Annotated in this window: 46 protein-coding genes and 2 tRNA genes; 20 read left to right on the top strand and 28 right to left on the bottom strand. The window is 32.3% G+C overall.

Features of this window, described 5'->3' with window-relative positions; translation table 11 throughout:
• Positions 1–177 precede the first annotated feature (177 nt).
• Entirely contained in the window at positions 178–1383 is a 1206-nt protein-coding gene (hmpA, locus tag AC2D8I_RS13965) for an NO-inducible flavohemoprotein (RefSeq protein WP_484706640.1), read from the bottom strand.
• Positions 1373–1846 carry an HPP family protein gene (locus AC2D8I_RS13960; protein ID WP_484706639.1) on the bottom strand — a complete coding sequence of 158 codons (474 nt, stop codon included), beginning with the start codon at positions 1844–1846 and terminating at the stop codon, positions 1373–1375. Before AC2D8I_RS13960 ends, hmpA begins: the two co-directional genes overlap by 11 nt.
• Positions 1847–1914: 68 nt before the next feature.
• Here AC2D8I_RS13960 and AC2D8I_RS13955 point away from each other — a divergent pair, with 68 nt between their 5' ends.
• The 5 genes from AC2D8I_RS13955 to AC2D8I_RS13935 all read left to right on the top strand — a co-directional run bounded on the left by AC2D8I_RS13955 (position 1915) and on the right by AC2D8I_RS13935 (position 7357).
• Positions 1915–2511, top strand: a complete 597-nt coding sequence (locus AC2D8I_RS13955; RefSeq protein WP_484706638.1) for a Crp/Fnr family transcriptional regulator — start codon at positions 1915–1917, stop codon at positions 2509–2511.
• A 335-nt stretch (positions 2512–2846) separates the two neighbouring features.
• On the top strand, positions 2847–3548 hold the full coding sequence (locus AC2D8I_RS13950; protein WP_484706637.1) for a hypothetical protein: 702 nt from the start codon (positions 2847–2849) through the stop codon (positions 3546–3548).
• Positions 3549–3668: 120 nt separating this feature from the next.
• Positions 3669–4616, top strand: a complete 948-nt coding sequence (locus AC2D8I_RS13945; RefSeq protein ID WP_484706636.1) for a tRNA dihydrouridine synthase — start codon at positions 3669–3671, stop codon at positions 4614–4616.
• 78 nt (positions 4617–4694) lie between these two features.
• A complete protein-coding gene (locus tag AC2D8I_RS13940; RefSeq protein WP_484706635.1) occupies positions 4695–6890 on the top strand; it encodes a B12-binding domain-containing radical SAM protein in 2196 nt (731 codons plus the stop codon).
• A gap of 29 nt (positions 6891–6919) precedes the next feature.
• Positions 6920–7357 carry an SET domain-containing protein gene (locus AC2D8I_RS13935; RefSeq protein WP_484706634.1) on the top strand — a complete coding sequence of 146 codons (438 nt, stop codon included), beginning with the start codon at positions 6920–6922 and terminating at the stop codon, positions 7355–7357.
• Positions 7358–7418: 61 nt separating this feature from the next.
• On the opposite strand, the gene AC2D8I_RS13930 is transcribed toward AC2D8I_RS13935, so the two are convergent.
• Complete coding sequence (locus tag AC2D8I_RS13930) at positions 7419–7775, bottom strand: DUF983 domain-containing protein (RefSeq protein ID WP_484706633.1); 357 nt, start codon at positions 7773–7775, stop codon at positions 7419–7421.
• 100 nt (positions 7776–7875) lie between these two features.
• Here AC2D8I_RS13930 and AC2D8I_RS13925 point away from each other — a divergent pair, with 100 nt between their 5' ends.
• Together AC2D8I_RS13925 and AC2D8I_RS13920 are read left to right on the top strand one after the other, a co-directional pair.
• Positions 7876–8757 carry an AraC family transcriptional regulator gene (locus AC2D8I_RS13925; RefSeq protein ID WP_484706632.1) on the top strand — a complete coding sequence of 294 codons (882 nt, stop codon included), beginning with the start codon at positions 7876–7878 and terminating at the stop codon, positions 8755–8757.
• 94 nt (positions 8758–8851) lie between these two features.
• A complete protein-coding gene (locus tag AC2D8I_RS13920) occupies positions 8852–10093 on the top strand; it encodes a DEAD/DEAH box helicase (RefSeq protein ID WP_484706631.1) in 1242 nt (413 codons plus the stop codon).
• Between the two features lie 51 nt (positions 10094–10144).
• Here AC2D8I_RS13920 and AC2D8I_RS13915 read toward each other — a convergent pair whose 3' ends face one another.
• Both AC2D8I_RS13915 and AC2D8I_RS13910 read right to left on the bottom strand, forming a co-directional pair.
• Positions 10145–10558, bottom strand: coding sequence for a hypothetical protein (locus AC2D8I_RS13915; RefSeq protein ID WP_484706630.1), 414 nt, complete (start codon positions 10556–10558; stop codon positions 10145–10147).
• Between the two features lie 58 nt (positions 10559–10616).
• A complete protein-coding gene (locus tag AC2D8I_RS13910) occupies positions 10617–11210 on the bottom strand; it encodes an RNA polymerase sigma factor (RefSeq protein ID WP_484706629.1) in 594 nt (197 codons plus the stop codon).
• A gap of 141 nt (positions 11211–11351) precedes the next feature.
• Here AC2D8I_RS13910 and AC2D8I_RS13905 point away from each other — a divergent pair, with 141 nt between their 5' ends.
• The 12 genes from AC2D8I_RS13905 (at position 11352) to AC2D8I_RS13850 (ending at position 27217) form a co-directional block, all read left to right on the top strand.
• On the top strand, positions 11352–11696 hold the full coding sequence (locus AC2D8I_RS13905) for a DUF6249 domain-containing protein (RefSeq protein ID WP_484706628.1): 345 nt from the start codon (positions 11352–11354) through the stop codon (positions 11694–11696).
• Positions 11697–11941: 245 nt separating this feature from the next.
• Complete coding sequence (locus AC2D8I_RS13900; protein WP_484706627.1) at positions 11942–12922, top strand: peptidase associated/transthyretin-like domain-containing protein; 981 nt, start codon at positions 11942–11944, stop codon at positions 12920–12922.
• A 294-nt stretch (positions 12923–13216) separates the two neighbouring features.
• The gene (locus AC2D8I_RS13895; RefSeq protein ID WP_484706626.1) at positions 13217–15427 is read left to right on the top strand and encodes a RelA/SpoT family protein; all 2211 of its coding nucleotides are present in this window, start codon (positions 13217–13219) and stop codon (positions 15425–15427) included.
• A 93-nt stretch (positions 15428–15520) separates the two neighbouring features.
• Positions 15521–15979 (top strand): Fur family transcriptional regulator, encoded by a 459-nt coding sequence (locus AC2D8I_RS13890; protein WP_484706625.1) that lies wholly within the window; start codon positions 15521–15523, stop codon positions 15977–15979.
• Between the two features lie 5 nt (positions 15980–15984).
• Entirely contained in the window at positions 15985–17256 is a 1272-nt protein-coding gene (locus AC2D8I_RS13885; protein WP_484706624.1) for an adenylosuccinate synthase, read from the top strand.
• 297 nt (positions 17257–17553) lie between these two features.
• A complete protein-coding gene (locus tag AC2D8I_RS13880) occupies positions 17554–19407 on the top strand; it encodes an OstA-like protein (protein ID WP_484706623.1) in 1854 nt (617 codons plus the stop codon).
• Positions 19407–20591, top strand: a complete 1185-nt coding sequence (locus AC2D8I_RS13875; RefSeq protein ID WP_484706622.1) for an aspartate aminotransferase family protein — start codon at positions 19407–19409, stop codon at positions 20589–20591. Before AC2D8I_RS13880 ends, AC2D8I_RS13875 begins: the two co-directional genes overlap by 1 nt.
• Positions 20592–20746: 155 nt before the next feature.
• The gene (locus tag AC2D8I_RS13870; RefSeq protein ID WP_484706621.1) at positions 20747–22135 is read left to right on the top strand and encodes a tetratricopeptide repeat protein; all 1389 of its coding nucleotides are present in this window, start codon (positions 20747–20749) and stop codon (positions 22133–22135) included.
• Between the two features lie 75 nt (positions 22136–22210).
• The gene (locus tag AC2D8I_RS13865; protein ID WP_484706620.1) at positions 22211–23218 is read left to right on the top strand and encodes a DUF368 domain-containing protein; all 1008 of its coding nucleotides are present in this window, start codon (positions 22211–22213) and stop codon (positions 23216–23218) included.
• A complete protein-coding gene (locus AC2D8I_RS13860; protein WP_484706619.1) occupies positions 23218–24240 on the top strand; it encodes a DUF368 domain-containing protein in 1023 nt (340 codons plus the stop codon). The genes AC2D8I_RS13865 and AC2D8I_RS13860 overlap by 1 nt, the downstream gene beginning before the upstream one ends.
• A complete protein-coding gene (locus AC2D8I_RS13855) occupies positions 24209–24970 on the top strand; it encodes a shikimate dehydrogenase family protein (protein WP_484706618.1) in 762 nt (253 codons plus the stop codon). The genes AC2D8I_RS13860 and AC2D8I_RS13855 overlap by 32 nt, the downstream gene beginning before the upstream one ends.
• Before the next feature lie 225 nt (positions 24971–25195).
• On the top strand, positions 25196–27217 hold the full coding sequence (locus AC2D8I_RS13850; RefSeq protein ID WP_484706617.1) for a DUF349 domain-containing protein: 2022 nt from the start codon (positions 25196–25198) through the stop codon (positions 27215–27217).
• Between the two features lie 288 nt (positions 27218–27505).
• Here AC2D8I_RS13850 and AC2D8I_RS13845 read toward each other — a convergent pair.
• From AC2D8I_RS13845 to AC2D8I_RS13800, 10 genes are all read right to left on the bottom strand, one after another.
• Positions 27506–27580, bottom strand: a tRNA-Val gene (locus AC2D8I_RS13845).
• A gap of 31 nt (positions 27581–27611) precedes the next feature.
• Positions 27612–27686, bottom strand: a tRNA-Val gene (locus tag AC2D8I_RS13840).
• A 372-nt stretch (positions 27687–28058) separates the two neighbouring features.
• On the bottom strand, positions 28059–29276 hold the full coding sequence (locus AC2D8I_RS13835; RefSeq protein ID WP_484706616.1) for a bifunctional folylpolyglutamate synthase/dihydrofolate synthase: 1218 nt from the start codon (positions 29274–29276) through the stop codon (positions 28059–28061).
• Between the two features lie 3 nt (positions 29277–29279).
• A complete protein-coding gene (locus tag AC2D8I_RS13830; RefSeq protein ID WP_484706615.1) occupies positions 29280–30152 on the bottom strand; it encodes an energy transducer TonB in 873 nt (290 codons plus the stop codon).
• A 548-nt stretch (positions 30153–30700) separates the two neighbouring features.
• Positions 30701–31714, bottom strand: coding sequence for an energy transducer TonB (locus AC2D8I_RS13825; RefSeq protein ID WP_484706614.1), 1014 nt, complete (start codon positions 31712–31714; stop codon positions 30701–30703).
• A gap of 10 nt (positions 31715–31724) precedes the next feature.
• Entirely contained in the window at positions 31725–32117 is a 393-nt protein-coding gene (locus AC2D8I_RS13820; protein ID WP_484706613.1) for an ExbD/TolR family protein, read from the bottom strand.
• A 1-nt stretch (position 32118) separates the two neighbouring features.
• Positions 32119–32820 (bottom strand): MotA/TolQ/ExbB proton channel family protein, encoded by a 702-nt coding sequence (locus tag AC2D8I_RS13815; protein ID WP_484706612.1) that lies wholly within the window; start codon positions 32818–32820, stop codon positions 32119–32121.
• Positions 32821–32870: 50 nt separating this feature from the next.
• Entirely contained in the window at positions 32871–34259 is a 1389-nt protein-coding gene (gene nhaD, locus AC2D8I_RS13810) for a sodium:proton antiporter NhaD (protein WP_484706611.1), read from the bottom strand.
• A 1-nt stretch (position 34260) separates the two neighbouring features.
• A complete protein-coding gene (locus AC2D8I_RS13805) occupies positions 34261–35487 on the bottom strand; it encodes a Glu/Leu/Phe/Val dehydrogenase dimerization domain-containing protein (protein WP_484706610.1) in 1227 nt (408 codons plus the stop codon).
• A 363-nt stretch (positions 35488–35850) separates the two neighbouring features.
• A complete protein-coding gene (locus AC2D8I_RS13800; RefSeq protein WP_484706609.1) occupies positions 35851–36918 on the bottom strand; it encodes an anhydro-N-acetylmuramic acid kinase in 1068 nt (355 codons plus the stop codon).
• A 92-nt stretch (positions 36919–37010) separates the two neighbouring features.
• Here AC2D8I_RS13800 and AC2D8I_RS13795 point away from each other — a divergent pair, with 92 nt between their 5' ends.
• Complete coding sequence (locus AC2D8I_RS13795) at positions 37011–38153, top strand: acyl-CoA dehydrogenase (RefSeq protein WP_484706608.1); 1143 nt, start codon at positions 37011–37013, stop codon at positions 38151–38153.
• A gap of 100 nt (positions 38154–38253) precedes the next feature.
• Here the strand turns inward: AC2D8I_RS13795 and AC2D8I_RS13790 are convergent, their stop codons facing one another.
• The 13 genes from AC2D8I_RS13790 to AC2D8I_RS13730 all read right to left on the bottom strand — a co-directional run bounded on the left by AC2D8I_RS13790 (position 38254) and on the right by AC2D8I_RS13730 (position 53815).
• A complete protein-coding gene (locus AC2D8I_RS13790; RefSeq protein WP_484706607.1) occupies positions 38254–40698 on the bottom strand; it encodes a helix-turn-helix domain-containing protein in 2445 nt (814 codons plus the stop codon).
• Positions 40699–41019: 321 nt separating this feature from the next.
• Positions 41020–42519 carry a hypothetical protein gene (locus AC2D8I_RS13785; RefSeq protein ID WP_484706606.1) on the bottom strand — a complete coding sequence of 500 codons (1500 nt, stop codon included), beginning with the start codon at positions 42517–42519 and terminating at the stop codon, positions 41020–41022.
• Between the two features lie 932 nt (positions 42520–43451).
• Positions 43452–43922, bottom strand: a complete 471-nt coding sequence (locus AC2D8I_RS13780) for a hypothetical protein (protein ID WP_484706605.1) — start codon at positions 43920–43922, stop codon at positions 43452–43454.
• 294 nt (positions 43923–44216) lie between these two features.
• Positions 44217–44759 (bottom strand): SRPBCC family protein, encoded by a 543-nt coding sequence (locus tag AC2D8I_RS13775; RefSeq protein ID WP_484706604.1) that lies wholly within the window; start codon positions 44757–44759, stop codon positions 44217–44219.
• A 448-nt stretch (positions 44760–45207) separates the two neighbouring features.
• Positions 45208–46695 carry an ArnT family glycosyltransferase gene (locus AC2D8I_RS13770; RefSeq protein ID WP_484706603.1) on the bottom strand — a complete coding sequence of 496 codons (1488 nt, stop codon included), beginning with the start codon at positions 46693–46695 and terminating at the stop codon, positions 45208–45210.
• Between the two features lie 1327 nt (positions 46696–48022).
• Complete coding sequence (locus tag AC2D8I_RS13765) at positions 48023–50008, bottom strand: WD40/YVTN/BNR-like repeat-containing protein (protein WP_484706602.1); 1986 nt, start codon at positions 50006–50008, stop codon at positions 48023–48025.
• Between the two features lie 183 nt (positions 50009–50191).
• Positions 50192–50581, bottom strand: coding sequence for a hypothetical protein (locus tag AC2D8I_RS13760; RefSeq protein ID WP_484706601.1), 390 nt, complete (start codon positions 50579–50581; stop codon positions 50192–50194).
• Positions 50559–50813: a hypothetical protein gene (locus AC2D8I_RS13755; RefSeq protein WP_484706600.1), complete on the bottom strand. Its 255-nt coding sequence runs from the start codon at positions 50811–50813 to the stop codon at positions 50559–50561. Before AC2D8I_RS13755 ends, AC2D8I_RS13760 begins: the two co-directional genes overlap by 23 nt.
• A 134-nt stretch (positions 50814–50947) precedes the next feature.
• A complete protein-coding gene (locus tag AC2D8I_RS13750) occupies positions 50948–51073 on the bottom strand; it encodes a hypothetical protein (protein ID WP_484706599.1) in 126 nt (41 codons plus the stop codon).
• A 5-nt stretch (positions 51074–51078) separates the two neighbouring features.
• The gene (locus AC2D8I_RS13745) at positions 51079–51363 is read right to left on the bottom strand and encodes a hypothetical protein (RefSeq protein ID WP_484706598.1); all 285 of its coding nucleotides are present in this window, start codon (positions 51361–51363) and stop codon (positions 51079–51081) included.
• 108 nt (positions 51364–51471) lie between these two features.
• Positions 51472–52026 carry a hypothetical protein gene (locus tag AC2D8I_RS13740; protein WP_484706597.1) on the bottom strand — a complete coding sequence of 185 codons (555 nt, stop codon included), beginning with the start codon at positions 52024–52026 and terminating at the stop codon, positions 51472–51474.
• Between the two features lie 237 nt (positions 52027–52263).
• Positions 52264–53217 carry a Fic family protein gene (locus AC2D8I_RS13735; RefSeq protein ID WP_484706596.1) on the bottom strand — a complete coding sequence of 318 codons (954 nt, stop codon included), beginning with the start codon at positions 53215–53217 and terminating at the stop codon, positions 52264–52266.
• A 214-nt stretch (positions 53218–53431) separates the two neighbouring features.
• Positions 53432–53815: a hypothetical protein gene (locus AC2D8I_RS13730; RefSeq protein WP_484706595.1), complete on the bottom strand. Its 384-nt coding sequence runs from the start codon at positions 53813–53815 to the stop codon at positions 53432–53434.
• Positions 53816–53926: the final 111 nt, after the last annotated feature.

The raw sequence follows: 53926 nt of genomic DNA, 5'->3' as shown, positions 1-53926 counted from the left end.
AAATCTTCTGGTTTCATAAATGTGTTAAAGTTAATAAATAAAAAAATCTCGAGGGTGAATTAAACCCCGAGATTTTTAAACTTACACAGTTTATGAGATACTGCCTTTTAAGAGAAGCTTAACCCAAATAAAACGTGTCCTTTTAAATTTAAAAGGACACGTTTTAAATTTAAATAATTAAGCTAAAGCAAGCTCCTCTACAGGGCCAAAAAATTCATAATTTATATTTTCTGGATTAACGTTTAAATTTTCCAAGATACTCAAAACATTGGCCATAAATGGTGTTGGTCCACAAAAATAAAATTCACTCTCATTAGAAATATTTAAAGCTTTTAGCATTTCTATAGCTAAAAACCCTTGGTAATCATAATCTTTACCTAAAACGTCGTGAGGTAAAGGCGCACTATAAACTGTTACAGCTTTTGAATTATCATCAACTAATTCATTTATTTCATTTTTAAAAGCGTGTGTTTCACTATTTAAAACACATTGTATAAAAGTAACCGCTTGATTACCTTTTGTACTTAAGTCTTTAAACATGCTTAGTAAAGGAGTTACCCCGATACCGCCACTTATAAGCACAACAGGCGTCGTTTGCTTATTTTTTAAAACAAACTCGCCAGAAGGCATTCCTAATGTTAAAGTAGAACCTACGACTATATTTGAATGCAAGTAATTAGAAACAATCCCATCTGGGTTTGCAAGTTCTTTTTTAACACTAATTCTTAAATACTCTTTATCATTAGAATCTGATAAACTATAATTTCTAGTATGCTTATGATCTGTATTAGGGATTTCTACAGTTAATGCAATATATTGCCCCGCCACAAATTCAGGTATCGGTAGTCCGTCTTTTCGTTTTAAATAAAAAGAAGTAATAACATTACTTTCCTCGATTCTATCTACAACTATAAACGCTTTTGTTCCTCTAAAGCCCCCTTTACCACTTTCTCTAGCAGCATAAATTTCCTCTTCTCTTTTTACAAAAATGGCTGCCAAATCACCATAGGCTTCTCCCCAAGCCTCTATAATTTCAGGAGTAGCAGCATCACCAAGAACCTCTTTAATGGCTAATAATAAATTTTCTCCCACTATTGGGTACGCTTCTTTTGGTATAGATAAACTGGTATGTTTTTGCGCAATAGATTCTACTGCATCTCCTAACATTTCTAACTTTTCAATATGTACTGCATATTTAAAAATAGCGTTTGCTAGTACTTTTTGTTGCGATCCCTTCTCTTGATGTGTCATATTAAAAACCCCTCTTAAATCTGGATGTTTTTCAAATAACAACTTATAAAATACTTTCGTAATTGTTTCGCCTTGCTTTTCTAAAACAGGTGCTGTAGATTTTACGATTTCTATTGTTTTTTTACTTGCCATAATACATTGTATTTAATTTTTCTTTTAATTTTGAAAATGAATATATAATTAATAATCCGGTCATTGTTGGATAAAGGACATACAAATACCCCAAGTGTTGTATCTCTGCATTAGAAATTAATGGAATAATAGCAATAGCTCCCGCAGGTGGATAACTAACATCTAAAACATTCATTATTAAAATACAAGCACTTATTATTAAGGTAATTCTAACCACTAATGGAACTGCTATTTGATTTCCTAACACTCCAAAAACAGAAGCAATTATAGAGGCGAAAAAAATTTTATAAAGCGGGTGTTTCACGCCTTCATTAGAAAAACTTAAAACAGCAGAAGCTCCAAATGCTGCTATAAAAAGTGTTTCATTTTCTCCTCGAAACAAGAACTTATGCAATAAATAAAGACTCAAAAAGCAAGCTATTGATGTAAAATAGTTAACCAGATTCTTATATATACGTTTCATTTTTCCCGATCTTTGTTTTTGCACAAACTTACGGTTACGAAAAACTTGAAGTTTATGATTCAAATCATATGATTGAAAAAATAGCATTAATAAAATATGGTGCCGAAATCGCACATTTTTCAAAAGGAGATTACATTTTTGAAAAAGGAGACACTGCTAAATATTATTTTCAAATAATAAAAGGTGGTGTAAAAATGAATTATTATAACGATAAAGGGAATGAGTTCATTCAAGGTATTTTTGGAAAGCACAAAAGCTTTGGGGAACCGCCTTTATTTATTAATTCCAAATATCCTGCAAACGCAATCTCTTTAAGTGATTTAACTCTTTTTCGGTTAAAAAAAGAAGCTTTTAAAACACTTCTATTAAATAATAATGAAATCCATTATAACTTCACAAAAATGATATCTAATAGACTTTATTTTAAGGCAACTATAGCAAATGGAATCACTTCAAAATCGGCTAAAGAAGCCATTTTAACTTTATTTAAATATTTAAAGCACGACATCCATGAAAGCAGTGTCCCATTTGATTTAAAAATAGATTTCACAAGAAAAGATATTGCAGGGCTATTGGGTTTAAGTGTTGAAGCAACCATTAGGACAATAAAAAAAATGGAATCTCAAAAAACAGTAAAAATCATAAATCAAAAAATATATTACTAAAAGCATCTAATATGACAAAGCCTTATTTTAAGGCGAATACCATTCCTTATTTTAATTTTTCTTACTACTATTATTTTGCCTATTCTCATTTTTTATTAACTTAGTACACATACAACAACGCACTTCCCTACACTAACCGTTGTATTTAATAGTTTTTAAATACGCTAAATATTGAATCTCAAACAATATTCAATAAAACATACAGACTACCTTATATAATAGTATTTCAATTTACTCTTATAAGATATGTTATGCATAAAATATTCTATATGCAACTGGCGGTACCCGAAAAGCCATAAATAGAGTAGGGAACTAATAATCAATACCATTTAAACATGAAAAAAACAACCCTTTTATTATTAATGAACTTCCTAATTTTATGTGCTTGCAGTAAAGAGGACATAGACATTAATCCCGAACTTCAAACTATAGAATCAAAATCCAACCGTACGGTTTACCGCACATTATGCAACATCAATGGAGCTTCGACTGTGCAACCTAACAGTACTTCTACTTATAATTATACATCTGATTTCAGTTCAAACAATATCACTTGGAGTATAACTAGTGGAGACATATCTATTTTGAATGGACAAGGTACAAGCAGTATTACTTTAAGTTTTGGGCCTAGTTTTAATGGCGGTTCCATAAATGCTAATGGCACTGGGAATGCAAATATACTATGCAGCTCTAATTTTATAATATCAACCTGTATCCCTCCTACGTATATGGATATAAAACAAATCTCTGGAGAATGTAAAGGAGATGTCTTTACATTTAAAGCTATTCCTTATGGTAGTAATAGTAATGGATCATATCATTGGAGTGCCCACAATGGCGCAACAATTATATCTGGACAAGGCACAAATACTATTAAAATTCAATCTCCATCATCTTCAAATACATTTTATGGTTTTGCTGTTTCTGCTAAGCATATTAATACCTGTCAAAACAAAACAGTAACGGGTTTTAATCTAGCACAATTTAGTGCGGATTGTGACGATGGAGGTTTAGGATTCCCTAAAGCCCTTCATTAAAAGAATATCTAAACAGACTCATCTCCTATATAACTAATGCATACCTATATAGGAGATTCGTTTTTAATTTATACACAACATCAACAATTAAACTATATTTGCAGCATTATTAAATAATGTATGCCATTTACACTACTTTCGTCTCCATTACAAGGTTTTACCGATTTTCGTTTTCGTAATGCACTTCATAAATATTTTGGAGGCATAGACACTTTCTATTCGCCTTACATACGCCTCAATGGGAAATTGGTGGTCAAAAAGGCTTATCAGCGAGATATTCTACCTGAGAATAATAAGACCTTAAAAGTCATTCCACAAGTTATTACCAACGACGCAGAGGAATTCTTATTTGTAGCAAAATATGTACAACAATATGGCTATAAAGAACTAAACTGGAACTTAGGCTGCCCTTATCCTATGGTAACCAAACGAGGAATGGGATCTGGTTTAATTGCAGATCCTAAAAAAATTGATCATATTCTAAAACGAGTACATACAGAAACAAACATTCTGGTCTCAATGAAAATGAGAATGGGCTATGAGAATAGTTCAGAAATCTTAAACACTTTTCCCATTTTAGATCAATACCCCTTAAAAAACATCGCTATTCATGCACGCATAGGAAAGCAGTTATATAAAGGCGGGGTAGATTTAGACGCTTTTCAACGCTGTATAGATCATACCAAACATAAACTCTATTATAATGGCGATATTACAACGGTTTCTGAATTTAAAGCCATTCAAAAGCGTTTCCCAAACATAAATCATTTTATGATAGGTCGCGGCTTAATTGCTGATCCTTTTTTACCCAGTATGATTAAAAATGACACCTTAATCTATCCCAAAAATAGATGGGAAACATTTGCTGCTTTTCACGAAGAAATTTACCACCAATACGATGCAGCCTTATCTGGTCCTACACCTATTAAAATGAAAATGCTTGGCTTTTGGGAATACTTCTCCCAATCCTTTTCTAATCCGCAAAAAACCTATAAGAAAATAAAAAAGGCTACAAACCCTCAAAAATACCAACAAGCAGTTGCCGATATTTTAAAGGGGGAGGCATGATTTTAAAGAGTTCCTTAACTTTGAAAATAACAGTAAGACATTTCAACTATCTTTGCTCAAAAATCATGCAACAACACATTGAAAGACCTTCTACTCATTACGCCGCCGTTTACGCAATTAAATACACCTTATCCTGCAACAGCATACCTCAAAGGTTTTTTAAACACAAAAAGCATTTCTGCTTTTCAAATGGATTTAGGGATTGAAGTCATTCTCGAATTATTCAGTAAAGATACTTTTAGCGCCCTTTTTGATTTAGCCTTTGAGAACAATAGTATCGTTTCAGAAAACTGTCAGCGTATTTACGCCCTAAAAGAAGATTATTTACAACCCTTAGATGCTATTATCTGTTTCTTACAAGGTAAAAATCAAACCTTAGCGAGACAAATTTGCTCAGATGATTTTCTTCCTAAAGCCTCTCGATTTGATCAAATGGATGATATGAATTGGGCTTTTGGAGAAATGGGCATGCAAGATAAAGCCAAACATTTTGCGACTTTATACCTTGAAGATTTATCCGATTTCATTATAGAATGCATCGATCCCAATTTCGGTTTTAGTCGGTATGCCGAACGTTTAGGGCAAAGCGCTAATACCTTTGACGAATTATATGCTTGCTTACAGAATGACACCACATTTATAGACCATATTACAATACGCATTCTTGATAAAAAACTAAAAACTATTCAGCCCAAATTAGTCTGTTTATCGGTTCCTTTTCCAGGAAACCTATATTCTGCTTTCCGCTGTGCACAACACATAAAAACCAATTACCCCAATACGTTAGTATCTATGGGTGGAGGATTTCCCAATACAGAACTCCGCTCAGTATCAGATATACGTGTCTTTGAATTTTTCGATTATATTACTCTCGATGATGGCGAGCTTCCCATTGAATTACTTTATGAAGCCGTTTGTAATAAGCAAAACTCCGTGTCGCAAACCTACAAACGTACCTTTCTATTAGAAAATAATAAAGTAACTTATAAAAACAATACCGCGAGACCAGACTACAAGCAACACGCAGTTGGCACACCCGATTATTCCGATTTATTGTTAGATAAGTACATTTCGGTTATTGAAATTGCCAACCCAATGCATAGCCTCTGGAGCGATGGCCGTTGGAACAAACTCACAATGGCACATGGTTGCTATTGGGGAAAATGTACGTTTTGTGACATCTCATTAGACTATATAAAAATATACGAACCAATTGCTGCTAAACTACTGGTAGATAGAATGGAGCAATTAATTACTCAAACAGGAGAAACAGGATTCCATTTTGTAGATGAAGCCGCACCTCCAGCATTAATGAAAGCCTTAGCTTTAGAAATTCTAAAACGACGATTACTGGTAACATGGTGGACAAACATTCGGTTCGAGAAAAATTTCACAAAAGACCTCTGTTTCTTATTAAAAGCATCAGGATGCATTGCTGTTTCTGGAGGATTAGAAGTCGCATCAGACCGATTACTAAAGCGTATTGATAAAGGAGTTACGGTAAAGCAAGTCGCCCAAGTTACCAGAAATTTTACAGAAGCAGACATTATGGTGCACTCTTACTTAATGTACGGCTACCCAACACAAACCGTACAAGAAACCATAGACAGCTTAGAAATGGTGAGGCAACTATTTGAAATAGGTGTTTTACAATCTGGTTTTTGGCATCAGTTTGCATTAACCACACACAGTCCAATAGGACATTCGCCATCAGATTATGGAATTACACCAAACTATAAAACGATCACCTTTGCTAATAATGATGTCGATTTTAAAGATAGTACAGGAATAAACCACTCTATTTTTAGTTTCGGATTAAAGAAATCCTTGTTTAATTATATGCACGGTATTGGCTTTGAACTGCCGCTAGAGGAATGGTTTGATTTTGAAATTCCTCAAACCTCTATCCCCCCAAATTTTATATATGATTGTCTGGAAACTGAAGTGAATTTTAACATCAAGTCAACAGCAAAAATAATTTGGTTAGGTCATTTGCCATTAGTCACTGAATACGTTAAAACAAAGAAAAAGAAAACCCGACACTTCTTAGAAATGACCTTTCATGATAAAACAGAATCTTTTCAAATAACCATAGCGAAAAATAAAGGAGTATGGTTTTTGGAAACACTAGAGCTGCTCAGTCCCACCAACGACAAACACCTATCTTTTATTCAATTGAAAAACGATTTTGAAACCCATTTCGAAAATTTTGAATTATTTTGGTTTTCTAAACCTATTTTACAACTACGCGATTATGGCTTATTAGTATTATAATATCGTAGTAACTTTAACCTTAATAAGCTATGGATATAGAAAAAAAATTTCAAGACAACAACAGCATTGATGCCTCTGAATCTGATTATTTATATGTTGATACTTCTCAAATACCAAATGCTGGACGTGGCCTATTTACCGCTATAAATATTTATAAAGGCGAAGTTATTTCCTTGTTTAAAGGTGAAATATTGTCTGATAAAGCAGCTCAAATACGAGTAGAAAAAAAGGAAGACCACTATTTTATAAATTTATTAAACGGAAATATATTAGACTCTAAACACACGCATTGTTTTGCTAAATACGCTAATGATGCGAAGGGGTTACATGATTCTAAATTCAAGAACAATGCAAAAATAACACTAAATGACAATGCCAATGTTTGTATTATAGCGACCTGTAAAATACTGGCAAATTCAGAAATATTTTGTAGCTATGGTAAACGTTATTGGAAAAAACATCGCTAAGCCAAAACTAAAAAGAGGCCATTACTTTATTATTAAAATAACATAGCATTAGAACCTCAACTTATTTTTTATCTCGTTTTGTAAATAAATACATCCATATCATTCTGGAATATCGCAAATTAACAAACCCCATCAATAGAATTACGGCGGCAACAATAGAGACTAATAAAATAGACGATTTCGTAAAATTAAACGCAATTAAAAACACACCTATTGCTTCAGCCACAGCCATTGCATAACTTACAAACATAGCACCAAAGAAAAATCCTGTTTCAATCTCAAACTTATGATTACAATTTGGACAATTCGTATTCATTTCTGGCATTCTACCGGAAAGGATAAAACCTTTAGAACGAAAAACCTTTCCTTTTTCGCATTTTGGACATTTCCCTTTTAATAAACTAATCACTCTAGCCATATCTATTGTATTTTATACAAAAGTAAACTAAAACCAGTAAACTTATATTACCTTATAATTACATAAATTTGTACTATTAAGACATTTTAAATGCGATCCTATGAAAAAGCTACCCATCTTAAATTTAGACCAATTTCGATTAACACATAGCAGTGATTCATTTTACGCCAATCTATTTGAAGAGCATTTATTAAAAAATCATCATAATATTACGGCGCCACACAAACATGACTTCTATCTTACGGTTCTATTTACTAAAGGAAAGGGCATTCATGAAATTGATTTCACATCCTATCCCATTCGAGAAAACAGTATTTTCTTATTAAAACCAGGACAAACACATCACTGGGAATTTACAGAAGCACCAGAAGGTTACATTTTTTTTCATACGCAATCATTTTACGAAACCACCTATACCAACCGTTCTTTAAATCATTTTCCTTTTTTTTACTCTAGTCAAAATGCACCTTGTTATTATTTAAACCCAAAAACAAGTCTTTTTTTTAAAGGCCTTTTTCAATCTGTATACAACAACTTCTTAACAAAAAAACTCATGACTCAGCAAAAGTTATGCAGTTTGATAGATTTAATTTATATAGAGCTTACGCAACTAACAACAGAAAACAATAGAAATACAATCGTAGAATCTAAAAATTACACGGTTAAAATTCATGAATTAGAACAATTGATAGAGCAACATTATACAACTGAAAAATCTCCCGAGGCATATGCCAGCATGATGAACATGTCTGCAAAACATCTTAATCGTATTAGTAAGGAAACACTTAATAAAACAACCTCTAACCTTATTACCGAACGCGTAATTCTTGAAGCCAAACGTTTATTAATTTACTCCAAGAGTAATTTCTCTGAAATTGCCTGGTCATTGGGTTACAAAGATTACGCCTATTTTTCGAGAGTTTTTAAAAACAACAGTGGCTACTCTCCTTCTACATTCCAAAAAATGCAATTAAAAATATAAATGATCTCTTAAAACATTTTTATATAAGTAAACAGCTTCTCTAAAAGTTAAAAAGCTATCTATTTTCAGCTATCTTTGTCATAAATTCCATACAATGTCATTCAAAGATTTAAAACTCAATAGACCTATTTTAAGAGCCATAGCAGAAAAAGGATACGACACTCCTACTTTGGTACAAGAAAAAACGATCCCTTTGGTTTTAAACAAAAAAGATGTCATTGTTTCTGCACAAACAGGAACAGGAAAAACAGCTGCTTTTGCCCTCCCTATTCTTCAATTACTATACGACAAACAAGAGGCGCCTAAAAAAGGTAAAAAAATACGCGCATTAATCGTAAGTCCTACTAGAGAGTTAGCCATACAAATTGAAAACAACTTTCAAACCTATAGCACACATACAAAATTAAAGACCGTTGTTATCTTTGGAGGCGCATCTATAGATCCACAAAAAGAACTATTAAAGAATGGCGTTGATATTTTAATAGCGACTCCTGGACGTTTGCTAGATTTACACAAGCAAGATGTTATTAATTTGGATTATATAGAAACCTTAGTGCTCGATGAAGCAGACCTAATGTTAGATATGGGGTTTATAGATGATGTTAAAAAAATAGAACGGCTATGCCCAAAAACAAAACAAACCTTATTATTTTCTGCAACCATTCCATATAAGGTTGAGCAATTAGCAAATACTATATTGAAAGCACCTCAACGTATCGAGGTTGCACAAAACTCATCGACGTCTAAAAATGTAAATCAAGCCTTGTACTATGTGCCCAAACCACAAAAAATAGAACTGTGCTTACATCTGTTACGTAATACCATTAATGGTAACATCATTATTTTTAGGCGTACAAAATATGGCGTCGATAAATTAGAAAAATCCTTACTTAAAAATAATTATAAAGTAGAGAGCCTACACGGAGACAAAAGTCAAACCGACAGACAACTAGCACTAAACAATTTTAAAAAAGGAACCGTTAATATTCTAGTTGCAACAGATGTTGCAGCAAGAGGTATTGACGTAGCGAGTTTAGATGCCGTTATTAATTTTGATTTACCGAGTACTCCAGAAACTTATGTTCATAGAATTGGAAGAACAGCACGCGCAGGAGAAACGGGAGCCGCCTATTCCTTATGTTCTGCTGATGAAAGAGATTATGTATCTAACATTCAAAAGTTAATTCATTTGCAATTAGATGTCATTGAAGACCACCCTTACCCTTTAGACCCTAAAGCAAAAAAAGAAGTACATACTTCTAACAAAAAAGGAAGTAAACATAGAAAAGGTAGAAAAAGTGACGCTTCTAAAAAGAAAAAGAAACGCTGGTATTAATTTTAAAACTTATAAGCTATTATAACTCTTCGCTATACAAATCCCCCTTACTTAACGCTCTAATCGCTTATTAAAATAATGTTTTAGCAATGGGATTTGTATAAATAACATCAATCCTAATACTACAACGGTATAGAGTACCGTTTTAGGGATAACGATATTAGATAGCCCTTCTATAAATCTATTATTAAATAGAACACTTAAATTTACTTTATCTAACCAACTTGGACTTTTCACAACTCCTCGAGACATAACAGTCCCAATAAGCCCCATAATAATCATAAAAACTACGCTCCAAACCACTCTAGAAATCAAGGGTTTATAGATTGCCTTTGTATACAATGAAAGTGGTTCTATTTTCTTCATTATATTTGTTGTAAAATCCAATGATGGTGTCTGAATTTCAACCTCTTTCATTAGTTTAACAGTTAATATTTCCAACTTCTTATCTGCGGTCTCTTTCATTTGTTCTATTTTTATTGCTCAAGGCCATTTATCATCATCACACCTATTCTTTTATAATTTATTTTTTATAGTTCATCGTATAACTTTCAATCATTTCAGGCGCTAATTGTGTTCTTAATATCGTTGTTAATTTTTTTCTACTGCGGTGTAATTTTACTTTTATATGGTTTGGTTTCAAGTTAACAATCTTAGCAATTTCTTCCAAGGATTGTTCTTCAAAGTAGTATAAGGTTAATATAAACCCCTCTTCATTAGGCAATAAGTTAATACAATCGCGTATGGCCTTCGTTCTTTCTATAGCCTCTAAGGCGTCTAAAGCAGTATCCAATGCTCTTACTTCATGCTCCGTAAACTCATTTATCGCAATTGTATTCTGGGTACGCTTCAACTTTTTCAATCTATCTAAACACGTATTATAAGTAACTTTATACAGCCAAGTAGAGAACTTAGCATCACCTTTAAATTTAGATAATTTCTTGTACACTTTTATAAAGACATCTTGAGAAACCTCCTCTGCCTCTTCTTTATTCTTTAACATGCGTAAGGCCAAAGTAAAGATCAAATCCTTATAACGGTTTACCAGAATAGCAAATGCATTAGCATCCCCTTTTAATACCTTCGTAATGTAATATTGGTCGTCTTTAATGATCATTTGTTTCTTTGACGACACGTAAAGTCTTTTGGTTACAATCGAATTTAAAAAAATATTTAAAAAAAATGTAACCCTAATAAAAAAACAATCGTCTTAAGCTAAGAACACATTAAAAATAATCAATTAAAAAAACGAACAGTTATGGGATCAGAATTAATTATCATACCAATAATTTTTGGTGCAATCTTTGGAGTCTTTTATTTATATTTCTCTACAAGAAACAAAGAGCGTTTAGCCCTTATAGAGAAAGGTGCAGATGCCAGTATATTTATAAAAGGTAAGGTGCATCCCGCACCAATATGGAAAGTCTTTATCTTAAATTTAGCCTTATTATTAATGGGGATTGGTATAGGTATTTTTATTGCCTCCATACTACACTACAGTTTAGGAGTTGTAGAAGATGTTGCTTATCCTGGCACTATTTTCTTAATGGCTGGTGTTGGTTTATTTACAGGGTTTACCATGACCAAAAATCTAGAATCTTAAGCTTCTACCGTAATAATCAAACGATAGAACCAATTAATTTCAATGGCAGCCGTACCTTTTGTATGGCTGCTTTTTTATTTATCATAAACGATGTTATAAGTATCTTAAAAGCAGTTGCATTGAAATATTTTAGGCAGAATGCATATCTTTAGCCACATTTTATACCGTGTTGAGTTTACCAGATGTGCTACATCTTGTTTTAAATTATATTAAAAATTAAATAGTTTCAAGTAAAATAAACCCTTATGTCAAGAAACCTCCTAACACTCTTTACGCTTTTCCTTACATTTTCTAGTATTGCACAAACCAGTATTATCGACATTGAGACCAAACACCCTGTTTCTTACGCCACTATTTCTTTTGGAAACGGAAATGGTATTTTTGCTGATGATGACGGTAAATTTACATTTACAAAAAAAATGTATAGTGATATTGACACGTTGTACATTTCATCATTAGGGTATAAAAACATTAAATTAGCCACGATAAATCTCCCTCAAGTAATACATTTAAACCCTGAAATAGATAAACTTCAAGAAGTTATTGTAAAAAACAAACCCAAAGGCAAGTTTAAACTAAAAAAAATAAAACCAACAACTCACAAAGATTATTATAAATGTTGGCTTCCTACAATAGAATCTGAAATCGCCGTATTCTTCCCCAATGAAGATAAAAAAACAAAGCGCTTAACCACTGTATTTTTTCCTATAAAAGTAGAAGCTAAAGCTTGGAGAAAACGGAATCAATCCAAATCAAAAAAAAGGCCTTTTTCTACTTTATTCAGGGTGCAATTCTATGAAAACAAAAACGGCTTTCCAGGGGAAACCTTAACCTATGACAAAGTCATTTTTGTAGCAACAGAAGCCAATGAGGAAATATATGAATTAGATATTTCGAAGTTTAACATCTACATCCCAAAGTCTGGGATATTTGTATCCCTTCAAGTCCTTGGGTATACAGACTCAAAAGGAAAACTTTTACCTAACAAAAAATACCAAGAGGTTAAAACAAAACGCGGTATCGTTAAAGTATCTACCAACTTTAGACCACTACTCCCATTTACCGATGAGATTGCAACAAAACAAACCTTTGTAAAACGGATCTTTTTAAATAATAATAAATGGGTCCTCTACGATAAGAAAAACATAAAAAAATCTAATTTACTGCTGGCTGGCTTAAATAACTATGGCATTGGTTTAAAAATGGAAGTTTATAATAACGATTAGTTTCAATCTTAAAAACCACAAAATACGACTCACTTTTAACTAGTGCCAGTTATTTGAACAAAAACATTACTCAGAAGGTATTCGCAGATACCACTAAAGCATAAAAAATACCTATACAACTACTTATCAAACATTTAAAAACCTACCGCTATTGTTTAAAAGAGAATCCAAACTAAACATTTAATGCGCCCTTTAAAAACACGGCCATTTCTTATATAGAAAATGTAGGATTTTATTTAAATAAAAATCACATTACTATTTGTGAGTTAAAATTTTTACACTATTTTTAATACTATGACCAAAGTTGATATTGAAAATGAAAATGCAGCAATAGCTAAAGCTTACAAACAACTCTTAAAAGTAAGCTACACAACACTTACTAATAAAGACAAAAAGCTAATACGTAAGGCTTTTGATGTTGCTGTAGATGCCCATAAAGAACAACGCAGAAAAAGCGGTGAAGCTTACATATTTCATCCCATTGCTGTGGCCACTATTGTTGCTTCAGAAATAGGTTTGGATGCCACCTCTATTGCTGCTGCTTTATTGCATGATGTTGTAGAAGATAATGAGGACTATTCTATTAAGGACATCGAACGCCTTTTTGGAGAAACTGTTGCCAGAATAGTAGATGGTCTAACAAAAATATCCTCCTTAAAAAAGGATACCGATGTCTCATTGCAAGCCGAGAATTTTCGTAAAATGCTACTCACGTTAAATGATGACGTGCGTGTTATTATCATTAAAATAGCCGATCGCCTCCATAATATGCAAACAATGGATGCTATGCGATCGGATAAGCAAGTAAAAATAGCAAGTGAAACACTGTACATTTATGCTCCTCTAGCACATAGGATTGGGCTTTACAATATAAAAACCGAGCTGGAAGACCTCAGTTTAAAATACACAGAGCCGGAAATATACAATGACATTTTATTTAAAATGAAAGAAAGTAAGCAAGAACAAGATGCTTACATTCAAGAATTTAATAATGTTATAAAAACATCGTTAGATAAAGAACACCTTACCTATGATATAAAAGGAAGACCAAAATCCATTTTTTCCATCAAACGTAAAATGAACAAGCAAGGTGTTTCCTTTGATGAGGTATACGATAAGTTTGCTGTTAGAATTATTTACAAAACAGACACCGAAAACGAAAAGTTTTTAGCCTGGAAGATATACTCGGTAGTTACGGATCATTTTAGACCTAACCCCATACGCTTACGAGATTGGATTTCCTCTCCAAAGTCTACTGGTTATGAAGCATTACATATCACTGTAATGGGACCAAAAGGCCGCTGGGTTGAGGTTCAAATCCGTAGTGAACGTATGAATGAAATTGCAGAAAAAGGATATGCCGCTCATTACAAATACAAAAACAATGATAAAGAAGATAATTTAGATGTTTGGATAAACCGCTTACAAGAAGCTCTAGAAAACCCAGAGACCAATCCTGTGGATTTTGTAGAACAATTCAAACTGAACCTCTACTCCAAAGAAATATTTGTTTTTACGCCTAAAGGAGACTTAAAGTCCTTACCCAAAGGCGCTACACCATTAGATTTTGCCTTTAATATTCATACTCAAGTAGGGATGAAAACTCGAGGCGCTAAAGTAAATGGGAAACTAGTGCCTTTAAGTCATGAACTTAAAAGTGGAGATCAAGTAGATATCTTAACTTCAGAAAATGCAAAACCAAATCCTAACTGGTTAGATTATGCAACAACATCTAGAGCACGCAGTAAAATAAAATCACTACTTAAGGAAGAGAAAAAACAAATCGCTGAAGACGGTAAAGAAATTTTACGCAGAAAATTAAAACAGCTCAAAATAACACTAAACGAAAAATCTGTTAATGAAATGGTTAACCATTTCAAGCTAAAAACCAGTTTAGATTTATTCTACCGCATTGGCATAGGGACTATTAGTAATCCTATGTTAAAAGAATATGCGTCTTCAAGAAGTAATGCTTTAGTTAGTTTTATAAAAAATAAAATCAACCGAAAACCTAATATTTCTAAAGAAGAATTAGACAAAGATGAAATTACCAATAAATATGATTTACTTGTTTTTGGAAAAGAAGAAGAAAAGTTAGACTACAAACTAGCTTCCTGCTGCAACCCAATTTCTGGAGATGATGTTTTTGGATTCCTAACAATTAATGAAGGCATAAAAATTCATAAAAAAAACTGTCCTAATGCGTTAAGTATGCAATCCAATTATGCTTATCGTATTATGCAAGCCAAATGGATAGACTCTTCCCAACAAGAGTTTGCTGCGCAAATAGTATTATCTGGAATAGACAATCTCGGATTAGTAAATGACATTACTAAAGTCATTTCTTCTAATATGAACGTTAATATGAACAGCATTAGCTTTCAAAGCGATGATGGGATATTCTCAGGAAAAATAAATGTTATTGTAAAAAATAAAGCTTTACTAAAAAAATTAATGGATAACCTCAAAAAAATCAACGGTATAGACAAAGTCCACCGCACATAACAAGTGTTGTTAATAAAATATGATAACACTTTCCTTAAACTCAAAAATTAAGCTAGAGGACCACAAAAAATTATGTAAATTTGCCATGAAATTATGAGCGCAAACATAAATACAAAAAATCAAGAGGTTGTAAAAAACGTTTTTACGTCCTTTTTGGAAGCTAATGGGCATAGGAAAACACCTGAACGTTACGCGATACTCCAAGAAATATACAACAGCGAAGAACATTTCGATATCGAATCCTTGTATCTCAATATGAAGAACAAGAAATATCGGGTAAGTCGTGCTACACTATACAATACCATAGAATTACTCTTAGATTGTGGTTTGGTTAGAAAACACCAATTTGGTCAAAATCAAGCACATTACGAAAAATCATACTTTAATAAACAGCATGATCACATTATTCTAGGCGATACAGGAGAAGTTATAGAATTCTGCGACCCTAGAATTCAATCTATAAAAAAAACAATAGAAGAGGTTTTTGATATTGAAATCAATAACCATTCACTCTACTTTTACGGAAACCGAAAAACAACAAAAAACAACTAACTACAATGGCGGTAGATTTACTACTAGGTTTACAATGGGGAGACGAGGGCAAAGGAAAAATTGTCGATGTGCTTACCTCCAAATACAATATTATTGCACGTTTTCAAGGCGGCCCTAATGCAGGACATACTTTGGTTTTCAATGGTAAAAAGCACGTATTGCATACTATTCCCTCTGGAATTTTCCATGATAAGGCTACCAATTTGGTAGGCAATGGCGTTGTGATTGATCCTGTTATCTTTAAAAAAGAATTAGACAAATTAGAAGAACAGGATGTAGATTACAGAAAGTCGCTATTAATTTCTAGAAAAGCACATATTATTTTACCAACCCACCGTCTATTAGATGCTGCTAGCGAAACCGCTAAAGGTAAAGCCAAAATTGGTTCCACCCTAAAAGGGATTGGCCCCACTTATATGGATAAGACTGGTAGAAATGGACTTAGAGTTGGCGATTTAGAATTAAGTAACTGGAAAGAAAAATATAGAGCGCTTGCAAATAAGCACGAAGCTATGATTTCGTTCTATAACGTAGACATTCAATACAATCTAGAAGAATTAGAAACAGAATTTTACGAGGCTGTAAAAGTATTAAAATCATTAACTTTTATAGATTCTGAAGAATACATCTATCAATCTCAAAAAGAAGGGCACACCATTTTAGCTGAAGGTGCTCAAGGCTCGCTTTTAGATATCGATTTTGGGACCTATCCTTTTGTAACCTCTAGTAACACCACTGCTGCAGGAGCCTGTACAGGTCTAGGAGTTGCGCCTAACAAAATCGGAGAAGTTTTTGGTATTTTTAAAGCCTATACAACACGTGTAGGGTCGGGTCCTTTTCCTACCGAATTATTTGATGAGGATGGCGCTACAATGGCCAAAGTAGGCCATGAATTTGGTGCAACAACAGGAAGAGCAAGACGTTGCGGGTGGTTAGATTTAGTAGCCTTAAAATATGCTTGTCAGGTTAACGGTGTTACACAATTAATGATGATGAAAGCAGATGTACTTTCAGGATTCAAAACCTTAAAAGTATGTACCGCTTACAACTATAAAGGAGAAATTATTTCGCACTTACCATACAACATTGAGCCAGAAAATGTACAGCCAATATATACCGATTTTAAAGGTTGGGATGAGGATTTGACTGAAATGAGTGAAGCCGCTCAGTTACCAGAAAATTTAAATGCTTACATTGCCTTTTTAGAAAAAGAATTGGACATTCCAATTACCATAGTCTCTGTTGGTCCCGATAGAAAACAAACCATCTTTAAGTAAGACTAAAAAAATATAAATATCATAAACCTATCAGTCCCTCTGATAGGTTTTTTTTTATCTTACCTTAAAAAAGAAATCTCTTTTGAAACAAGTACTGTTTGTTCTGGAGAACATTTAATTTTCTTAATAAGAATTATTACTTATAATAGTTTTACTTTTGAAAAACCGACAACTTACCTGTATTTTTCGTGAGCCTTTCTATTATTTTTAACCTATAGCCCACACGCAATGATTAAAAATACCTTAATACATTATATCAAGTTATTATAATCATTATTTTTGCTTAAACTCAAAATTTTGAAAGTTATTAAACCCTTATACACATTACTGGTTATTTTCACACTTTTTACGGTGAATAGCGTTGCTCAAGAACGCAAAAACATAGAAATTAAAGATACTGGCGCATTTGGTTCTAAAGACGAAACAAAATTTCCTGGCGCTAGCATTTTAACAAGAAGTGATCAAGGCCAAGTACATATATACCACGACGGCATAGACATGTGGTGTGACCAAGCTGTATTATACGGAAAGGAGAATTTTGTAGAAGCCTATGGAAACGTGCTTATGAAACAAGGAGACTCCATAGAAATGGTTTCCAAATATGCAGAATATAGCGGCAAAACAAAACTCGCCTTTGTAAAAGGAAGCGTTATTCTCACAGAGCCTAGCTCTGTATTAACGACCGAAAAATTATACTTTGACCGCGCCAAACAAGAAGCATATTACAATAATGATGGCCAAGTTGTTAGAGATTCCTCAGGGACTATAACGAGTACTGTTGGACGCTATTATATGACAACTAAAAAATACCGTTTCCTAAATACAGTAAAATTGGTAAATCCAGAATATGTACTAACGACGAATCAATTGGATTTTTATTCCGAAAGTGGTCACGCCTATATGTATGGTCCTTCTACAATAGTTGGAGAGACCAGTACGATCTATTGCGAACGAGGCTTTTACGACACCAATTACGACACTGGGTATTTTATAAAAAACGCTAAAATAGATTACGACAATAGAGAAGTAAAAGGCGACAGCTTATTTTTCGATCGCAAACGTGATTTTGCCTCTGCCTCCAACAATATAAAAATTACAGACACTATAAATAGTAGCATTATAAAAGGCCATTATGCCGAAGTATACAAGTCTAAAGATTCTACATTCATAACAAAACGTGCCTTAGCTATTTCTATTCAAGAAAAAGATTCTGTATATATGCATGCAGATACTTTAATGGTAACAGGTAAGGAAAACAATAGAATTACAAGAGCTTATAGAAATGCCAAAATATACAAATCTGATTTAAGCGGAAAAGCAGATTCCATTCATGTAAACCACCAAACAGGACTAACAAAATTTATTAATCTATCCAGGTTATCGTCTAAAGACCCTTTTGCAGTTAGCAGAAAACCGATACTCTGGAGTATCGACAACCAAATAACAGGCGATACTATACATCTAAAATCTAATCCCAAAACAGAAAAACTCGACTCTTTAATTGTTTTTAATAATGCCTTTATGATTAGTAAAGACACCTTAAGCGCTGATGGATATAGTCAAATAAAAGGCAAGCAATTAATCGGTTTGTTTAATGATGAAAATAAATTAAGGCAAGTTAACATTATAAAAAATGCAGAATCCATTTACTATGCCAGAAACGATAAAAACGAACTTATTGGAATAGACAAAGGACATTCTGCTCGTATTGAAATATACTTCGAAAACAATGAAATTATTGAGTTTAGACGGATACTACAATCAAAAGCAAAAACATACCCTGAAGATGAAATCTCTGTCAATGCTCGAAAATTTAAAGGCTTTGATTGGAGACCCGATGAACGTCCCAAAAATGTTGAAGACCTCTTTAGTGAGGATCAACCTCTAGAATTACCAACCATACAAGGACTAGCGCCTTTTGTTCCTGAAGAAGAGTTTTTTGACGAATCATTATTAAAACGAATTGAAGCAGCAGACAATGAAAGCAAGCCCGAAGGAAACGTTGGAGATAAGTCCAAAACCCCCGATAAAACACTAAAAGCATCTAGGCAAGTACCAAAAAAGTTTTTGCATACTCCACAAAAAGACTCCTTAAAACCTGCGCAAACGAAGAAAAAGAAGGCTCTAGTTAAAATAGCTCCAAAAGAATAATGACTAGTAATTTCTTTAAATATCAGGCACAAACGACACCACATCCTTTAGCTATGGAAGTTTCCTATGCAGAAGGATCTTATATTTTCGATAGCAAAAACAAAAAATATTTAGATTTTGTTGCCGGTGTTTCTGCCTGCAGTTTAGGACACAGACATCCCAAAGTTATATCGGCAATAAAAGCACAGTTAGACAAGTATCTACATGTAATGGTATACGGAGAATATATCCAATCCCCAGCAGTAGAACTTAGTAAATTACTTGCCGCACATTTACCATCACCATTAGAAAAAACGTATTTAGTAAACTCTGGAACCGAAGCCATTGAAGGCGCTATAAAACTTGCTAGAAGAGCAACAGGCCGTAGTCAAATTATTGCGGCCCACAACGCATACCATGGTAATACTATGGGCGCCTTAAGTTTAATGGATTATGAAGAACGTAAAACGCCTTTTAAACCATTACTCCCGGAGATAGCACACATCCATTTTAATAACGATACAGACTTAAAACACATTACATCAAAAACAGCTTGTGTAATTTTAGAAACAATACAAGGTGGCGCGGGTTTCATTGAACCTAAAAAGGATTACTTAAACAAAGTAAAGGATCGTTGTCATTCCGTTGGAGCACTATTGGTCCTAGATGAAATTCAACCTGGTATTGGGCGTACAGGTAAGCTTTTTGGTTTCGAAAATTACAATTGTACTCCAGACATTCTTGTTACTGGTAAAGGCCTTGGCGGTGGACTGCCTATTGGAGCATTCACAGCTTCCGCAGAACTAATGGACTCGCTACAAGACCGCCCCAAATTAGGACATATAACCACTTTTGGAGGCCACCCTGTAATAGCGGCATCTGCCTTAGCCACTTTAAAAGAAATTACAGAAAGTGACTTAATGTCATTAGCCTTAGAAAAGGAGCAATTAATCAGACAAGAGCTACAACACCCTTTAATCTCTGAAATAAGAGGCAAAGGCTTAATGCTCGCAGCCTTGACACCTTCTATAGAGATCACCAATCAGCTAATATTAAAGGCACAAGACCACGGCTTAATACTATTCTGGCTTTTATTTGAACCAAAGGCTGTTAGAATCACTCCCCCTTTAACCATTTCAAATAAAGAAATAAAGGAAGGCTGTGGCATTATTATTGCTATTCTAAACAACATACAGTGTAAGTAAGCCCCAAACTTTAAAAAATTAAACAAAAAAGAGGCTAAAACAATAATAACAACTTCGGTTGTTCATTACTTTGTTAAAAACATTGTTCGCAATGTTGTTAAAAAAAACAATTAGAACCTTACATTTATTATAGTAAAATTCTAGAAAATGTGCTTATGGAATTTAGCCAAGAAGAAAACAATAACATATCGCTAACAAAATTTGAATCGATGTTGAAGACTAACAATATCTTATTCTTCGATTCTAATGAATTTGAAAGTATTATTCACCATTATCTCAACCAAGGAAAAGTTGCATTAGCAAAAAAAGCTATAAAATTAGGCTTAGGACAACACCCTACTTCCATAAACCTAAAATTATTCAAGGTTGAAATATTTGTTTTTGAAAACAAATTAAAGGAGGCCAATACAATGCTGGATGAGCTACACAAATTAGAGCCCACAAATGAAGAGATATACATCCAAAAGGCAAACATTTTATCTAAGGAAGATGATCATAAAAAAGCGATAGAAGTTCTTAAATATGCATTAAAATTGGCCAATGAGACTGCCGACTTATATTCTTTAATAGGAATGGAATATTTGTTTTTAGATCAATTTGACGATGCCAAAGATTATTTTATAAAATGCTTAAAAGAAGATCCCGAAGATTACTCTGCATTATACAATGTTATATATTGTTTTGACTTCCTTGATCAAAATAAAGAAGCTATAGAGTTTCTTAACTCATATTTAGACACAAACCCTTATTGCGAAGTTGCTTGGCATCAATTAGGGAAACAATATTATACTTTAAAAATGTATAAAAAAGCATTGAATGCTTTTGATTTTGCGATTATTTCAGACGATACTTTTGTAGGAGCATATATTGAAAAAGGACGTGTTCTAGAAAAACTTAAACGTTATAATGAAGCTATAGAAAACTATACTATAACCTTAAAACTAGAAGACCCAACTTCATTTGCATTATTACGCATAGGAGGTTGTCATGAAAAACTGGGTCAAGAAGACTTAGCGGTTCAATACTATTATAAAACAGTCCATGAAGACCCATTATTAGATAAAGGTTGGATTGCTATCACCAAATTTTATAGTAGAAAGAAAAATTACCAAAAAGCGTTATATTACATTAACAAAGCATTAAATATTGATAGTGAAAATGTTACTTACTGGAAACTTTATGCGAAAATAAATCATAAGTTAAATTTTTTAGAAGAAGCCGAACGTGGTCACAAACGCGCTATCGAATTAGGCAATTATGAATTAGACACTTGGTTGGTACGCAGTGATCTTTTAGCAGAACTAGGAGAACCAGAAGCTGCCACTTTCAATTTAATTCAAGCGGCAGAATTTTACCCAGAAAATGCTGAAATAGAATTTCGATTGGCAGGATTATATTTTTTACTCCATGAAATGGAAAAAGCGACATATCATTTTAAAAATGCAATGTGTTTTAACCCAGAGCATATTATGATTTTAGAAGAGCTTTTTCCAGAAGCCTATAGCTCTACAACATTTAAAAACATGCTAAAAAACGAACAATAATATTTTCGTATAAGTAAATTTGCATACCTTTGATTATAGAATCGATCTTGATTTTCTCTTAGCTAAAAATCAAATATGCAAAGACGTTTATTAGACTATTTTGTCATTACACTTAAAGGTGTTACTATGGGTGCAGCAGATGCTGTTCCTGGAGTTTCTGGAGGAACAATTGCGCTTATCTCTGGGATTTACGAAGAGCTTATTACGACTATAAGTAACGTAAACTTATCATTATTTAAAATATGGAGGCAACAAGGGTTTAAGGCCTTTTGGAACGCTGTAAACGGCAATTTTATTATAGCCCTCCTTATAGGGATTATGATTAGTTTCGTATCTTTTATGAAACTCGCCAAATATTTAATAGAGTACCATCCAATACTTATATGGTCATTCTTTTTTGGCCTTATTCTGGTTAGTATATACTTTGTAGGCAAACAAATAACCAAATGGAATGCAATAACTATTACAGCCTTTAGTATTGGAGCTATTGTAGCATTTTACATTACCTGCCTACCCAGTTTGGCTATAAATACGAATCCCTATTATTTATTATTCGCAGGAGCCTTGGCTATTTCGGCCATGATATTACCTGGTATTTCTGGTTCATTTATTTTGGTTATTCTTGGAGCTTACAAAACATTAAGTAATGCCTTTTATAATTTTGATATAAAAAAAATTGCGCTTTTTGGTACTGGAGCAGTTATAGGCCTATTAAGTTTCAGTCATATTCTAAAATGGCTATTCAAAAACTATCATAATACAACATTAGCAATACTTACTGGATTTATTTTGGGCTCTTTAAATAAGGTTTGGCCATGGAAAAAAACAGTCTCTGTAATGAGTAACGAAACAGGGGAAGTTATTCCGTTTTCGTCAATTTCAGACCTAAGTACTCTATCCGTTTTTCAAAGAAGAAATAATGATTTCGAATCGTATAAAACAGTGGTAGAAGAAAGCATCTCCCCTCTTACTTTTTTAGAGTTAAATGCTATAGATCATCAACTAACCTTTGCTATATTCTTAATGATTGCAGGTTTCTTAACGATTTTTATTTTAGAAAAACTAGGCACAAAAAAACAATAATGCGGCAAAACACCAGAACATTTACAGACAAATTGTTTTTAATTCTTAAAGGATTAGCAATGGGAGCTGCAAATAAAGTTCCTGGAGTCTCTGGAGGTGTTGTTGCTTTTGTTTCTGGGTTTTATGAAGAGTTTATCTATTCCTTAAAACAAGTAAATGGCATTGCTTTTAAATTACTTATAAGAGGGCGATTTAAATACTTTTTTCATTATATCAATGGTCGGTTTCTAAGTTTATTATTTTCAGGAATGATAGTTAGTTACTTTAGTATTTCTAAATTATTAGATTATTTCATTAAACATTACGAATTATTTGTTTGGAGTGTCTTTTTTGGCATGATAGTAGGTTCCATTTATTATTTAGGCAAAGATTTTAAAGACTGGAAAGCGACAACAATTTTAGCATTATCTATAGGTGCCATTGTTGGTCTCAGTATTAGTTTTCTAGACCCAGCTATGGAAAACGATAACCTATGGTTTATTTTTTTATGCGGTATTATTAGCGTCTCTGGAATGACGCTCCCTGGGTTCTCAGGCTCTTTCATTCTTATATTATTAGGTAATTATGTATTACTTTTAGTCGATTCTGTAAATGCGTTATATGATACTATCTATGAAATCCTTGGAGGAAATTTTAGTTTTATAGATAACCTAGAACGTATAAGAATGCTAAAAGTTTTAGTTGTTTTTACCTTAGGTTCTATAGTAGGCCTCGTTAGTTTCTCTCATGTTTTAAATTTCATTTTAAAACATTTTAAAAGTGTTACAACCGCTTCAATTATTGGCTTTATAATAGGCTCACTTGGTGTTGTTTGGCCGTGGAAAAAGACTATTTACAAAACTCAAAATAATGGTGACTTCCTATTAGACTCTGCTGGAAAACAAATTATAGAAAACTATAGCCGTTTTATCCCTAAAGCAAACTCAGAAACCTATATCGCCTTAGCGTTTATAATTTTGGGAATCGCTATCGTTTTAGCATTAGAATTATATGGAAAAAAAACAAAACAAACCGATGCGTAAATTTGGGTTAATAGGAAAAAATATAGCGTATTCATTCTCTAGAACCTATTTTAAAAGCAAATTCACAAGAGAAAACATTACAAACGCAGCCTATGTTAATTTTGACCTTGATACTATTGAATATTTTAACAAACACGTTAAGCAAACGGCAAATCTATCAGGCTTAAATGTCACAATCCCATATAAAGAAAGCATTATTCCTTATTTAGATAAGCTTGACAAAAAAGCAAAAGCTATTGGAGCAGTAAACACAATAAAAATTTCAAAAAAAGGCAAAACAAAAGGATATAATACCGATTTTTATGGATTTAAAAAAGCATTGAAACCCTTTCTAAAAAAACACCATAAAAAGGCACTTATATTAGGTACTGGAGGCGCCAGTAAAGCAGTCGCTTATGCTTTAAAACAATTAAACATAGACTATAACTTTGTATCCAGAACACCAGCTCCAAAAGTAAAGTACACTTACGATTCGCTCTCTAAGACTATCATAGAAACACATACAATACTCATTAACTGTACTCCTTTAGGCACACATCCTAATATAGAAAATTGTCCAGACATTCCATATCAAGGCATCACGAAAGCCCATATACTCTTCGATTTAATCTACAATCCAGAACAAACTAAATTCTTAACACTAGGCAAACAACAAAAAGCAACCATAGTAAATGGGTTTCACATGTTAGAATTACAAGCTGAAAAAGCATGGCGCATTTGGAATAAATAATAAGAATACTGCGCTAATCACTCTAAATTACACTTTGCCATTGCAAAGCAAATACACATTACTATAAAACCATATTATAGCACTATTTTACGCTCCAAAAGGCCATTAATCTATAGTATAAAACGATAGCTTCTTTATTTATAACAATTAAATACTATATAAAATAATGAACTTTTACTATCTTTAACATCTATTTTTATGAAAAAACCTTAAACGTTTAATAAAATGTCAGAGCAAGATAACCTGCTAAATGCAGATGGAGAAAAAAAAATCAAAGATGATATCAACCTCTCTACAGAAGAACAATCAATGAATACAAGCTCTCAAAAAGAGATTGATTCAGAAGGAAGTAAAACGCACGCAAGCCCCTCTAATGAAGGTGAAGCTGCGGCTTTAAAAGCCAATAGTGACGACGACCTGATCAATGAAATTCATGACTCTAATGCTGAAGACGCTGAAGATGAAGGGCATATAGAACGCCACACTATAGAAGTGAAAGATTACCACGCTATGTCCTTAGATGAATTGGTTATCGAATTTGAAAAATTAGTGAAGCAAGAGAAAATACAAGCGATTAAATCGCATGTAGAAGGCATTAAAACCGAGTTTAACTTAAAATTCAATGCCCTTATTGAAGAGAAAAAAGAAGAATTCATAAGTCAAGGAGGCAACAGCATAGATTTTCATTACAGTAGCCCTTTAAAACGTAGTTTTAATGACACATACAAAGACTATAGATCTAAGATAAGTGCACATTATAAAGGCATAGAAAAAAACCTCAAAGATAATCTTTCTAACAGATTACAAATCATAGAAGACATCAAAGCATTAACTAGTCTTGATGAAACTATGAATACCAAATACAAACAGTTTAAGGATATTCAAGAACGCTGGAAAAATGCAGGTCCAATTCCAAGAGACAAATATAACAATGCTTGGAATAGCTATCATTTTAATGTTGAAAAATTCTATGATCTGCTTCATTTAGATAGGGATTTAAGAGATAAAGATTTCCAACACAACTTAGATAAAAAAACTAAAATCATTGAGCGTGCAGAAGAATTAGCACAAGATGACAATACCAATCGTGCTTTTAGAGAATTGCAAGTTTTACATAAACTATGGAAAGAGGACCTTGGCCCTGTTGCAAAAGAACACCGAGAAGTAATCTGGGAACGCTTTAAGCAAGCAACTAAAGTTATTAATGATAAACGTCAAGAATACTTTGCTAATTTAGATAAAACTTATGAGAAGAATTTAGAAATAAAACATAATATTATTTCTAAAATAGAAGAAAAGACAACTCAAACTATAAAATCTCATAACGAATGGCAAAGTGCCATAAAAGAAATAGAAGCACTTAGGGAGCAGTTCTTTAAAGCAGGAAAAGTCCCTATTAAAGTTAATGAAGCAACTTGGGCAAAATTTAAAGACGCCGTTAGGAATTTCAACAAAAATAAAAATGCATTCTACAAGAACCTTAAAAAGGATCAATTTGACAATCTAGAGAAAAAACTAGCATTAATAAAAATTGCTGAAGAACATAAGGATAGTGATGACTTTGAAACCACAACACCTTTAATGAAAAAGATTCAAGGCGATTGGAAGCGTATAGGACATGTCCCTAGAAAAGATAGTGACAAAATATGGAAAAAATTCAAAGGCGCTTGTAATGCCTATTTTGATCGTATTCATGCGCAACGCAATGCCGCTAGCGAAGAAGAAGAGCTTGCATACACGCAAAAAGAAATACTTCTAAAAGAAGTGTCTGAAGTAAAACTGAAAGGCGAACAAAAAACAGATTTGGCCACCATAAAAGATTTTATCGCAAAATGGAAAACCATAGGCAGGGTTCCCGCTAAAAAGCGTAAAATAGAGAGTGATTTTAATACTGCTCTAGATCGTTTGTTCAAAACATTAGATATGAACAAAACAGAAGTGGAAATGATTAAGTTTGAAAACAAACTTCAAGAATTATCCACCGCAAATGATTCTAGAGTTTTAGATAATGAACGCGCATTCATTAGAAAAAAAGTAGACGAAATTAAAAATGAAATTAATCAACTAGAGAATAATTTACAGTTCTTTAAACATGCAGATGAAAAAAACCCCTTGGTGAAAAATGTATATGACAATATTAAAAGACACAAAGACGCTTTAAACATTTGGAATAGTAAACTTCGAAAAATAAAGGAACTCTATAAAGTAGACACTAAATCTGAAAAAACAGAATCACAAACAGATTAACATATTTGGTTTATTTTAATACACAAAAATCCTGCTTATTTAAGCAGGATTTTTGTTTAAATACAATTAGTAGTTATACAACCCCTAAAGCATCGCTAAATCGTCCTTAAATTACCTTATAAGTAGAAATAAATAATTCCGTATAAATGTTGTTAATTATATAACTCTACAGTTTTGGGATTGATCCATCATGATCTTCTACAATTTTATGAATTGTTCTAATCCGAGTAATATCTATAATTAAATGGAATAAAAAAAGGTTTCCATAAACAGGAAACCTTTTATTTGTGGGCGCGAAGGGATTCGAACCCCTGACCCCTTGGGTGTAAACCAAGTGCTCTGAACCAACTGAGCTACGCGCCCGTAATAAAACGAACTTGCAATTTTGAAAGAGTGGGCGCGAAGGGATTCGAACCCCTGACCCCTTGGGTGTAAACCAAGTGCTCTGAACCAACTGAGCTACGCGCCCTTTCCTGATTGCGGATGCAAAGATAAGCCAAAGTTTAACCTTTCAAAATATTTTTAGAGTTTTTTTTACAAATATATTTAATACATCCCTTTCACAAGACTTTAAACACTAACAGTAAGCTATTTATAAGTGAAATAAAAAAATATAAATATTTAATAAATTAATGTGCGGTAGCCTTTTTCGCCAATTACTGAGTTTCTAATACTTTTTTTATAACATGAAGCGTCTTACTTACTACAAATAGCATTTTTCCGCTTCAAAAAAAAACGAACACTTATGCTTTAGTTTTTCAAAACATTATACCGTGATATTATATGATCTCTTCTAATTCGTTATATTCTATACTTTTTACAAAAAGAAGAGCGCTGTCTCTTAAACAACTTCTGCCACTACAAAGCTACTACCTCCGATATATATGACATCATTTTGCCCGGCATTAATTAAAGCTCGTTTATAGGCCGATGTAACAGAAGGAAAGACTTTTCCTTTATACCCTTTTAATATAAATTGCTTTTGTAACTCCAAGACCTCCATGCCACGTGGAATATTAGGCTTACAAAAATAATAAATTGCATTTTTAGGTAGAACGTTAAAAATTGACTCCAAATCTTTATCACTAACAACACCAAAAACAATATGCAAATCTTTAAATGCTTCTTGTAAAAGTTGCTGCATCGTCTGTGTTAATCCCTCGACATTATGAGCCGTATCACAAATAACTTTAGGCTGCTTTTGTAATATTTGCCAACGTCCCAACAACCCCGTATTTTTAACCACTTTTTTAAAACCATTTTTTAAATGCGCTTCAGAAATACAATATCCTTTCAAACGTAATGCTTCAACAACTTGAATTGTCGTTTTTATATTTTTAAATTGATATTGCCCTATTAAATCACTAGCATATGGTTTAGTCTTTACTTTATCTGCAAAAATTATTTCAGCCTTGCATGTTTTAGCTAAATCACAGAATACAAATTCTGTTTCTTTATGAGTTTCGCCTATAACAACTGGCACATTTTTTTTTATAATCCCACCTTTTTCAGTAGCGATAGCTTCTAAATTATTACCTAAAAATTGAGTATGATCCAATCCTATATTTGTAATAACAGAAACTTCTGGAATTATTATATTTGTAGAGTCTAATCGCCCACCAAGCCCTACTTCTATTATAGCAATATCTACTTTCTCTTTAGCAAAATAATCGAAAGCCATACCTACAGTCATTTCAAAAAAAGAAAGGCCATTAGATTCGAAAAAAACTTTATTCTCTCTTATAAAATCTACAACAAATTTTTCACTAACCTCTATGCCGTTTATTTTTATACGTTCTCTAAAATCTTTTAAATGCGGCGAAGTATACAACCCGACCTTATAGCCCGCTTCCTGTAAAACGGATGCCAACATATGACTTGTTGACCCTTTTCCATTTGTACCAGCAACGTGTACTGATTTAAATTTAGTTTCAGGGTGCTTTAAATGCTTAGCAAGTAAAACGGTATTAGCTAAATCTACCTTATATGCCACTTTGCCCTGTCGTTGATACATTGGAAGTTGTACAAACATCCAATTTAAGGTCTCTTTATATTTCATTATTTATTGCCCTACTGTAAAATCAATTTTAACAAATCCTATTTGCTTTACTGGTGCTTTTGAATCTGCTGGCCATTTATGAGATAAAGCTGTTTTTTTAGCCGCTTCAAATAAGCAAGAGTTTCCTGTAGTTCCTTTTTTTCCAGGAATGGCCTTAACTACTTTCCCAGATCTATCTACATGTATTTCTACCACAACACGTCCTTCTTCTTGACATTTTGGGATTATTTTTTTTCGTGAGGGCCTACCTCTACCGTTTAGCCCATAACCTACGCCTCCATTTCCTTTTCCTGAATTCCCAAAATAACTTGGAGCATAAGGCGTTCCATTTAATTGTCCCTTATCTCCTATACGATTAGCATTCCCTTCACTTCCTGATGATTCGCCTTCAGAATTGTTGAGTCCCCCCATCATAGCATCTAGTTTCGCTTTTTTATCCGCTTCTTCTTTTTTCTTTTTTGCTGCTGCTTTAGCCTTAGCAATTCGCTCTGCTTCAGCTTTATTAGCGGCCTCTTTTTTTTTCTTTTCTAACGCAATAGCTTCTTCTGTTTCCTGCGTCATAATTTCTTCTGAATCCGCTTTAGAATCAATATTTTCAGGCGCTTCATTTTCTTGATTTTCTTCTATTGGTTTGGAGTCAGAATGTGCTTTTTCAGGAGATTTATTCACATTTAAATCTTGAGATTTAACAGGTTTATCTGGCTGTACTTTACCGCTCCCTACATTAGAATCTCCAAAATTAACAGCGACACCATACTCTGGTGGAGGATCTAAATACGGAGGACCAACTACAAATAATAATAACAACAAAATCAACATTAATAATGTTGTCATTTTTGCTGAGTTACGCTCATGTTTGGTTTCAAAATACTTCATCTGTTTCTGTTTTAATCTCTTCTGCCAACAATTATATCGAATACCTAATGTTTTCTTTTAGATTTTATTTTAACAATTTACACTTCTTAGAACACAATAAATTTAATGTTTTATATGCTAGAGTTAAAGTATTTATAGCCAAATTATATATCGTAAAAATGTTAATTAATCAACTTTTTTTATATAGGGTTAATATTTAAGAAAATATTAATAAACACAACACCATTATAACAAGCTACTCTACTACTATTTAATAACTTATATCGGTTTCAGCTTATTATAATTAGCAATATTCATTATAAAAAAACGATGCTTCTTCTCAGCATCTTAATCTGGTAAAATTATTAACTACTGTGTACTTAATTTTACTATTACTGCTATTCTGCTTATTTTGTTTACGGCATCTTGTAATATGGTATTTAACATAATTGAGGAATGTAAAAGCTATAAGGTTATTTTTTATACAAGAGGTCTTTTAAACGAAACCACTTATAAAAACAATGAGCTTATTTTAAAGCCTCCTAACCATTTATAAACGCCTTTAAAGCTTAATTCCCAGTTTGAATTTTAAGCGGTAAATAATACTTTACTGTTACTGCTTTCCCTTGTTGTCTACCAGGTTTCATTTTAGGCAATAATTTAGAAACACGTCTAGCTTCTGCTGCTAATTCGGGCTTAGAAGCTCTAGCTTTTATGTCTACAATATCTCCGTTACTGTTTATTTTGAAGTAAATTTTTATATCCTGTATCCCTGTTAAGCCTAGATCTGATGCTAATTCTTTGTCAAACTTCTCACCAAGAAATTTCTTGATTTTAGTATTCATGCACTTTTTCTTAGCATTATTATCCCCCCCTTCACACCCTGGATAGATTGGTACATTTTCAATAAGTGCAAAAGAAATTTCAGAGTCTCCTCCTCCATTTTGTTTAGCTGCTGCTGCTTTTGCTGTACGCTCTGCTACCGCCTTTGCACTGGATTTAGCTTTAGCTGCTTTTTCCTCAGCAGCTATTCTTTGTGCTTTTTTTCTTGCCGCTTCTGCTAATTTATCTGCCTTAGCCTTCGCTGCTTTTTCTTTAGCTTGTTTTTCTGCTGCTGCTTTTGCTTTACTTTCCGCTTTTTTCTTTGCGTCTCTTGCTGCTTTAGCTTGTTTTATTTTTAATGCAGCTTCCTCTTGCTGCGCTAAGAGCTCTTCCGCCTCTTTTTCTATTTCCTCTAACTCCTCCTCTTCCTCTTCGTCTTCAGCTTCCACGACTTCTTCAATCGTTTCTTCTATAAGTTCTTCTGCAATCAGTTCTTCTGCAACATTCTCCTCTATAATCTCCTCTGCTTCTGCCTCCTCTAATTCTTCAGCGACTTGAGCTTCTTCTGTATTAGTTGGTTCCGCTACTAGGTCATCATTATTTACAGCACTAGCGGAACCAAAATTAATAGCGACACCATACTCTGGTGGTGGATCCATATATGGAGGCCCAACCACAAATAAAAGTAATACTAGAATAAATAATAATAATGTTGTTATTTTTGCTGCATTACGCTCGTGTTTGGTCTCGAAGTATTTCATTTACATAATTTTACTGTGATTTAACGGCTAACGTAGATTTTATCTTATTACGATTAGCAATATCCATTATAAAAACCACATGTTTCATCTCTACATCTTGATCTGATCGAATCGTTATTGTTGGTGTACTCGATTTTCCTATTTCTGCTAAAACTTCTGCCTCTAAACTATTTTTAGCGACTTGTTTCATATTCACAAAATATTGATTGTCTTTATTTACACTTACTGATATACTTTTTGTTTGTGTAGTCTTACTTGATGATTTTGGCAATAATAGATCTATTGCTTCTGCAGAAACTAAGGTAGACGCAATCATAAAAAAGATAAGCAACAAGAAAACAATATCCGTCATAGACGACATATTAAACTCTGGTGTAACTTTATTTCGGCCTCGTAAATTCATATTATATAGGTTCGTTTAAAAGGTCTAAAAAGTCTAATGAGTTTGCCTCCATTTGGTAAACCACTTTATCGGTTCGCACAACCAAATGATTGTAAGCGATATAAGCTACAATTCCAACAACCAATCCACCTACTGTTGTGGTCATTGCCGTATACAATCCATCGGCTAGGGTTTTTATATCTATAGAACCGCCTGAATTTGCAATTTCAAATATTGAAATTATCATACCGATTACTGTCCCTAAAAAGCCAATCATTGGTGCTGCACCAGATATGGTTGCTAATACGCTTACATTTTTCTCTAAACCGTATACTTCTAGTCTACCGGCATTTTCAATGGCTGTATTTATATCTTCTAAAGGCTTTCCTATTCTTGAAATCCCTTTATTTATTAGCCGAGATACTGGAGAATTTGCCTGTGCACATAGGTTTTGTGCAGAATCTATTTTGCCATTACTAACATAATCTTTTATTTGATTCATAAAATTAGAATCGATCTTTGATGCTTCTTTTATAGCAAAAAGACGTTCAAAATAAATATAGCTTGCCATTACTAATAGTAAACCTAAAACGGCTATTATTACTATTCCTGCTGTGCCGCTACTGCTTATTAGCTCTATTATTGATAAGGTTTTTTCTACTGATTCTCCTTCTGCTAGCACTCCTGTGGTTTCTACGGTATCTTGTAATATGGTATTTAACATAATTTAGGGTTGATTTAGGGTATAACGTTATTTTTTTATATTAAGTATAATTAAAATAGGGTTCTTGTAACTAAAAATGCCGCTGCGCCAGCTAAAAAGCCTGCCAAAGCTAACCAGGAAATCTTTTTAAGGTACCAGAAAAAATCTATTTTTTCCATCCCCATTGCAACAACACCTGCTGCAGATCCTATAATTAGCATACTCCCTCCTGTTCCTGCTGAATAGGCTATAAAATGCCATAATTGATCATCCATACCTTCTGAGAACATCCCTAAACTGGCTGCTACCAATGGGACATTATCTATTACAGCAGATCCTACACCTAATAATAGCACTACTAAATCTGATACTTCGGTACCTACCATTTCTGTTCCTACCATTGGAATAGATTCCTTTAATGTGGATGCAAAACCAAATAAAATGCCCAAAGATTCTAAAGCGGCTACAGCCATTAAAATTCCTAAGAAAAATAAAATACTAGGCAATTCTATTTTGGATAAAGAATGGTGTACTGGACTATGGTGTGCATGGGAATCATTTTCGTCTTCTAATTGTGTTAAATTAAACTTTGAAGAACTATAAATTTCTGCAAAAATAGCAACAACACCTAAGGACAACATCATCCCGACATATGGCGGTAAATGTGTAACGACCTTAAATACAGGAACAAATACAATGGCTCCTAAACCAAGGTATAACATTATACCACTAAACCTGCTTTTAGGTTTATTTTCTATTTCTTCGACATCCAATTCCCCTCTAAACGCTGGTAAAAAAGAAGCTATAGTTGCTGGCACAATCATACATAATAAAGAAGGTATAAATAAGTAACCAAATAAATGTCCTGTAGAAACTTTGTCTCCAATCCATAGCATTGTTGTAGTTACGTCTCCTATTGGAGAAAAAGCACCACCTGCATTGGCTGCTATAATAATTAAACCGGCATACCATATGCGTACATTTCTATCTTTTACAATCTTTTGCAGAATAGATATTAATACAATTGTTGCTGTTAAATTATCAATTATCGCAGAAAGGGTAAATGCTAAAACACAAAAAATCCAAAGTATCTTGGATTTCTTTTTTGTCTTTATAAAGTTTTTTATTGTTGAGAAACCGTCAAAATAATCTATTATCTCTACAATGGTCATTGCTCCCAAAAGAAACACCAATATTTCGGCTGTTTTTCCTAAATGGTGCAGCAGTGTTTCTTCCATTAAATGCATTTTACTGTCATGTCCCAATGCACTATAGCCTTCGACTAAACCATGGTTTGCAGAATCAAACCATTCTGAAAAGGAATCTATACCTAACGAGATTAGTGCCCAACTTATGGCCATCATAACCAGAGCAGGAATAAGTTTATCTATTTTTATATTGTGCTCTAATGTAATGGCTAAATAACCAAATACAAATACTAAAATTATAACTGTTTCCATTCTATATGAGTTGTTTTAATGCTATTTCAAAAGCTGTTTTACTAATTTCTGTCTTACTGGGGCTCCTATCATAAACGTTTTGAATCGCTTGTTTTATAATATTTGATGTGTCTTGAAAAATAGCTTCATCTGTCATTTGAACCTTACGTTCCATAAAATAAGCAAAAACTCTAGCCATACCACAGTTTGAAATAAAATCTGGTATTAAGCTTACCTGCTCGTCTGTATGCTCCATTATTTCGCCAAAGAAAATTTCTTTGTCTGCAAACGGGACATTTGCACCGCAAGAAATAACTTCTAATCCCGCTTCTATTAATTGGTTTATTTGCTCCTGAGTAATTAATCGTGAAGCTGCACATGGCGCGAATATCTCAGTTTCTAAAGCCCAGATTTTCTCATTCATCTCTGCAAATGGAATCATATTATCTGTTGCTAAAGTATTTCCGTTTTTGGTTAAAAAGAAATTTGTGATTTCATCAAAAGAAAACCCTTTTTCATTAATTACACCTCCAGAAATATCAATAATTCCAACAATTTTAGCGCCCATTTGAGCCAAATAATAAGCTGCTGCAGATCCTACGTTTCCAAAACCTTGAACTATCGCTCGTTTTCCAACAACACTGCCTCCATATATTTCGTAGTAATTTTTCACTGCTTCTGCAACACCATACCCCGTAATCATATCGGCTATTGTATATTTTCTAGCTACATCTGGGGAAAACCCAGGGTTTTCAATAACTTTAATTACGCCTTGACGTAATTGTCCTATTCTATTAATTTTATCTGCTTCGGTTGGTTTAAAATGCCCATTAAACACGCCTTCTTGTGGGTGCCATACACCTGACTCTTCTGTAATAGGAATAACTTCGTGAATTTCATCTACATTTAAATCCCCTCCTGTTCCATAATAACTTTTAAGTAATGGTGAAACGGCTTTGTACCAGCGCTCTAAAACGCCTTTTTTTCTAGGGTCTTTAGGATCAAAATTAATGCCCGATTTGGCGCCTCCAATTGCAGGCCCTGAGACCGTAAACTTAACTTCCATCGTTTTTGCTAATGATAATACTTCATTAACATCTAACCCTTTCCGCATTCTGGTTCCGCCTCCTGCAGCGCCACCTCTAAGCGAATTTATTACAGTCCATCCTTCTGCATCTGTCTCTGCGTCTTTCCAGTTAAATATAATTTCGGGTGCTTTGTTTTCGTACTTTTTTAATAATGCTTTCATTTACGGTATTTTGATTCTTCTTTAACTTTAATATTTAATTTTCCGGGAGTAAGTGTTATTAAAGCGTCTCTAAAGCTGATTCATTTGTGAAAGTTTTTATAGATTAATTGCAACAAATATAAAAAACTAAAAACGGCTTTAAAAAGTAAAGCTGTTTTTATTATTAAATTTATATCACCATTTCTTTATCCTTATGTTATTATTTTTTTAAAAATTGACGTTTTATAGAGCAAATTAACAGTATCTTATGTTAGCAACATTATTAATTAAAATAAAATTAACAGTATAATCATCAATATTTTAGCACATTTTTTAGTTCCCTATTCTCTTAAGCATTTGCTTATATTGCCTTTAAAACTATAACTAATATACGGAATATATTCTCCCCGAAGCATGATCATGCTTTGCACCTGTTACACTAGCTAAGCAATTTATATCATTACGCAGTTTCAAAACACCTAAAAAACCAAAGATTAGAGCTTCTTTATATTCTATAATGCGTTTTGTGGGGATAACAATTTTATTGTTACTAAAAAATGTAATTCTAGACATTAAGAATACATTAAAGACACCTCCTCCAGTTATCAGAATTTTAGCTTGTTCTTTTTTATTAATGACCATAGAAATTTGAATAGCAATATGTTCTACAAATGTTCTCAGCACTTCAGCAACTGGAAGGTTATATTGGTTTATTAAAGGAAAAACAACCGCATTCACCCATTCTAAACCTAATGATTTAGGATAAGGCGCCTTATAAAAGGGCAAGGCATTCAAGGCTGTGAGAAGGGCTTTATTAACAGTACCTTTTGAAGCTAATGTCCCTTCATCATCATAAGTTAATCCTAATTCTGAAACGTATTTATTAAGTACAATATTAACAGGGCAAATATCGAAAGCAATTCTTTTTTTAGCAATTACAGTTGAAACATTAGCGAAACCACCTAGGTTAACACAGTACTCGTATTCCTCAAACAATAACTCATCGCCAATAGGAACCAAAGGTGCGCCTTGACCTCCTAAGGCAACATCTTGTACTCTAAAGTCACAAACAACAGTTTGTTTTAATAGTTTTGCTAATACTGGTAAATTTCCTATTTGGTAAGTCAACTTATCTTCTGGCTTATGCAAAGCCGTATGCCCATGAGAGCAAATAGCATCAATTTCTTTTAGATTATTCTTTGTTATGAATTTTTGAATAATTTGAGACAAGTACAATGTATATTCAACATCTATTTCATATAATTCTTGTTTTGAATACTTTATTAAATGCTTCAACTTAAGCAACCAATCCTCGGAATAACTTACTGTTTCTGAAACACCTATACTAAATCCCCAGCTGTTACTATAATTAAACGTCACTAATGCCAAATCGATGCCATCTAAAGACGTTCCAGACATAACACCAATTACTTTATACTCATTCTTTATCATATCAAGTAAAAATAGTAATATCTGTTGAAAAAAAGCTAATTAAAAGTTATCTTTACACCCTTATTTTATCAAATCAACAATTATATTCAATTATGGATTTTAGTCTTACCGAAGAACATTTAATGATACGCGATGCCGCTCGCGATTTTGCACAAACTGAATTATTACCTGGAGTTATAGAACGTGATGAAAAACAACAATTCCCTCAAGAATTGGTTCGCAAAATGGGTGATCTAGGGTTTTTAGGAATTATGGTGGACCCAAAATATGGCGGAAGTGGTATGGATGCCATTTCGTATGTTCTTATTATGGAAGAGTTATCAAAAATTGATGCTTCGGCTTCTGTAATCGTATCGGTAAACAATTCTTTGGTATGCTACGGGTTAGAGGCTTATGCTAATGAAGAGCAAAAGCAAAAATACTTAACAAAATTAGCTACTGGTGAATTTGTTGGTGCTTTTTGTTTGAGTGAGCCCGAAGCAGGAAGTGATGCGACTTCACAAAAAACAACGGCTATAGATAAAGGAGATCACTACCTTTTAAATGGAACAAAAAACTGGATTACAAGTGGCGGAAGAGCAGATGTATATTTAGTGATTGCACAAACAGACAGAGAAAAAGGACACAAAGGCATTAATGCTTTTATTGTAGAAAAAGGCACACCTGGCTTTGATATTGGCCCAAAAGAAGATAAACTAGGAATTCGTGGTAGCGATACTCATACATTGCAGTTTAACGATGTAAAAATACCTAAAGAAAACAGAATTGGAGAAGATGGTTTCGGCTTTAAGTTTGCTATGAAAACCTTATCTGGTGGCCGTATTGGCATTGCATCTCAAGCACTTGGTATTGCTGCAGGTGCTTATGAATTGGCCCTTAAATATTCTAAAGAACGTAAAGCTTTTGGTACAGAAATTTGCAACCATCAAGCGATTGCTTTTAAATTGGCTGATATGGCTACTGAAATTGAAGCTGCCCGCATGCTAGTAATGAAAGCTGCATGGGATAAAGACCAAGGTAATAATTACGATATGTCTAGCGCTATGGCTAAGCTATATGCTTCTAAAGTTGCTATGGAGCAAACAGTTGAAGCTGTACAGATCCATGGTGGAAATGGTTTTGTAAAAGAATATCATGTAGAGCGTTTAATGCGTGATGCAAAAATCACTCAAATTTACGAAGGAACTTCTGAAATTCAGAAAATTGTAATTTCAAGAGGTGTTATAAGAGGATAATCCGTATTGTTATAAAAACAAATAAAAAGGCTTTAGAGTATAAACTTTAAAGCCTTTTTTATTCCTAATACTCGCTTGAATTAGTTACAAGACATATGAATTAACGGTCTTTTTTTAACGTATTCAAGACTAAACGTAACTCGCCATAAGTATATTTATCGTCTAGCTGATGTTTTAAATCGGAGAGGTTTTCAAACGTATATTTTGGAATCAATACTTTTAATTCATTATAATGACGCTCTGAAACTAAATCTGTAATTTTTATTTCTCCCGTAGGCATGAAACTCGCTAAATGTCCCATAATAGTATTCTCATTTAACGCCCTAATATTGGCTATTTCATTTATATTTCTCCCCTCTTGAAACAGTTTTAAAGACTCTTTTTTTGTATCTCCTTTTTGACGTTTTGGCTTTTCATTTTCAAAAATATCTATAGTCTTAGATACTTCAATATCATTTTCTTCACAGAATGTTCTAATCACTTTTAAAATGGCACTCCCATATTTTTCCACGCGTGTTTTCCCCATCCCATTAACCTCAAGTAACTCTGCTTGATTGGTTGGTAAGGTTTCACATATTTCATACAAGGCTTTCTGAGTAAATACTTGGTAATGGATTAAATCTTTTTCTTGAGCAATCTCATTTCTAAGAACACGCAATAATTCAAATAACGCGACATTAGTAGTGCCGTCTACAACCGATTCTCTAGATTTTTTAGGTTTCGCTTTAGCTAAAAAAATTGTTTTAGCACGCAACTCTAAAAATGTTTTGGTATTAAAACCTAAAATTAAACCTTTAAAATATAAATCCTTAGCAGCCAATTGCTCTTCAAAATCATCTAACTGTTTCGTTATATCTTTTTCTATAGCTTTATTATCGGTAGTAAAGCTAAGCGCTTTAAACGCTGTACTAATATGCTGTTCGGTCTGAGTTTTAAAATATGTTACAGCTTTTATAAAACGCTCATTAATTGCTGTATTAGACTCTGGAATCCCTCCCGTTTCTATAACTAAATTATTAAGTTGGGCTTTAAAGTTGGTACTTACTTTAAGAAAATGAGTAACGCAGTCTTTAATCGTATTTAAAGGCGTTTCCATATGCCCCTCTATACTTCCTCTGTTTTTATAAAAAATGTCGAGTAAGCGCCTAACAGGATATAAAAATTTAAAAAAGTCGAATACCTCGGCTATTAAATTTAATTGAAATGCAGCCTCCGACTGCTGTAATTCCTGTTTATCAGGCTGGTGTGCTTCGGCATATTTTGTAAACGACAATACATTTCTATCGCTAATAATCTGACTGGAGCTTATTTTACTTTTTAAAACTAATCCTTCTAAGGATTTACACCGACTTAATGCAACATACGTTTGCCCATGTGCAAAGGCGCCTTGTGCATCAATAATCGCTTTCTCAAACGTTAAACCTTGACTTTTATGTATGGTAATAGACCATGCCAATCGTAAAGGGATTTGTTTGTAAGCCCCTATTTTATCTTCGGTAATGTCCTTGGTCTCTGGATTTATTGTATAATTAATATTCTCCCACTCTTCGGGAGTTGTTATAATATTGAAATCATCATCAGGACACTTAACAACAACTTCATCTTTATTTAATACAATAACTTTTCCAATCTTCCCGTTGAAATAACGTTTTTCAATAGAGCTATCATTTTTAACAAACATAACCTGAGCACCTACTTTTAAGGTTAATTCTGCTTTATTAGGATAAGCATACTCGGGAAACTTACCTTGTACACTAGCCTTATATATTTGACTCTTGGACGTCAACTTATCTAATTCAGTGTTATTGGTCTGTTCCGCTCTATTATTATGTGTTGTTAATGAAATATAATCGGCATCTTCATTAGGAACAAAATCAGGATTATAGCGTTTATTTAACTCATTCGCAGATCTTTCAGATAATGTATTGGTTCTAATCTCGTTTAAAATTTTTATAAACTTGGGATTGTCTTGTCTAAAAATATGTTTCAGTTCCACTGTAATCGCATGACAGTCTTGATACGCTAAACTACTAAAGAAAAAAGCATTCTTATAAAAGGGTTTCAATACATGCCACTCCTCGCCTTTAATAACTGGAGATAACTGTTGTAAATCGCCAATCATTAATAATTGTACACCTCCAAACACTTTATCTTTGTTTCTAAAGCGGCGTAATGTTTTATCAATACCGTCCAATAAATCGGCACGGACCATACTAATTTCATCAATAACTAGTAAGTCTAATGATTTAATAATATTAATCTTTGTTTTATTAAACTTTCGATTAAACCCTTTTGAGTTTCCTAAATCTTCGTTAGGTAAAATGGGTCCAAAAGGCATCTGAAAAAACGAATGTATTGTTACGCCTTTAGCATTAATTGCTGCAACACCAGTAGGTGCAACCACGACCATCCGCTTTAGAGATTCCTTTTTAAGTTTATGTAAAAAAGTTGTTTTACCCGTACCTGCCTTGCCTGTTAAAAACACGTTTCTCCCCGTATTATTTATAAAACTCCAAGCCAGCTCTAATTCTTTATTTACCTCCATTACATCGCATTACATATAAACATTGAATATACATAAATTGAATAATTTTTATGGTGGGTTTTTAAGAAAAATAAAAACCGCGCTATTCACTATATCTTACTGTGAATTCTCGCGAGTTTCTTAAAAATTCAAGTTTATTATTAAGCGCATTTTATAAATTATAAATTTCATATTAAAAACTTCACAGAAAGGATGCCGTTTCTATCGCTCCCACAGTAACCAGCCATAATAAAACTTAGCTGTAAAATACAGTAGTATCTATTGGGATTAGGTTTTAAAAAATGAAGCTATTTTTTTAGCTTATCTCATCAATAATATATGCTATTTTAAAATCATAAATGTTTTTTTTCGTCTTCCAGAACTCATCATAATAAATTTATTAGTTTCATATGTTCCATTATACGGCTGATAAAATGTATTCCCTTTATTATTTTGTATTTTATTATATGACACTTCTCCTGCACTATTATATTCAAAATCGTATAAAGATGAAGATTCAAACCAGCCTTTAGATACTTTCGTTCTACCGTCTTTTTTTTCCGTTAAGTTTTTACCAGAATTTAAAATAAGGTGTAGTTGCTCATCTTTTAAAAACGCATTGTATGATGGTACTCTAGATCTTTTAAAAACACTTCTCCCCCAATTTAAATCGCCGCTTGAGTTAAATTTCAAAATTAAAATGTCATCATAATGATACACGGTTTCCATGTGCCCTCCAGTTGCTCCGGTACTTACATAGTGTTGTGTAATATAAAATTCTTCTGCTACTAAAAAAGTTTCACCATTACTGTTTGTTAATACGTAATCTATCACAAAATCTCGGAGCTCTTTTTTCTTTTTGTTTTTGCGTTTTGCTGCCCTATAACCATATAAATCTTCATAAACTTGTTTGGGTAATGCTTGTACTTTTTTTGATTTAATCACAAAATTATCTGTGTCTATTATAAAATCACATCCGCCTTTTATTCTCCCGACATTTAATTCAGAATAAAACCCCATTAAATGTAGTTCGTTGTTAATTTTAGAAAGACTTAAAGACTGAATATGCTCATCTTTTAAATCTAATAATAATTCTGTGTTTTTATCTTTAGTTACTTTGTTTAATACAAACTGATAATTTGCATCTCCATTAATTTTTTTATTAGACTTTCCTTTTAGAAATAATTTGCCTAAGGAGTATACATTAGCATTATTATCTATATATAAATCGTTATGCTTAAAAGAGCGCTTATCTGCTTCTTGATAGGCACTTTTATAAATTAATTTGTCTGTTTTAGCATCAAAAACACGAATGGTATAGGAGTTTTTGTTTTTTCTAACATTATCGGTTGCAATAGCTAAATAATTATTATCTGGAGACAAAGCAAAACTTGTATTATGCTTTTTTCGAGAACCAAATAAACTTTGCTTTTTCTCGACGGTAGTTTCAAAAACAATAGTCCGCTTATAAGATTTTGTTGCTAAATCTAACGTATGGCAATATAGAATACGTTCATCTTTTTTGGGCGCATAAACAGTAAATAATTTAAGTTGATTATTATAAAATAAATCGCCTACGTAATTCTCTTTTTTACTGCTTTTAACAATTTTAGAAAATGTTTTATTAAGTGCTGTGTCAAAAATATCGAACAAAAAATCTCTTTTACCATTTCTAACTATTGCAGTCTCTCCAGATTTAGAAGTATGTATAGCTACAACGTCTATAGATTTAACCTCATCCTTATATTCTTTACTTTCGCTAACTTTAAGGCTTGTTGTAGATTGCGCTAATGCTAAATTTGAAAGGGTAATTAAACAGAGTATTAATATTTTTTTCTTCATATTATAAGTAAGTATTAATTATAGTAGGTTAAAACAGAATTACTACTATTAAATATTTAGATGCTATTTAATAACAGTACACAACGGAAGTCTCCTCAAAAATCCATTGCATCATTTTTATTAGCTTATTTATACATATACAAACAAACAGGGCCGAAAGTAATAAAATTAAAAATAATAGCGTTAATTATTTGCTCTTATAATTTTAATAATAAGTATATTAAAGGGCATAGCTGTATCGTGGGGAGGATTGTTTACCAGACTTCTAAAGTCAATACTATAGTTAATTATATCAAGCAATAAAAACACATAACTGTCTGCAGTTGGAATTAAGCAAGCCAATAAAGCGCTGTAATTGGCTGTTATACTTTATAAGTTAAAGTTTATTACAATCGATACAAAAAGCACTACAAAGTCACTTGCTTTTGTTTTATTAGGAACAAAATCTCGCGTGCTATCTATAAGCGATTTTAATTTTAGGCTTCTTCTATAGTTCGTTCACTGTACCTCTGCTTAAATAAACTAAAATTCGATTGCTTTTTATGAAATTATTGCCTTGCGTAACGATTATCGGTGTTGCTAGCTGTTTTTGTTTATATCTTTTTAGCAGGAAAATATTTTACATAAATTTCACAAATTTCAGCACAACCGCCATCTGTATCTGTACAATTAAGTATTCCTTGACTTGCACTTAATTGGCTATCATAATTTTCTGACCAAAATAATTTTCCTTTTACGTAACAATCAACTTGGTATGCTGCACGCTTACTTGCTAAAAAACCTTTATTCTCTTTTTTAATTGTAGAAATTTTATTTAGCCAATACTTTTCTTTGTCGTAGGCAATAGTAAAGGATAGTGCCTCGTTTTTAGAATTCCCTATTTCTGTAAGTTGTTGTTCTAAAACGGATTCAAGTACTTTCTTCTTACTAACTTAATTTGACTTGATATTAGTGGGTGTATAAGTTATTTTAGCATTGCAAATTGTTGCACACTCACCATTTTCAAGACAATCCCAAGTTGCAGCACCTGCACATCCTACATTATCTCCACAGTTAGTCACAGTTGACTCCCCATTTCCCCAATTACAAGTTACAGTGTAATTATCTTTTTTTCTCTTCAAGCTACTATCTGAACCAGAAGCAAAATCTAATATTTTTTTAGAACTCTTTATTACTTCAAAATATTTTTGATGATTTTTTTTAGAAATATTTTCAGCTTCAAAAACAATAATTTCACCTTTTGAATCTCCAAGAGATTTCATCGCTGCTAAAACATTTTCAATGTTTTTTTGAGTTATATTTTCAGCATCAATACCTATTTCCTCTTTATTAGTACAAGAAATCAAACATATAATAAAGAATAGTGAATATAAAAAGTTTAATCTATTGTTTAAATTATTCATAATTATTCATTTTTGAATTTAGATTTAAGCTCTTTAATTCAATATATAGATTTTCTACTTTAGACTCACTAGTTCCAAATTCCAGTTACTTAAAGAGCTAATTTACAATTCTCTATTTTAAACCGCAAACCAAACCACTATTAACACACTTAATTTCAAAAACATAGCGGATAAAAAAATCTCAAACATGGGTAGTTATACTTAACTTTACAAATACAACTCAAACACAAAATTAGTAGGAATTTTCAATGTACGTACAGCACAAGCAATTAGCGCTACATGTGTCGGCTTTAGTTAGTTTTCTGTAGGAAAATAATCTTTAGAGTTTTTCTCTATAGTTTGCTTAAGATTAGAAAGGTTTGTTTCTTCTTGTGTTTCTATAGAGTTTCCCATTAAGGCTATTAAAGATTTCGAAACTATTCCATTTCCTTTACAAGTGGTCCTTGAATTAATTTTTGTCTTTCCATCGATTGATTCCATAGTAAGTATATAATCCATATCCATAAAATTAGATGTAAACAACATAGACATAGATTGATTTGGAACAATATCAATAATGGTTTCTCTAATAATCATCTCTTGACCATCAGTTATAAAATATACATCTGATACCGCACCTACTGATCCAGGGTAACCACTTACGTGTTCTATTTTTTGAAACCCTTCTAACCAGTCAGACATTTTTTCTTCATCCTGACTAACAGCCCAACATTCAGTTAATGGTCTATCTACCAATACTTCACATTCATAATATAATTCAGATTTTATTAGCCCTAAAAGGAAAAGTCCGAGAAACAAGATGGCTAAAATTCCAAGGATAGTTTTTAAGTATTTCATATTTTAAAAATTTAAATTTCTATGAGATTCAAAGAGTGTGATCATAAAAGTAGCCCGTAAACTCTTAAGTAGAACCCTTGCCGTAATAAAACAGAGCTACCTTACACTATTGTGTGTATTAAAATAATAGATAACAAATAACAAAGCTCATAAAAAATAGTCAGCCCCGTATCACAAAACAAGGCGGGTGAACTCGCTAAAAAGTATCCCATTTTTATAGCAAGTGACCGGGTTATTAGAACTTATAATCATACAGATGCTGGTCACGGTCTAGCATCGATCACAAATAGGATGCCGAGCAAGTTATATAGTATTGATAACCTTATCGGAATTACCAACAATTGAGCACTCCAAAATAATCATTATAAGACCATTACAAAACAAATATTAACTTTAACGAATTAGGCTAGTGCTTTTTATAGGAGCCATTGTTAGCAGCTGGCTTTTTTTAGTCAAATATATGTTCTTCATAATCTTTCCACCATTTATCAATATCAACTTTTGGTTTTCTACAAACATAAAGGGGAATTCCGTTCTCTTCTCCAATTGCATATTTGTGAGTAATTATTTTGACTAATTCAACTTCTTCAAAAACAGATTCAACAGATGACTTTTCATTGCCCAAACTAATCCAAACATTCGCATTTTTATTTCCATAACCCCAAGTCCAAAAACTACCGTGTCTGCTTATTGGATTAGGCAAATTATATTGCTTTCCCAGGATTTTAAGTGCGCCGGCTTCCCCATAATTCTCAGCCCATAAAACACAAGCTTTTTTCTCTTTAAGGGTTAACGATTGATAAACGCTATCTACCAACTTTACCTGCTCTTCCCAACCAAACATATCTGCATAATCTCCTTTTAATTCAATTCGTCCTTTCTTTTCTTCAAGATTTTTATACTTGACAAATTTCTCAATTGAGAGTATAGGTGTAGCTTCTGGAATAAAATAGATGGAAGATGCCAGAGTAACAAAAGCAATTGCATAAATCCAAATTGGTTTTTTGGATAACAAAGCTTCTATTTTGACAGCTCCACTAGCAAAAAGAACAGGATAGATCGCAAATACATAATAGGCTTTTGAATGGAGAAGCCACATTGTTAAAAAGATTACTATGGAGGCAACTCCAACAATTCTATATTTTCTTAAATTTTTATCTAATATCAGTGCAACAAGGCCAAATAGGCTTATAATTAGCGTGAATGGAAAATTTAATTGTTCTAGTCCAAACTCGAGAGGGTTAATTTCATTTAACTGATTTTCATTTAATGCTTGTAAATGTTTAAAAAGAGGAAACTTATTTTGAATTTGCCATATAAGGTTGGGAAAAAAAATAAACAATGAAATCAGTGCAGACAAATACAGCCATTTGTTTTTAAATAATTTTCCTTTCTGATAAAAGAACAAACCAATAAAAAGTCCAAATGCCCATACCAAAATAGTGTATTTGTTCATTAGCCCTAAACCTAAAGTTATTCCTAGAAGGATTAGGAACTTCTTGTTTTGTGAGTTTATGAATTTAACCATGAAGTAAAACCCAAGTGTCCAAAATAACTGGTCAAAAGCAACAGGTTGAAATAAAGTATGATTTCTGTAAAAAGGAAGAAAGGCCAATATACTAATTCCGCTAAGCAAAATAGCTTTTGATTTCCCGCCAAGTTCCTTTACAATTAAACAGCATAATACCAGAATCGCAACACCTGCAAGAGTTGGAAAAAGTCTGACTCCCAAAAGTGAATAATCAAAAAAACAATAGGATAGTTTTCCAATAATTCCAATTAACGGCGGGAATTCCATAAACCCCCAATCCAAATGTTCACTTACGGATAAATGTAGAAACTCATCCCGATGAAAGCCATAGTTTCTATTCCCAAACCATTGGATTATCAGCTTTATAAAGGATAAGGTTAAAATAATTGGTAAGTATTTTTTCATTCGATTTGTTCTGCTTCCAACTAACGCTAAACATTAATTACTACTGTTCAGTACATTACTAAATCCGACGTCTTCAGGTTTAATCTCAAATTTAGCAATATTTCTTTTAATTCTATTGCCCCGTTTTAGTTTTCTTTTTTGGTCAAGATACAAGTCTATTTTTGGCGGATTATAATCTTGCACTTTAACAAACATATTCTAAACAATAACAGCGCGTTTTCTTGCTGTAGCACTTATTGCTGTGGCTCGTCCTTTTTTATAATTTATTCTTTAAAAAAAATCATTAAGGTGTCCTTCTTTTAGATTTCTAATAGTATTTGCAGCAAGTCTTAACCTAGAGGTAATTTGTTTTAAGATATTTTATCTATGTCTGGAGTAAGTTCGGATAATGGCAGTTATACTATCGGGCAAGAAACTACTATTAAGTAAACCCAAGGTATGTGACTTCTACTTCCAGCATCAATACCTGCAAGCATTTGGATTGATAACTTTTAAACTAATCTGTTTTCTTTTCATGATGAGCTGCTTCAAAAATTAATAAAAAAAGCTCCAAGAAATGTAACTACGTATTTTGAAATTATTCCAATCGGGATTACCTTAAAAGGCGTCACCATTAAACTCAAACCCAAGCAATGCTATTCTATTGTTTTTACATTCGATTCTCTAAATTATGTTTGTGGGGTGATTTGGATAAGATTAAATATATTTTACTTAAAATAATCTCTTAAAAGTTTTTTATGTATTGTAATGGCACACTCTTTTTACGAAGTGGCGTAGTAGCGAAGTGAAATGTGTGTAACATGGGGTTTTAGCTAAAAAGGTTAACTAACCGCAATTAACCGCAACTATATAGGGCTTTAATAGGGCTTTAATAGGGAGTATCTATGAAGTAAACATTAACTAAGCCTGCATGCCCTGTACTAAAATAACTATACTGTTTAGAATATTAAACCGAATACAATTATACAACCTTAGTTTAGCCTATTGTAAACTTAAGAGTGTATAGAGCGTTTTAACGACTCGTTTAGAGCTGAATGCCTCAACTTGAATTGGTTTCTTTGTTTGGAAGGGGCTCAAGAAAAATTTGATAAAATGAAAATAACTCAGATTCTCTAATTAAAAAGGGCCGTTTTAAAATATATGCTGGTGACGACTCTAGGGGTTGATCACAAATAGGATGCCGAGCAAGTTATATAGTATTGATAATCTTATCGGAATTATAAATACTTCAACACTACAAAACCATCATCATGAGATCATTAAAAAATAAATATTAACTTTAAAGAATTAGGCTAGTGCTTTTTATAGGAGCCATTGCTACCCACAGTTATTTTTTATTCAGTGACTGTTTGTAAAGAAAATCAGCAACCTTATAGATAGCGTAATTTTTTTCTTTGAAAACATCAGAATATAAATCTCCATTAGTTAGTTCGTTAATCAACTCACCTAATTTTAAAGAGTTACTTTTAATAATTAATCCGTTAAAACTTATAATCCAAGGTGTATATAAATAATTTGGTTTATCGTCTGAATTTTCAATGGTCAAGACTTCTCCGTTTTTAAAATCAATTGTTATTTTTCTCCAAACAGTTGTGGTACTCCAATTGCCATATCCAGTATTAAACACTTGGTTAATCACAACATCTGGAATCGAATCAAATCTGTCAGCCACATTTTTGTAAAAAGTAAAATCTGTATTTTCACCTGGAAATGTGTAATAATTCTCGAAGTCAAAACGGTCATAACCTTTTTTCTTTATTTTCTGTTCTTCTTTATCAATGAAATCTTTGAAGTTGTCCAAATCTTGTTTTGAAATTTCTAAATTACTTACAGTTAACTTTTTATAACGTGAATTATCAATTTCGTTAACTATATCATTTAATAATATAGGATTTATTTCTTTATCCATTTTGGATAAAAATCGTTTGCCTTTTTTATAGAGTTTAAATGAATTGTTTTTTAATCGATACTCTCTGAATTGCCTGTCATTATGAAAACAACCTTGACTGCCAGTTTCGATAGAAAACTTATCTATATTATTTTCTGATGGATTAAATAGTGATTTTGGAAGTTCGTATTCAGAAATTTTTTGTTCATCAATATTTACGACAAGCCTTTTGTCTAAATAATTGTCTACAATAACAATTTGGTCTTCGAAAATAACTGCATTTGAAACATTAATAGGTAATTCCATAAATCGATACCATTCTATTCTTTTATTATCATATCTTAAAACAGTATTTCTATCAAAGCCAATTTCTTCTCCTTTATAATTAACTTTTAAGTAAGGTTCTCTGATTGGCACTTCATTTGTCATAAGCTGTGAAACTATAAAATTGCTCTTGTTGATTTTATAAATTTCTCCGTAAGTAAAAACGAAAAGACTTTTGTTTTTTGTGTTGATAGCTAAAGGTGTGCTATTCAATTTTTTATCGGATTTCCATATAGAAACGAATTCTCTATTTCTTAAATAAATTTTTAAATCTTTGTCAATTAAATAAATAGATCCATCGGATGTGGTTTCAAAGTCATATATATTTGGTAATTCTATCCAGTCTATATTATCGCTTTTTGTATAGAAGATGTTCCCTTGTTGATTGATAATATAATAATCACCAAAAATTCTTATTTTTCTTATGTCAGGTCTATGTTCTTTGGAAAGCCGTTTATATCTTTTTTGATCTAATGGTGTCGGTAATCTCTCCCAAGTTTCACAATTGTCAGTGGTCTTGTAAAGGACATTCCAAAAAGAACCAAATAGGCCAGTTCTTTCATCTTTAGCAAAATGAATTGTAGCAAATCTTAATGCATTTTCAGGTCCTGCTTTATCAAAGCTTTTCCAAGTTTCACCTTTATTATCGGTATAGTAAATAAGTTGAGAATTTCCACTCATCCAAGCTTTTCCATTCTCATTTATGTAAAAAGCATCAATCCAACTGCTTTTTCCAAATTTTACTTTATTCCAAGTTATTCCTTTATCAGTAGAACGAAAAATAAAATCCTGTTTTCCAACTTCTTGTATAAAACCAGAAATCATTAGAGTGTTTTCATCAAAAAAATTCACTCTTTCAAAGGTTTTTCCTGAACCAATATGATATGGGTCAAAAGAACCAAAAGGACCTATATGCCATAGTTCACTAATTTTATTAGTGTAATATGTGTTTCCTGCTTTAGTAGCAATCCAAATTCTTTCTGAAGGTGATATGCCTATTTCTGAAACGGCTCCACTAATCGGAAGATTTGCTAAATAACTGTCTTGACTGAAAACTGATATTGGTAAAATAAGTATTAATAGTAAAAGTAATTTTCTCATTGGTTCATTCGTTTGTACGAAACTAATTCTATTTATTCAATTTAAAAATATAGATTGAGTGAACTATGCTTTTCGATTAGTAAACAATTCAGTTTATTGGTGCTACGGATTTTTGTCATAATTGTGGGCAACGGTTTGAGTATACTCTGGTTTTAATGTGGTTTATTTATTGTTATAATTTTTTTAGACATCATCGGTTTCGTATACATTATCATCTAACTCTATTTTTTGCTGAACTCTTTTAACAAAAATATTATTTGATGCTGCACCAAGTGCTTTTTGAGTTGGAGTTAAGTTTCCGTTTAACTTAATCATTCTATTTTCTGTTTTAGGGATAATATCTTGAGATTTTAATCTTTTAATAGCTTCTAAATAAACCTCAATAATTATAGGATCTTTTTTTTCTTTCAACCTAGATTGAAAATAAGGAAGAACTTTTGTATAATTAAGATCCGCTAATGCTATAATTGCAAAAATGATTCCTTTTTTGTTTTCTTCTGATTTGAGGTATAACAATGGACTTTCACCATCATTAGTCAAAAGCCATTTACTATAAAAGAGTTTGATGTACAAACGTATTGTTTTGATAATGTTTTCCAGTTATATTAATTGCATTTCCCACTACTTTTAGGTCGATTTTCTTATCATAATCTGTTAGCAGTAAGGCTATATAACCTGAAGCTTGGTTCATTTCATATGCTCTCTTATCCTTAGAGCTAAAAGTGTAAATATCTATTATTAAGTTCGAGAATTGTTCACGGTCTTCCTTTTTTAACGAAGTTATGGCTTGGGCTATAATCAACAAAGTACTCCCTTCTGGGTCACCACTTAAATAATCCCATCTTTTATTTTCTTTAGAGTATTTTTTTGTATAATCGAAAGCCTGATTAAAGAAAGAAACAATTTCTTCTTTGTACTGAGGATTGTAGTAAGCTTGAATTAAATTAAATCAAATAATACTTGTCCGTCTTCATAACGATTTCCGTGGTTATTCAGATAATCTTCGCCTTTTAAAAAATCTTCTGCATTTTTGAGTACTCTATCAAAACAATCTCTATCTCCCAATTTGATTAGTATATCATATCGTACATGAAATTTGCGTAATGCAATCTCCTGAATTTCTTTTTTTTTAAGCTAGATTGAGGTGATTTTTTATATTGATCAATTGCGAGACCAAAATAAATATCACTTTGTTTTTTGATGAGATTTGCGAAACCTCTATAATCATCTGTATAGTTTGAGTAACGATATCCATAGATTTTATCAAATATTGATGTGAAGTTGAATTCTTGAGAATTTGAAAATGCAAATAATTCCTTTTCTATTGTGTTTTTATAGTTATTTGATTCAGTCATTTATATTATAACGTTTAAGTACATGTGTTGTTTTATGAAAATCGTTTACGTGCGAAAGCGAAGATAAACTATTTTCCAAATGACATCTATACGACTTAAGTTCGCTGTTCATTTATATTCATTTATTATTTGCTCCACTTCTTTGTCATAATAAACAAAAGTGGTATCTACTACATATTGATATTTGCTTTTGTCAAACTTAAAAGTGGTTATTTGGATTTTTGAAGGGTTGTACGGCTCAAGTTCTTCAGATGATTTGATAGTCCATAAACCATTTTTTTCTACTTCAAATTCAGCATTCTTCAAATAATCCATAAAAACTAATTTGTAAAAATTATCGTATTGGTTTAAAAATAAACCATACATACAGCCTTCTGTTCCGCAAGCACCTAAGTAAACTAATATATCTTCTTTTCCGTCAGCATTAAAATCACCATTTCTATAGGGTTCTGTTTTCGCTAAACTGTCAGGTAATTCAAAGTCCGAATTTTTAGGTGTAATGACCTGTACAAAATTTTCGCTTACCCTTTCATTGAGAATAAACAGACTCTCTTTGTTATTTATAGAAGTATTGGTTTGTAAGGAACTCGATTCATTTGAAATGTTTTTCTGCTCTTTTTTATTTTGACAAGAAACTAAAGCTATTAGTATAAATACTATCACATTTTTCACTCTTTCTTAATTTTCGTTTTAAATGACCGCTAACGGTCTTGTTTTGGCTCCTGTAAAACAAGAGTAATCTTTTAAATTTCGATTATTAATTAGGCTACTCATTTTTTTATTAAAATAAGGTGTTTTTCTTTTAGATTTCCAATATAGCATTAGCAGCAAGTCCAGTACGTTAGTGAAAAATTAATGAGTTTTTACTTGTTTTTATCCACAGTTCTTTGGTGTACACTGTTAATTTAGAATATATTTTGTTTTATTTTTTTCTCCTGTTTTTTTAAAAAGTTCTTTCTCGATACCATTTTTTAAATCTCGACTTGCGGTAGCCGATGAAATATCTTTAAAAATATTCATATAATCTTTTCGAGTAAATTCAGATTTGTTTAAAGAAATAAAATATTCTAATCTTTCTTTTTCTGTAAACGTGCGATTATTAAAATTCAACAATTCCGCAATTGATGAATCTATGACACTCAACATATATTCAATAAATTTTGTAGATTTTCCAGATTTATCACTTTCCGACAACGCTTTGTAATATTTCTCTTGGTCTTTACCAATTAAAGTTTCAAAAGGAAGATATTCAAAAACGGGATATTTTTCCATTAAAATTAAAGTTTGCCATAATCTTCCCATTCTTCCATTTCCATCGATAAATGGATGAATAAACTCCATTTCATAGTGAAATACACAGCTTTTTATAAGTTCAATTTCCTCGGTTTTTTTTAAGTAGTCGAATAATCCTTTCATTAAAAACGGAACATTTTCAGCGGGAGGTGCTAAATGTTCAACTTTTGATCCTTTCACAATTCCTACTCCTTGAGTTCTGTATTTACCTGAATTTTCAATTAATTCTGACAAAAGTATTTTATGAGCTTTCAAAAATGATTTTTCATTATTTGATTTGAACTCTTTTAAGTTGTCATAAATTGTAATTGCGTTCAAAACCTCTTTAACATCTTTTTGAGGTCCTAAAACACGTTTATTATTTATCAATGCCGTTATTTGTTCTTCTGTTAAAATATTTCCTTCAATTTTTAAAGAAGAGTGAATAGTTCTTATTTTATTCTGCTTTCTTAATTGTGGTGAAGGACGATTTAAATAATTGGCATTAACTTCTCCTATTTTCTCAGAAATAGAAGTAATGTAATTTAAAATCTTAGTTGTAATTTCGTAAGGAGGTTTCATTTGATACTATCTTTTGATACTATCAAAGATAGTCTCATTTACTGAAATTTTTATTAAAAAACGTGATTTTTTAATTATGTACAACGTTCTGTGTGTGATGTCGTAGCTATTGGTCCTAACAAAGTAAAAGCCCTATAAAAGGAGCTTTTTCAAGAATAATTAATGTTTTTTGAAGCTTGTGCAACGATTACCGTTGTTAGGCAACGTTATTTTATCACAATGTCATAAAAAATGCAAGGAAGTGAAATAATACAATTGATTTGTAATTATTATTTAGCTTCTCGTTGCTAATAAAAGAACCTAGGTAAATTAAATATCCAATGTTTAAAATACTAAACAGAAGTCCAAGTGCTTTAATTTCCTTAAATAAGAAAACTATACCAACAGCAAAAGTACCTGCAATTATTATATTAGATATAGTTTTATACTTATTTTCTTTTTTTATAAAAAATTTTAAAGGAAAAAAATAAGAGCTAAATAAAATTAAAATTAAAGTTGTAATTATTTTTGGTATCTCATTTTGTTGCGTAATAAACAATAATAAAAGACCAACCACTAGTATGATCAAATCTATTTTTGAAATTTTACTTGTCAACATAGTTTATATAATGTTCGTTAAGGGACATAGTTTACACAAGTTAAAGATTAGGGTTTACACTAAATTAGTTTCTAACCTTGTAGATTGTTGTTTGTTTCTAAGCTGCTTTTC

This window comes from Lacinutrix sp. YIN62 (genome assembly GCF_057219185.1).
This window is presented reverse-complemented; position numbering and strand designations above follow the sequence as displayed.

What these genes read in the sequence shown, in the direction of transcription:
- AC2D8I_RS13935 (WP_484706634.1), top strand. Translation starts at nt 6,920, where the DNA reads ATGGATATAGAAAAAAAATTTCAAGACAACAACAGCATTGATGCCTCT.
- AC2D8I_RS13925 (WP_484706632.1), top strand. Translation starts at nt 7,876, where the DNA reads ATGAAAAAGCTACCCATCTTAAATTTAGACCAATTTCGATTAACACAT.
- AC2D8I_RS13825 (WP_484706614.1), bottom strand. Translation starts at nt 31,714, where the DNA reads ATGAAATACTTCGAGACCAAACACGAGCGTAATGCAGCAAAAATAACA.
- AC2D8I_RS13960 (WP_484706639.1), bottom strand. Translation starts at nt 1,846, where the DNA reads ATGAAACGTATATATAAGAATCTGGTTAACTATTTTACATCAATAGCT.
- AC2D8I_RS13905 (WP_484706628.1), top strand. Translation starts at nt 11,352, where the DNA reads ATGGGATCAGAATTAATTATCATACCAATAATTTTTGGTGCAATCTTT.
- AC2D8I_RS13890 (WP_484706625.1), top strand. Translation starts at nt 15,521, where the DNA reads ATGAGCGCAAACATAAATACAAAAAATCAAGAGGTTGTAAAAAACGTT.
- AC2D8I_RS13800 (WP_484706609.1), bottom strand. Translation starts at nt 36,918, where the DNA reads ATGATAAAGAATGAGTATAAAGTAATTGGTGTTATGTCTGGAACGTCT.
- AC2D8I_RS13805 (WP_484706610.1), bottom strand. Translation starts at nt 35,487, where the DNA reads ATGAAAGCATTATTAAAAAAGTACGAAAACAAAGCACCCGAAATTATA.
- AC2D8I_RS13745 (WP_484706598.1), bottom strand. Translation starts at nt 51,363, where the DNA reads ATGACTGAATCAAATAACTATAAAAACACAATAGAAAAGGAATTATTT.
- AC2D8I_RS13955 (WP_484706638.1), top strand. Translation starts at nt 1,915, where the DNA reads ATGATTGAAAAAATAGCATTAATAAAATATGGTGCCGAAATCGCACAT.
- AC2D8I_RS13895 (WP_484706626.1), top strand. Translation starts at nt 13,217, where the DNA reads ATGACCAAAGTTGATATTGAAAATGAAAATGCAGCAATAGCTAAAGCT.
- AC2D8I_RS13910 (WP_484706629.1), bottom strand. Translation starts at nt 11,210, where the DNA reads ATGATCATTAAAGACGACCAATATTACATTACGAAGGTATTAAAAGGG.
- hmpA (WP_484706640.1), bottom strand. Translation starts at nt 1,383, where the DNA reads ATGGCAAGTAAAAAAACAATAGAAATCGTAAAATCTACAGCACCTGTT.
- AC2D8I_RS13835 (WP_484706616.1), bottom strand. Translation starts at nt 29,276, where the DNA reads ATGAAATATAAAGAGACCTTAAATTGGATGTTTGTACAACTTCCAATG.
- AC2D8I_RS13730 (WP_484706595.1), bottom strand. Translation starts at nt 53,815, where the DNA reads ATGTTGACAAGTAAAATTTCAAAAATAGATTTGATCATACTAGTGGTT.
- AC2D8I_RS13795 (WP_484706608.1), top strand. Translation starts at nt 37,011, where the DNA reads ATGGATTTTAGTCTTACCGAAGAACATTTAATGATACGCGATGCCGCT.
- AC2D8I_RS13945 (WP_484706636.1), top strand. Translation starts at nt 3,669, where the DNA reads ATGCCATTTACACTACTTTCGTCTCCATTACAAGGTTTTACCGATTTT.
- nhaD (WP_484706611.1), bottom strand. Translation starts at nt 34,259, where the DNA reads ATGGAAACAGTTATAATTTTAGTATTTGTATTTGGTTATTTAGCCATT.
- AC2D8I_RS13735 (WP_484706596.1), bottom strand. Translation starts at nt 53,217, where the DNA reads ATGAAACCTCCTTACGAAATTACAACTAAGATTTTAAATTACATTACT.
- AC2D8I_RS13790 (WP_484706607.1), bottom strand. Translation starts at nt 40,698, where the DNA reads ATGGAGGTAAATAAAGAATTAGAGCTGGCTTGGAGTTTTATAAATAAT.
- AC2D8I_RS13850 (WP_484706617.1), top strand. Translation starts at nt 25,196, where the DNA reads ATGTCAGAGCAAGATAACCTGCTAAATGCAGATGGAGAAAAAAAAATC.
- AC2D8I_RS13865 (WP_484706620.1), top strand. Translation starts at nt 22,211, where the DNA reads ATGCAAAGACGTTTATTAGACTATTTTGTCATTACACTTAAAGGTGTT.
- AC2D8I_RS13820 (WP_484706613.1), bottom strand. Translation starts at nt 32,117, where the DNA reads ATGAATTTACGAGGCCGAAATAAAGTTACACCAGAGTTTAATATGTCG.
- AC2D8I_RS13830 (WP_484706615.1), bottom strand. Translation starts at nt 30,152, where the DNA reads ATGAAGTATTTTGAAACCAAACATGAGCGTAACTCAGCAAAAATGACA.
- AC2D8I_RS13765 (WP_484706602.1), bottom strand. Translation starts at nt 50,008, where the DNA reads ATGAGAAAATTACTTTTACTATTAATACTTATTTTACCAATATCAGTT.
- AC2D8I_RS13860 (WP_484706619.1), top strand. Translation starts at nt 23,218, where the DNA reads ATGCGGCAAAACACCAGAACATTTACAGACAAATTGTTTTTAATTCTT.
- AC2D8I_RS13920 (WP_484706631.1), top strand. Translation starts at nt 8,852, where the DNA reads ATGTCATTCAAAGATTTAAAACTCAATAGACCTATTTTAAGAGCCATA.
- AC2D8I_RS13785 (WP_484706606.1), bottom strand. Translation starts at nt 42,519, where the DNA reads ATGAAGAAAAAAATATTAATACTCTGTTTAATTACCCTTTCAAATTTA.
- AC2D8I_RS13885 (WP_484706624.1), top strand. Translation starts at nt 15,985, where the DNA reads ATGGCGGTAGATTTACTACTAGGTTTACAATGGGGAGACGAGGGCAAA.
- AC2D8I_RS13930 (WP_484706633.1), bottom strand. Translation starts at nt 7,775, where the DNA reads ATGGCTAGAGTGATTAGTTTATTAAAAGGGAAATGTCCAAAATGCGAA.
- AC2D8I_RS13780 (WP_484706605.1), bottom strand. Translation starts at nt 43,922, where the DNA reads ATGAATAATTTAAACAATAGATTAAACTTTTTATATTCACTATTCTTT.
- AC2D8I_RS13770 (WP_484706603.1), bottom strand. Translation starts at nt 46,695, where the DNA reads ATGAAAAAATACTTACCAATTATTTTAACCTTATCCTTTATAAAGCTG.
- AC2D8I_RS13870 (WP_484706621.1), top strand. Translation starts at nt 20,747, where the DNA reads ATGGAATTTAGCCAAGAAGAAAACAATAACATATCGCTAACAAAATTT.
- AC2D8I_RS13775 (WP_484706604.1), bottom strand. Translation starts at nt 44,759, where the DNA reads ATGAAATACTTAAAAACTATCCTTGGAATTTTAGCCATCTTGTTTCTC.
- AC2D8I_RS13915 (WP_484706630.1), bottom strand. Translation starts at nt 10,558, where the DNA reads ATGAAAGAGACCGCAGATAAGAAGTTGGAAATATTAACTGTTAAACTA.
- AC2D8I_RS13950 (WP_484706637.1), top strand. Translation starts at nt 2,847, where the DNA reads ATGAAAAAAACAACCCTTTTATTATTAATGAACTTCCTAATTTTATGT.
- AC2D8I_RS13855 (WP_484706618.1), top strand. Translation starts at nt 24,209, where the DNA reads ATGGAAAAAAAACAAAACAAACCGATGCGTAAATTTGGGTTAATAGGA.
- AC2D8I_RS13900 (WP_484706627.1), top strand. Translation starts at nt 11,942, where the DNA reads ATGTCAAGAAACCTCCTAACACTCTTTACGCTTTTCCTTACATTTTCT.
- AC2D8I_RS13875 (WP_484706622.1), top strand. Translation starts at nt 19,407, where the DNA reads ATGACTAGTAATTTCTTTAAATATCAGGCACAAACGACACCACATCCT.
- AC2D8I_RS13815 (WP_484706612.1), bottom strand. Translation starts at nt 32,820, where the DNA reads ATGTTAAATACCATATTACAAGATACCGTAGAAACCACAGGAGTGCTA.